At 63.2% G+C, this 46,333-nt stretch carries 38 protein-coding genes; 16 read left to right on the plus strand and 22 right to left on the minus strand.

Features of this window, described 5'->3' with window-relative positions; genetic code table 11:
- The 4 genes from ACLP2E_RS13815 to ACLP2E_RS13830 all read right to left on the minus strand — a co-directional run.
- Positions 1-756 (minus strand): efflux RND transporter periplasmic adaptor subunit (locus tag ACLP2E_RS13815; protein WP_442466276.1); only part of this gene is annotated, 756 nt, incomplete at its 3' end.
- A 117-nt stretch (positions 757-873) separates the two neighbouring features.
- Positions 874-1,068, minus strand: coding sequence for a DUF1656 domain-containing protein (locus ACLP2E_RS13820; protein ID WP_442463251.1), 195 nt, complete (start codon positions 1,066-1,068; stop codon positions 874-876).
- 11 nt (positions 1,069-1,079) lie between these two features.
- A complete protein-coding gene (locus ACLP2E_RS13825; protein ID WP_442463250.1) occupies positions 1,080-3,143 on the minus strand; it encodes an FUSC family protein in 2,064 nt (687 codons plus the stop codon).
- Positions 3,143-3,610: a MarR family winged helix-turn-helix transcriptional regulator gene (locus ACLP2E_RS13830; protein WP_442463249.1), complete on the minus strand. Its 468-nt coding sequence runs from the start codon at positions 3,608-3,610 to the stop codon at positions 3,143-3,145. Before ACLP2E_RS13830 ends, ACLP2E_RS13825 begins: the two co-directional genes overlap by 1 nt.
- 297 nt (positions 3,611-3,907) lie before the next feature.
- On the opposite strand from ACLP2E_RS13830, the gene ACLP2E_RS13835 reads away from it, so the two are divergent.
- Entirely contained in the window at positions 3,908-4,339 is a 432-nt protein-coding gene (locus ACLP2E_RS13835) for a hypothetical protein (protein WP_442466277.1), read from the plus strand.
- Positions 4,340-4,397: 58 nt separating this feature from the next.
- On the opposite strand, the gene ACLP2E_RS13840 is transcribed toward ACLP2E_RS13835, so the two are convergent.
- The gene (locus tag ACLP2E_RS13840) at positions 4,398-4,955 is read right to left on the minus strand and encodes an HdeD family acid-resistance protein (protein ID WP_442466278.1); all 558 of its coding nucleotides are present in this window, start codon (positions 4,953-4,955) and stop codon (positions 4,398-4,400) included.
- A 335-nt stretch (positions 4,956-5,290) separates the two neighbouring features.
- Between ACLP2E_RS13840 and ACLP2E_RS13845 the strand changes: the two genes are divergently transcribed.
- Entirely contained in the window at positions 5,291-6,403 is a 1,113-nt protein-coding gene (locus tag ACLP2E_RS13845; RefSeq protein ID WP_442463246.1) for an NADH:flavin oxidoreductase/NADH oxidase, read from the plus strand.
- Between the two features lie 327 nt (positions 6,404-6,730).
- The gene (locus ACLP2E_RS13850) at positions 6,731-7,228 is read left to right on the plus strand and encodes a pyridoxamine 5'-phosphate oxidase family protein (RefSeq protein ID WP_442463245.1); all 498 of its coding nucleotides are present in this window, start codon (positions 6,731-6,733) and stop codon (positions 7,226-7,228) included.
- Positions 7,229-7,295: 67 nt separating this feature from the next.
- Here ACLP2E_RS13850 and ACLP2E_RS13855 read toward each other — a convergent pair whose 3' ends face one another.
- Entirely contained in the window at positions 7,296-8,627 is a 1,332-nt protein-coding gene (locus tag ACLP2E_RS13855) for an MFS transporter (protein WP_442466279.1), read from the minus strand.
- A gap of 160 nt (positions 8,628-8,787) precedes the next feature.
- Here ACLP2E_RS13855 and ACLP2E_RS13860 point away from each other — a divergent pair, with 160 nt between their 5' ends.
- The 3 genes from ACLP2E_RS13860 to cls all read left to right on the plus strand — a co-directional run bounded on the left by ACLP2E_RS13860 (position 8,788) and on the right by cls (position 16,720).
- Complete coding sequence (locus ACLP2E_RS13860; RefSeq protein WP_442466280.1) at positions 8,788-10,467, plus strand: isovaleryl-CoA dehydrogenase; 1,680 nt, start codon at positions 8,788-8,790, stop codon at positions 10,465-10,467.
- Positions 10,468-10,640: 173 nt separating this feature from the next.
- Positions 10,641-15,047, plus strand: coding sequence for a DEAD/DEAH box helicase (locus tag ACLP2E_RS13865; RefSeq protein ID WP_442466281.1), 4,407 nt, complete (start codon positions 10,641-10,643; stop codon positions 15,045-15,047).
- A 236-nt stretch (positions 15,048-15,283) separates the two neighbouring features.
- On the plus strand, positions 15,284-16,720 hold the full coding sequence (gene cls / locus ACLP2E_RS13870) for a cardiolipin synthase (RefSeq protein ID WP_442466282.1): 1,437 nt from the start codon (positions 15,284-15,286) through the stop codon (positions 16,718-16,720).
- Between the two features lie 37 nt (positions 16,721-16,757).
- Here cls and rpe read toward each other — a convergent pair whose 3' ends face one another.
- From rpe to ACLP2E_RS13900, 6 genes are all read right to left on the minus strand, one after another.
- Positions 16,758-17,465 carry a ribulose-phosphate 3-epimerase gene (gene rpe, locus ACLP2E_RS13875; protein WP_442466283.1) on the minus strand — a complete coding sequence of 236 codons (708 nt, stop codon included), beginning with the start codon at positions 17,463-17,465 and terminating at the stop codon, positions 16,758-16,760.
- Positions 17,462-18,403, minus strand: a complete 942-nt coding sequence (gene cbbX / locus ACLP2E_RS13880; RefSeq protein ID WP_442466284.1) for a CbbX protein — start codon at positions 18,401-18,403, stop codon at positions 17,462-17,464. Before cbbX ends, rpe begins: the two co-directional genes overlap by 4 nt.
- 5 nt (positions 18,404-18,408) lie before the next feature.
- Complete coding sequence (locus ACLP2E_RS13885) at positions 18,409-18,798, minus strand: ribulose bisphosphate carboxylase small subunit (RefSeq protein ID WP_442466285.1); 390 nt, start codon at positions 18,796-18,798, stop codon at positions 18,409-18,411.
- 17 nt (positions 18,799-18,815) lie between these two features.
- Entirely contained in the window at positions 18,816-20,276 is a 1,461-nt protein-coding gene (locus ACLP2E_RS13890) for a form I ribulose bisphosphate carboxylase large subunit (RefSeq protein WP_442463327.1), read from the minus strand.
- Positions 20,277-20,564: 288 nt separating this feature from the next.
- Complete coding sequence (locus ACLP2E_RS13895) at positions 20,565-21,440, minus strand: phosphoribulokinase (protein ID WP_442463326.1); 876 nt, start codon at positions 21,438-21,440, stop codon at positions 20,565-20,567.
- Between the two features lie 7 nt (positions 21,441-21,447).
- Positions 21,448-22,515, minus strand: coding sequence for a class 1 fructose-bisphosphatase (locus tag ACLP2E_RS13900; protein WP_442466286.1), 1,068 nt, complete (start codon positions 22,513-22,515; stop codon positions 21,448-21,450).
- A 156-nt stretch (positions 22,516-22,671) separates the two neighbouring features.
- Here ACLP2E_RS13900 and ACLP2E_RS13905 point away from each other — a divergent pair, with 156 nt between their 5' ends.
- The gene (locus ACLP2E_RS13905) at positions 22,672-23,595 is read left to right on the plus strand and encodes a LysR substrate-binding domain-containing protein (RefSeq protein ID WP_442466287.1); all 924 of its coding nucleotides are present in this window, start codon (positions 22,672-22,674) and stop codon (positions 23,593-23,595) included.
- A gap of 201 nt (positions 23,596-23,796) precedes the next feature.
- Here the strand turns inward: ACLP2E_RS13905 and ACLP2E_RS13910 are convergent, their stop codons facing one another.
- Positions 23,797-24,165: an ArsR/SmtB family transcription factor gene (locus tag ACLP2E_RS13910; RefSeq protein WP_442464122.1), complete on the minus strand. Its 369-nt coding sequence runs from the start codon at positions 24,163-24,165 to the stop codon at positions 23,797-23,799.
- Positions 24,166-24,434: 269 nt separating this feature from the next.
- Positions 24,435-25,622 (minus strand): serine hydrolase domain-containing protein, encoded by a 1,188-nt coding sequence (locus ACLP2E_RS13915; protein WP_442464121.1) that lies wholly within the window; start codon positions 25,620-25,622, stop codon positions 24,435-24,437.
- 182 nt (positions 25,623-25,804) lie between these two features.
- Here ACLP2E_RS13915 and ACLP2E_RS13920 point away from each other — a divergent pair, with 182 nt between their 5' ends.
- Positions 25,805-26,971 carry an aminotransferase gene (locus ACLP2E_RS13920; RefSeq protein WP_442464120.1) on the plus strand — a complete coding sequence of 389 codons (1,167 nt, stop codon included), beginning with the start codon at positions 25,805-25,807 and terminating at the stop codon, positions 26,969-26,971.
- Here the strand turns inward: ACLP2E_RS13920 and ACLP2E_RS13925 are convergent.
- Positions 26,965-27,360, minus strand: coding sequence for a hypothetical protein (locus ACLP2E_RS13925; protein WP_442464119.1), 396 nt, complete (start codon positions 27,358-27,360; stop codon positions 26,965-26,967). The two genes, ACLP2E_RS13920 and ACLP2E_RS13925, sit on opposite strands and share 7 nt — an antisense overlap.
- 133 nt (positions 27,361-27,493) lie before the next feature.
- Positions 27,494-27,886, minus strand: a complete 393-nt coding sequence (locus ACLP2E_RS13930) for a NifB/NifX family molybdenum-iron cluster-binding protein (protein ID WP_442464118.1) — start codon at positions 27,884-27,886, stop codon at positions 27,494-27,496.
- 91 nt (positions 27,887-27,977) lie between these two features.
- Between ACLP2E_RS13930 and ACLP2E_RS13935 the strand changes: the two genes are divergently transcribed.
- The 4 genes from ACLP2E_RS13935 to ACLP2E_RS13950 all read left to right on the plus strand — a co-directional run bounded on the left by ACLP2E_RS13935 (position 27,978) and on the right by ACLP2E_RS13950 (position 31,304).
- Entirely contained in the window at positions 27,978-28,421 is a 444-nt protein-coding gene (locus ACLP2E_RS13935; RefSeq protein ID WP_442464117.1) for a GNAT family N-acetyltransferase, read from the plus strand.
- A gap of 117 nt (positions 28,422-28,538) precedes the next feature.
- Complete coding sequence (locus tag ACLP2E_RS13940) at positions 28,539-28,889, plus strand: 4a-hydroxytetrahydrobiopterin dehydratase (RefSeq protein WP_442464116.1); 351 nt, start codon at positions 28,539-28,541, stop codon at positions 28,887-28,889.
- 295 nt (positions 28,890-29,184) lie between these two features.
- Positions 29,185-29,937, plus strand: coding sequence for a response regulator (locus tag ACLP2E_RS13945; protein ID WP_442464115.1), 753 nt, complete (start codon positions 29,185-29,187; stop codon positions 29,935-29,937).
- Positions 29,934-31,304, plus strand: coding sequence for a sensor histidine kinase (locus ACLP2E_RS13950; RefSeq protein ID WP_442464114.1), 1,371 nt, complete (start codon positions 29,934-29,936; stop codon positions 31,302-31,304). Before ACLP2E_RS13945 ends, ACLP2E_RS13950 begins: the two co-directional genes overlap by 4 nt.
- A gap of 1 nt (position 31,305) precedes the next feature.
- Here ACLP2E_RS13950 and ACLP2E_RS13955 read toward each other — a convergent pair whose 3' ends face one another.
- The gene (locus tag ACLP2E_RS13955; protein ID WP_442464113.1) at positions 31,306-31,470 is read right to left on the minus strand and encodes a hypothetical protein; all 165 of its coding nucleotides are present in this window, start codon (positions 31,468-31,470) and stop codon (positions 31,306-31,308) included.
- 250 nt (positions 31,471-31,720) lie between these two features.
- Here ACLP2E_RS13955 and ACLP2E_RS13960 point away from each other — a divergent pair, with 250 nt between their 5' ends.
- A complete protein-coding gene (locus tag ACLP2E_RS13960; RefSeq protein ID WP_442464112.1) occupies positions 31,721-31,972 on the plus strand; it encodes a hypothetical protein in 252 nt (83 codons plus the stop codon).
- A gap of 4 nt (positions 31,973-31,976) precedes the next feature.
- On the opposite strand, the gene ACLP2E_RS13965 is transcribed toward ACLP2E_RS13960, so the two are convergent.
- The 3 genes from ACLP2E_RS13965 to ACLP2E_RS13975 are packed head-to-tail and all read right to left on the minus strand — an operon-like array spanning position 31,977 to position 39,777.
- Entirely contained in the window at positions 31,977-35,402 is a 3,426-nt protein-coding gene (locus ACLP2E_RS13965; protein WP_442466288.1) for an efflux RND transporter permease subunit, read from the minus strand.
- Complete coding sequence (locus tag ACLP2E_RS13970) at positions 35,399-38,524, minus strand: multidrug efflux RND transporter permease subunit (RefSeq protein ID WP_442466289.1); 3,126 nt, start codon at positions 38,522-38,524, stop codon at positions 35,399-35,401. The genes ACLP2E_RS13965 and ACLP2E_RS13970 overlap by 4 nt, the downstream gene beginning before the upstream one ends.
- Positions 38,521-39,777 (minus strand): efflux RND transporter periplasmic adaptor subunit, encoded by a 1,257-nt coding sequence (locus ACLP2E_RS13975; RefSeq protein WP_442466290.1) that lies wholly within the window; start codon positions 39,775-39,777, stop codon positions 38,521-38,523. Before ACLP2E_RS13975 ends, ACLP2E_RS13970 begins: the two co-directional genes overlap by 4 nt.
- A 250-nt stretch (positions 39,778-40,027) precedes the next feature.
- On the opposite strand from ACLP2E_RS13975, the gene ACLP2E_RS13980 reads away from it, so the two are divergent.
- Positions 40,028-42,094 carry an ATP-dependent helicase gene (locus ACLP2E_RS13980; RefSeq protein WP_442466291.1) on the plus strand — a complete coding sequence of 689 codons (2,067 nt, stop codon included), beginning with the start codon at positions 40,028-40,030 and terminating at the stop codon, positions 42,092-42,094.
- A gap of 12 nt (positions 42,095-42,106) precedes the next feature.
- Complete coding sequence (dinB, locus tag ACLP2E_RS13985) at positions 42,107-43,210, plus strand: DNA polymerase IV (protein WP_442466292.1); 1,104 nt, start codon at positions 42,107-42,109, stop codon at positions 43,208-43,210.
- Between the two features lie 21 nt (positions 43,211-43,231).
- Here the strand turns inward: dinB and otsA are convergent, their stop codons facing one another.
- Both otsA and otsB read right to left on the minus strand, forming a co-directional pair.
- A complete protein-coding gene (otsA, locus tag ACLP2E_RS13990) occupies positions 43,232-44,668 on the minus strand; it encodes an alpha,alpha-trehalose-phosphate synthase (UDP-forming) (protein WP_442466293.1) in 1,437 nt (478 codons plus the stop codon).
- Positions 44,669-45,045: 377 nt separating this feature from the next.
- Positions 45,046-45,849 carry a trehalose-phosphatase gene (otsB, locus tag ACLP2E_RS13995; protein ID WP_442466294.1) on the minus strand — a complete coding sequence of 268 codons (804 nt, stop codon included), beginning with the start codon at positions 45,847-45,849 and terminating at the stop codon, positions 45,046-45,048.
- A gap of 286 nt (positions 45,850-46,135) precedes the next feature.
- Between otsB and ACLP2E_RS14000 the strand changes: the two genes are divergently transcribed.
- The coding region (locus ACLP2E_RS14000) for an SDR family NAD(P)-dependent oxidoreductase (protein WP_442466295.1) at positions 46,136-46,333 on the plus strand (198 nt) is incomplete at its 3' end.

The raw sequence follows: 46,333 nt of genomic DNA on the forward strand, positions 1-46,333 counted from the left end.
GAAGACGGGATTGATGTTGGCCAGTCCCTTGCCGTCGGCCGCGCCGTTCTGGTCGGCTACGCCTCGACTGATGCTTTCGACATGGCCAACGACCGGCTTGTCGAAACCCATCAGCGCGGCGCTCGCCGGGTCCCCGACATGGATGTTGGCGAGCTTGGTTTCTTCGAAATAGCCCGCGACCCAAAATGAATCACTGTCGACGATCGCGACGTTGGCTGCGCCCTTGGTCGCATAATCGCCGACGCGCAGCCGCAAATTGGTGATGTAGCCATTGGCCGGCGCGCGCACGATTGTGCGTTCGAGATCGACCTTGGCCTTGTCGAGTTGCGCCAAGGCTTCGGCCTGGGCGGCCCGCGCGATGGCCGCAGCGCCGCGAAAACGCTCGCGTTCCGCCTCGGAAACAGTGGCGTTGGATAATTTTTCGCGTCGCTCGTCGTCGGATGCCTTGACGGACAGATCGTGTTTGCGCGTATCGAGCTGAGTTTCGGCGATGGCGACGTTCAGCCGATAGTCGGTCTGGTCGATGGTATAGAGAACATCACCCTTGTGGACGAAGGCGTTGTCCGCCGCCTTGAGGTCGACGATCCGCCCGGAAATTTCCGGCGCGACCGACACGGTTTCGGCGCGGACGCGGCCGTCGCGCGTCCAGGGCGCCTCGGTGTAAAAACTCCAGAGGTCGAATCCAGCCGCGGCGCCGGCCGCCAGCAGGGCGAGGGTCGCGCCGAAGCGCAGGACGTTTTTGAACGCATTACGCATGTACTTTCTCCAAGCTTCTGGCGCTTCGGTTCGGGGGTAGCCGGTTCGGCTTCTCCTGAGAAAGCGCTCGAACAAAATTCCAAAGCCGGTTCTATCCGACGGTTACGCAAGCCCGCGTCAGAAGATACGGGCGACTGCCGCGAGAATGACCATGAACAAGCCAGTTTCCGCGAGTTCGGGATGCCAGAACGCCCGTTCGAGATTCGTGCGGACGATCAGCCAGCGGCAGATCAGGAACGCAGCGAAAGCCGCCAGGTAATAAGCGACGAGCGGAGTGAAATAGACGCCGTCGACAATGATATCCTTGGGCATGACGAAAGACCTCAAACGACTCGAAGTTGATTTGATGACACTGCCACCAGCGTGGCGGCCTCGGCCAATGCCGCTGCAGCGCGAATCAGCGCCTGACGCGACAAAGGCGTGGCAACGCGACCGATGGCGGCGAGCGCATGCGCCGCCTTGGACAAGTCAGCGGCGGAAGGGCTGACGGAAATGGCCTTTTCGAGCAGATCGCGGGCGCTGTTCGTCACGTCTGCTTCATTCAACGCCGCGCGGGCTCGTTGAAGCGCAAGCGCCATCCTCGATTCGGCATAGGCTTTGGCGAGCAGCTCTTGTCCTTCCGGCGCTGTGGCGTCGAGGCGCGTCGCGAGCTGGATGAGTCGATGATAGATGCGGCTTTCGGTCACCGCCCGGTCGCCAGCGGGGCGATTGCGAATCTGCGCGAGTTCGGCGCTGATCGCACGTAACAGCCGCGCGGTTTCCACGCGCAGGTTTGTCGGCAGAACCGCGCGATAGACATAGGCGGCGAATATTGCGCCAACCATGGACACCAAAGCGTTGTTGAGCGCAGAAGCGGCGTTGAAGGTCATCGGGTTGGTCGGCGCAAGAGCCACCACGAAAAAGATGCGGAAACCACTGGCGACGCCGGCGAGGCGTGGATTGGCCGTCGCGAGCAGGCCCGCCATCAGGAAGGGCGCCACGCACATGGCCAGTAGAGGGAAGCCATCGACCCGGCTCAGCAGGAAGAACTGGCAGAAGAGCGCCGCGATGTCGCCGACGCAGACGCCGATCGCGAAAGCGATGCTGGCGACGGCAGGATTAGGCTGGAGCGCCAGGAGGCTGCAAATGACAGCCACCGCCAGCGGCATTTGCGCGGCGTCGCTCCAACCGGTCACGTAGCAGAAGGCCCCTGCGGCGACGATGCCCAGAAAGGCGCGAAAGCCGTTGCGCAGCGCGGCTCTGAAATCCACCGGATAGCCGATCGAAACGATTGTGCGCGCGGGGCGGTCGGCGACGAAAGCGTCCAGGTCCAGCCTCGCCGCGTCTATCTGCGTGACGAGTTCATCGAGATTGTCGAGGAATTGCAGCGCCTCCAGCGAGGATGACGGGCTTTGCTCGACGCGGTCGCCGGCGAGCGCCAATCTTGCGCGCATCTCAACAAAAGATTCAGCCGGGACGGCGTCGCCGTGGCCCAAGCGAAGGGCGACGCCGTCCAGCCGGTCGCGCATATCGGCCACGAGTTCGGGATCCTCGGTCAGGCTGTTCGGCGGCAGGTCGGCGATGGCGCGCAGCGCCGTGATCGCAGCGATCAGCGCGGAGATGGCGCTGCGCAGGGCGTTGGCCCGACGCGCGACGCGAGGCGATTCCGTCGCCGCGAATTCGATCAGGCTGTCGATGCCCAGGATACGGCCGGTGGCTTCGACATAGCGGCTTTCGGGCAAGGCTTCGGCGGCGCCATTCAACGCATCATGCGCGAGGCTGAGCGTCAGGAGGATCGCGCCGCGCAAACGGGGCGCCAGGTCGCGCCGGGCGCCGCCGGGCAGGAAGACGCTGGTGACCACGCCGGCGCAGACGATCCCCACGGTAATGACGGCGACGCGGGCTATGGTGATATCCCAGGCGTGTTCTGGCGCCTGAATCGCCGAGAGGCCGATCAGCGGGACCGTGTAGCCGGCGAGGACCGCGGCGTAGGCGCGGAAATTGCGCAGCATCGTGGCCAAAGCCGTGCATAGGGCGACCCAGACCGCCAGAGCCGGAATGAAAATTTCGGAATTCTGTCCGCACAGATCGACGAGAAGGAGCGCCACGCCGCCGCCGACAAAGGTGCCGAGCATGCGATAGAGGCTTTTGGAAAGAACCATGCCGCGCACGGGCGCCGCCACGATAAGAACCGTCACCATCGCGGAGGAAGGGCTGTCCAACTGCAACCAGAAGGCGACGAACAGCGCCAGCAAGGCCGCGAAAGTCGTGGTCAGGGCGAAATACAAAGCGCTGACCGGCAGCGTGGGCGGAGCCGCCCGCAATTTCGCAAAAACCCGAAAGACGTGGTGCCGGATCTTCGCCGGAGGGTCGGCCGGATTCGTCTGCAACGCCAGCACATCCGTCATCACGCGGCCTCCGCCTCGTTGGCCGAGTTGAGTCGCGCCTCGATTCGATCAAGCACGCCGATGCAGATTTGAAACTCTTCATCGGAAATGCCGTCCAGGAAATGGGCCGCGAATTTGCCGGTGATTTCCTTGAGGCTGCGATAAGCGTCCCAGCCTTCCGGGGTCAGATGGATTGTCTTGGCGCGACGATCGCCCAGATCCGCGCGGCGTTCGATCAGGCGATGAGTTTCGAGGTCATCGAGCAACCGAACCAGCGACGGGCCTTCGATCGAAAGCGCTGCGGCCAGGTCCTTCTGGCGAACGCCATCGCCCAGTCGACCCAGCATGAAAAGCGGACGCCATTTCGAAGCGGTCAATCCGCCACGCTGTTTGAATTCAATGTCGATCTGCTGGCGCCAGGCGAAACCCACGCGCGACAGGCGCACGCCGAATTCGGATCGGATCGTTTCGGAGGAAATGCTACCCATGACCGCTCTCCATTAGCAGGCTAATAGATAGCAGACTAATTAGTATGACGCTAGCGTTTTTTCAATGCCTGTCCGGGCATCGGACCTCGCCGCCACGAGCGTCCTCTGCGACGGCGACCGTGTTAGTCGCTTTACGGACATCCAATCCAAAAAAATGATATTATTCATCAGGCCCGTCCCCCCCATGTCTGAGGCGCGGCGCCGGCCAACCCGGCGCAATCCTCGATTAGGGACATGCGATGGGACGGGCAGCCATCGCCTTCAGCGGGCGAACATAGAGTCTAGGAGGAAACAGTGATGGGAAGACCAATCTCTGAACAGCTCTCCGATTTATCGGTTCAGGCAAAAAAAGCTGAGGATGACTTTGCGGCATCGAAGAAGGAGACTCATGACAAGATTGCAGCGCGCCGCGAACAGTTGCGCGCTTCAGCAACGCAATCGGTCGAAAAGCTGAAGCAGGACATGCAGTCTGCCAGCAGCGCCGTCTCGAGCAGCTTCGACGCGCTCAAGGCAAAGGTTTCCGCCGATGCCGATACGCTCAAGGCGAACGTCAAACAATGGAAGAAAGAGCTCGACGCCGAGCGCGCCGAGAACCGCGCAGACGAACTGGAGTGGGAAGCCAGCATGGCGATTGACTACGCCATTTCCGCGGTCGAACAGGCGAAACTGGCTGCGATCGACGCCGTCATAGGTCGCCAGGAGGCTATAGAGGCAAGGAAGGTTTCATGAGCGGGCGCTTCTGGCGTTCGGCAATTATTTGGGCCAAGGTTCGCGGAAGGGAGGCGGTTTACCCCACGCCGCGCAACCCGAGCGCCAGCGCGATCCATGCGCAGCCATAGAAAAAAAGATCAATCCCGATAAACAGGCCGATCACCCAAAGTCCTGAGGCGGGCCACTGCGTAAGAACCATGGCGCCAAGGATAAGCGTTATGATTCCGTCCGCCGCCTGCCAGCCCCAGCCTGGGAGAGCAACCACGAACGAGCCGATCAGTTGAAACAGCCCGCCAATCAGGAAGAACATGGCCATTGCGAGGGTCAGCACCTCGGCGCTGATCAGTGGTCTCGCTACCAGCAATAGGCCGGCCACCCCATAGAGAATCGCCGCCAGCAAATGGTGGAAGAAACCGGCCCAATGCCCAACCAGGACGGCCTGGACGACTTCAATGCCCGACGCAATCAGCAGCAGCCATCCGAAGAACAACATCGAGGCGACCGTGGCTGTGAAGGATCGCGCAATGGCGGCGACGCCAAGCGCGAGCAATCCGATCCCGAATATCAGGAACCATCCCCAGTATTGGACGAGTTCTGGAGGAATCTGCACGGCAAAAGTCTGTGTGTCGGCCATTGTGATGACTCCCTGGCGTCCCGCCGACGACTATGGCGTAACCTAGTCGTTGCACGTCAACTGCTCCGCGCGGCTCGCGACAGCCCCTCATTCGCCTCGGCGCCGAATCCAGGGCGCCGCTCAGGCGGGCTCAGGACCAACACTCCCCGGATAAACGGCGGCGCTGGCGCTAGTCTAGCCCCCGTCAGGAAGAAATGACAAGCCCGTGCGAACGGGCCGCTGCGGATGTACCGGCGGCCGGCTTCATTTCTCTTTACCGGCCCGGAACGCCGATGGTCCTTTTGGGCGCGTCATGCATTATGCTCAATGTCCCGCAACCACCTCGGAAGATCGGCATGTCCGAAGCCAAGCTTTTTTCCCCCTTGCAGGTCGGCGATCTGAGGCTCGAAAACCGCATCGTCATCGCGCCCATGTGCCAATATTCGGCTATGGACGGCTGCATGACCGACTGGCACCTCATCCATCTTGGACAGCTCGCGCTTTCCGGCGCGGGCCTTTTGACTATCGAAGCGACGGCCGTGCTCCCGGAAGGGCGCATCACTTATGGCGATGTCGGCCTTTATTCGGATGATTGCGAAGTCGCCATGGCCCGGGTGCTGGACAGCGTCAGGCGTTGGTCGCCCATGCCGATCGCCGTCCAACTCGCCCATGCAGGGCGCAAGGCGTCCACCGATCTTCCCTGGAAAGGCGGGGCGCAGATTCCTCCGAACTCGCCAAAGGGCTGGCAGACCGTCGCCCCGTCCTCTATCGCCATGGCGCCGGGCGAGAACAGCCCTGTGGCGCTGAGGCGCGAGGATATGATCCGAGTGCGCGACGCTTTCGTCGATGCGGCGCGGCGCGCGGCGCGCCTTGGCGTCGAGGCGGTGCAGCTGCACGGCGCCCACGGCTATCTGATCCACCAGTTCCTGTCGCCGCTGTCCAACCGGCGCGACGACAATTATGGCGGATCGTTGGAAAACCGCATGCGCTTTCCGCTCGAAATCTTCGACGCGGTCCGCGCGGCTTTTCCCGCCGGACGGGCGGTGACGATGCGCGTCTCCGGCACGGACTGGATCGACGGCGGCTGGACCATCGAGGAGACGGTCGCGTTCGCGCAGGCGCTCGAAAAACGCGGCTGCGCCGCCATCCACGTCTCGAGCGGCGGCCTTGCGCCGGCGAAAATTCCGGTCGGGCCCAATTATCAGGTTCCGCTGGCGCGGCAAATCAAGGCGGCGGTCGCGATGCCTGTCGTCGCGGTCGGCCTCATTACCGAATTCGACCAAGCTGAAGCCATCCTCGCAGACGGTGACGCCGATTTGATCGCTCTGGCGCGCGCCATGCTCTACGATCCGCGCTGGCCCTGGCACGCTGCGGCGCATTTCGGCGCCCATGTGAGAGCGCCCGATCAATATCTGCGGTCGCAGCCGAGCCATCTCAAAAGTCTTTTCGATTTGCGCGGCGCGGACTAAGACGACGGCCAAACAAGTTCATCCCTTCGACCTGGAAAATCAAAGTCCGCCACCGCAAAGCCGGCGAAGATTTGTCTGGCGCTTCGTCGCCAGCCATTCATTCCCAGTTTACCAGACGGACACCCTCCCGCTTTGCTGGCGAGTGCGGGGAGATCCTGCCGGTCCTGGCGCGCCATGACGCCTTCGGCGCGCGCATCGAAGGACGTTTTGGAACCGTCGGCGTAGCGAGATTGTTGCTGATGGCGCAAGCAGCCGCCCAATGACGGTATTGCTTACGCTAGCGACCTGATCGCGGCCCAACGAAGGTCTGGGGAGGGAGGTAGGTCTATGGCCGATGTCGCGGAAGCAAGGAAAAACCCCGCGGCGGCGCTGCTCGCCGAAATCAGCCGGACCGGGGTGGTCATGCTTGGTTTGGCGGACGGCGATGGCGAGATGCGGCCGATGGTCGCGCATGTCGACGACGCCCAATCGCTAATCTATTTTTTTTCCAGAAAGTCGGGCAACCTGACTGCGAAAGTGGGTCTCGGCGCCACAGGGCGGATCGTATTGATCGGCAAAGACCATGATTTTTACGCCTGGCTCGAAGGCGCCATCGTGCAGAACCCCGATCGAGCGGCGATCGAGCGCCTGTGGGGCCCTTCCATTGCCGCCTGGTACAAGCAAGGAAAAGACGATCCCGACCTGGGCCTCCTCATGTTCACGCCGAGGGACGGCAAAATGTGGATTGCATCCGACTCCACACTGTTGTTCGCGTGGGAAATGGCCAAGGCCTACGCCACTGGCGAGGAGCCCGACGTCTCCGACGCCATCAGCGTCAAATTCTGATACTGCGCGGCCATCGGTTTCCGTCCTGGCGCTGATCCGTCTGCGGACCTTTGCTCTCTTTGGCGGTTCAACTTTCAGGCTCTGATCGGCATTGGGGTTTTGTCAGAACCGGCGCGCTCTCGCGCATTACCGTCATCGCCACAAGCCCGACGGCTGTGGCGAAAAGCATGTACCAGGCCGGCGCGAGCGCACTCCCGGTCGCGTGAATCAACCAGGTGACGATCAATTGCGCCGTGCCGCCGAAAGCGGCGATGGCGACGGCGTAAATCGTCGCTCCCGCGCGGCCACGGATGTTTTTGGGGAGGCTCTCGGTGAAGGCCACATAAAAGGCGCTGTAGGGGATGGAGCCGACCAGGGTGAGAACGCCCAGACCGCCCAGCAATGCCCAGGCGCTATGGGTGGCGACGATCCACAGGAACACCGGATAGGTCATCAGCAGCGCCAGGAACTGCGGCCATACCATCACCGGCCAGCGCCCGGCGCGATCCGCCAGCCAGCCCCCGCAGAGTGCGCCGACAATGCCCGCGCCATTGCTGACCGCCGTCGTGGCGAAAGCGACGTTGGTCGAGACGCGTAGCGTGTTCTCGGCGTAAGTCGTCATATATTGTGTCACATAGGTAATGATGGTCCCGCTTGCCAAAATCAGCAGGCCGAGGATCACGATGCGCGCATTGCCCCGAACGGGCCCGCGACCCTTGGCGCTCGACGCAACGGATGCCATCTCCTCGCGCCGGTGCAGAGTCTCTGGAAGGTTACTTCGCATCCACAAGCCAAAGGGCAGGGTGAGCGCGCCAAACAGGAAGGCGATGCGCCAGCCATAAGATTCCAACGCTTCGCTGGACAATAACGCCGAAAGCGCAAGGCCCATGAGAGAGCCCGCAGTCGCTGCGATTTGCTGGCTCGCGGGTTGCCATGCGACCGCGATCCCCCTCTTGTCTGCTGCTGCGGCCTCCATAAGATAGGCGGTGGTCGGTCCGACCTCGCCGCCAAGGGAAAAGCCCTGCGCCAGTCGGGCGACGATCGCCAGGACCGGAGCGGCGACGCCGATGGCGTCATAGGAGGGGATCAGCGCCAGCGCGACAATGGCCGAGCCCATCATCGCGAAGCTGAGCATCATCGCGGGCCTGCGTCCGACCCGATCGGAATAGGCGCCGATCACCAGGGCGCCGATCGGCCTGGTGATGAAGCCGGCGCCAAAAGTCGCCAGCGACAGCATCAAACTGTTGAACTGGCTCTGCGCGGGGAAGAACGTGTGGCCGATCTGGATGGCGAAAAAACTATAGGTGATGAAATCATAGAATTCGAGCATGTTGCCGATCGTGGCGCCGAGGATGGCGCGCCCGGTCAGGGCGGGAGCCTCCCGTTCGATTTTGGCCGTTTCGGAAAGTTGCTCAGCCATATTCCGCCTTCTTCGGCCTTGATCGCCGTGGCAAACTGTTTCGTGCAGCGACAGGCGTTGCGACGCCAGTCTCGCAACCAACGAATTTAATTTCCGTTCAGCCGACCATTCGGCCAGCGTCCTGTGGTTGAAAGTTTCATGAACTTTGCGGGAGACCGAAATGCCGAACGCCCCCCTGGATCGATACGGCGCCGTCACGCACGAAGTGATCAACCAGCCGCTGGAATTGGCGGATTACAACCTGTTTGGCGGCGACATTGCCTTGAAGGAAGCCATCACCCGCGAGGGCGCGGAATGGGCGGTCAACGAACTCACCGATTTTGGCGCGCGCATCGGCGCCGCCGCTTATCTCGAGCTTGGCGCGCTCGCCAATCGCCATCAACCGGAATTCGACTCGCACGACCGCTACGGGCGCAGGATCGACCTCGTCAGCTTCCACCCGTCCTATCACCGCCTGATGCAGACCTCGATCGAGGAAGGATTGCACTCTTCGCCGTGGACGGACCCGCGCCAGGGGGCGCATGTTGCGCGCGCCGCGCGTTTTTATCTGCACAGTCAGGTCGAGGCGGGGCACGGCTGCCCGATCACCATGACTTTCGCCGCCGCGCCCTGCCTGAAATTGCAACCCGACCTGGCCAAGGACTGGTTGCCGAAGATCACCTCCCGCGTCTACGATCCGCGCAACGTGCCGGTCGACCAGAAGATGGGCGTGACCATCGGCATGGCGATGACCGAAAAGCAGGGCGGCTCGGACGTTCGCGCCAATACCACGCGCGCCATACCGTTCGGCGCCGGAGGGCCGGGACAGGATTACGAGCTGGTCGGCCACAAGTTCTTCGTCTCCGCGCCGATGTGTGACGCCTTCCTCGTGCTTGCGCAGGCGCCGGGCGGCCTCTCGTGCTTCCTCGTGCCGCGCTGGCGCCCGGATGGAAGCAAAAATCCGCTGCAGGTGCTGCGCCTCAAGAAAAAAATGGGCAACGTCTCCAACGCCTCGAGCGAGACGGAATTACGCGGCGCGCTCGGTTGGATGGTGGGACAGGAAGGCCGAGGCGTCGCCACCATCATCGAAATGGTCGCCATGACGCGTTTCGATTGCATGATCGGCTCGTCGTCGGGCATGCGTATGGCTGTGTCGCAAGCGATCGATCATTGCCGCCAGCGCGCGGCTTTCGGCAAGATGCTGATCGACCAGCCGATCATGCAGAACGTGCTTGCCGACCTCGCGCTCGAAGCCGAAGCCGCTACTGTGCTCACCATGCGCATCGCCCGCGCGCTCGACGATCGCGCCACCGACCAAGAGGCGCATATCCTCCGCATCGGCACGGCCATCGGCAAGTACTGGATTTGCAAGCGCTCGCCCGGCGTCGCCTGTGAGGCGATGGAATGCACAGGCGGCTTGGGCGTGATGGAGGACGGGCCGATGCCGCGCCTGTTTCGCGAAAGTCCGGTCAACGCGATCTGGGAAGGGTCGGGCAATGTGCAATGCCTCGACGTGCTGCGCGCCATGAGCCGCACCCCGGAAACGCTGGACGCCTATTTTGCGGAAGTGTCGGGCGCCAAAGGCGGCAACGCGGCCCTCGACCGGCACATCGACGCCTTGCGCCAGGAAATGTCCAGCCAGCGCATGGGCGCGGCCGGCGATTTCGAGTTTTGCGCGCGGGATCTCGTCGACCGGCTGGCGACCGGATTGCAGGCCAGCCTGCTGGTGCGGCACGCGCCGGCGGCGGTCGCCGACGCTTTCTGCGCGTCGCGACTGGAAGCGCGCGGCGCGCACCAATACGGCGCGCTGCCGCAGCGCGTCGATTTTCGCTCGATCATCGAGCGCGCCCGGCCGCGGTAGGTTCGGCGGCAAACGCGCCTTTCCGAGACTTCTTCCGGCCAAGGCGCAGCAATTTGGTCGGCTTCGTTGGTCGGGGCGGCGGTTTTATTGGCGTGGCGGGCTTAACCAAGGCCCGGCAAGCCACCACATATCCATCCGCCGGCCCGGCGGTAACGACAAATCACAGCGACGTTTTGCGGCATTTTAAGACGTCTCCCTCCTTTAACGCGCGAGCCCGCCGCCGGGGCGATGAGAACGCGCGACTGCTTCCCTCGACGTCGCTAAATCTGTTTCATCCTGCTGTCGCCGATTGGTTTTCCACCCATTTCGCCTCGCCGACCCCCGCCCAGGCCGAAGTGTGGCCGGCGATCAAGCAGGGCCACGACGCCTTGATCGCGGCGCCGACTGGTTCCGGCAAGACGCTGGCCGCCTTTCTGGCGGCGATCGACGATCTCGTCCGCCTGGGGTTGGAGGGGCGGCTGACCGATACGACGCAGATCGTCTATGTGTCGCCGCTCAAAGCGCTGTCGAACGACATTCATCGCAACCTCGAGGCGCCGCTCGCCGGCGTCCGCGCGGAACTGGCGCGGCTTGGGCTGCCCGATGTCGAAATCCGCGCCTGGGTTCGCACCGGCGACACCGCCGTAACGGAGCGCGCGCGGATGCGCCGCCGTCCGCCGCACATCGTCGTGACCACGCCGGAATCGCTTTATGTGCTGCTCGGCTCGGAATCCGGCCGCAAGATGCTGGCGACGACGCGTTCGGTGATCGTCGATGAAATCCACGCCTTGGCGCCGAACAAGCGCGGCGCCCACCTCGCCCTGTCGCTGGAGCGTCTCGCGGCGCTGTGCGGCGACAAGCTTCAGCGGGTCGGGCTGTCCGCCACGCAAAACCCGGTCGAGACCGTCGCCCATTTCCTGGTCGGCGCCGGCGCGTCGGCGCATGCGCCGAAAATCGTCGATACCGGCCATCAGCGGGCGCGCGATCTCGACATTGAGGTTCCGGACTCGCCGCTGGAGGCGGTGATGTCGGGCGAGGTCTGGAGCCAGGTCTACGACCGGCTCGCCCGCTTGATCGAGGCGCACGAGACTACGCTGGTTTTTGTCAACACCCGCCGGATGGCGGAGCGGGTGGCCCACGCATTGTCTGAACGGCTCGATGAGCGCGTGGTGACGGCGCATCATGGCAGCATGTCGAAAGAACATCGCCTGTCGGCCGAGCAAAGGCTGAAGCGCGGAGAACTGAAGGCCTTGGTCGCCACGGCTTCGCTTGAACTCGGCATCGATATCGGCGACGTGGATCTTGTCTGCCAACTCGCTTCGCCACGCTCGATCGCCGGTTTTTTGCAACGGGTCGGTCGTTCCGGCCACGCCATCGGCGGGACGCCGAAAGGCCGGTTGTTCCCGCTGTCGCGGGACGATCTGGTCGAATGCGCCGCTTTGCTCGACAGCGTCCGCCATGGCGAACTCGACCGGCTGACGATCCCCGAGCGACCGCTGGACGTGCTGGCGCAGCAGATCGTGGCTGAAGTTTCCGCGCAGGATTGGCCGGAAACCGCACTTTACGAGCTTGTGCGGCGCGCCTGGCCGTTCCGCCAATTGGCGCGAAAAGACTTCGACGCCGTCGTGCAGATGCTCGCCGATGGTTTCGCCACTCGCCTCGGGCGGCGCGGCGCGCTGCTCCATCGCGACGCCGTCAACCAGATGCTGCGCGCCAGGCGCGGCGCCCGCACGACAGCGCTCACCTCGGGCGGCACGATCCCGGACAATGCCGATTACCAGGTGGTGCTGGAGCCGGAAACCCAGGTCATCGGCAGCGTCAACGAAGACTTCGCCGTCGAGAGCATGCAGGGCGACGTGTTCCAGCTTGGCAACGCCTCCTACCGCATCCAGCGGGTAGAGCGGGGGACGGTGCGGGTCGAGGACGCGCATGGCCAGCCGCCAACCATACCCTTCTGGCTTGGCGAGGCGCCCGGCCGAGCCAATGAGCTGTCGGCCTCGGTCTCGAGATTGCGCGCCGAGGTGGAAGAGCGGTTGCACGCTGATCCCTCCGGAGCGAAAGCGCGAAGCTGGCTGGTCGAGACGGTCGGCGTCGCCGCGCCGGCGGCCGAGCAATTGCTCGAATATCTTGCTGCCGGCCTCGCCGTTTTCGGCCGCCTGCCCACACAGCAAGCCGTGGTGCTGGAACGATTCTTCGATGAAGCGGGCGGCATGCAAATGGTGATCCACGCGCCCTTCGGCAGCCGGATCAATCGCGCCTGGGGATTGGCGCTGCGCAAGAGATTTTGCCGCAAGTTCAATTTCGAGCTGCAGGCGGCGGCCACCGAGGATAATATCGTCCTGTCGCTGACGGCCGCGCATAGTTTCGATCTCGGCGACGCCGCCCGCTACGTTCATTCCGCCAGTGTGCGGCCCTTGCTGGTTCAGGCTCTGCTCGCCGCGCCGATGTTCACGGCCCGCTGGCGCTGGGCGGCCGGCGTAGCGCTGGCGCTGCCGAGGTTTCGCAACGGCAGGAAGGTTCCGCCGCAAATCCTGCGCATGCAGGCGGAGGATCTGATTGCGGCGGTTTTTCCCGACCAGATCGCCTGCGCCGAAAATCTGGCGGGAGAGCGGGAGATCCCCGATCACCCGCTGACCAATCAGGCGATCGACGACTGCCTTCGCGAGGCGATGGACGTTGACGGGCTCGAACGCCTGCTGGCGCGGCTGGAAAATGGCGAAATTCAGGTGATCGCCCGCGACTTGACCGAGCCTTCGCCGTTGGCGCTCGAGGCCTTGTCGGCGCGGCCCTACGCCTTTCTCGACGACGCGCCTCTGGAAGAACGGCGGACGCAGGCCGTCATGGCGCGGCGCTGGCAGGACCCGCAAAGCGCGTCGGACCTCGGCCGTCTCGATACGGAAGCGATCGCCAAGGTGCGCGCCGAGGCTTGGCCGGACCCGGTCAATGCGGAGGAATTGCATGATGCGCTGCTATGGCTTGGAGCCCTGACCGAAGCGGAGGCGCAGGCTGGACCCGGCTGGGCGGACTGGCTCGTCGCGCTGGCGCAGGAAAAGCGCGTGGCCCGTCTGGAGGCTCCGGGGCACGCCTTGTGGATTCCCGCCGAGCGGCTCACTCAGTTTCAGGCTCTTTGGCCGCAGGCGCGGTTGCGACCCGACATCGCTCCGCCGCGCGACCAGCCGCAGGTCATATGGGCGCCCGAGCAGGCCTTGATCGAGATTTTGCGCGGTCGGCTCGAAGGCCTCGGGCCGGTGACGCCGACCGAGCTTGCGACGCCGCTGGGGCTGGAACCGGCCGCCATCGCTGGCGCATTGGCGGCGCTCGAAGCCGAGGGCGCCATTTTACGCGGGCGCTTTTCGCCGGGCGTCAACGATGAGCAATGGTGCGATCGCCGCCTGCTCGCCCGCATCCACCATTCCACCATCCGGCGGCTGCGCTCCGAGATAGAGCCCGTCGCGGCGCGCGATTTCCTGCGCTTCCTGTTCGCCTGGCAGCACGTGACGGAGGAGACGCGGCTGGAGGGACCCGAAGCGCTGCCGGTGGCGCTTGCCGCGCTGGAAGGTTTCGAGGCCCCGGCCCGGGCATGGGAGACGGAAATCCTGCCAGCCCGTCTGACCGGATACCAAGCTTCCTGGCTCGACGGCCAATGCCTCGCTGGATGGACCGCCTGGAGCCGCCTGACGCCACCGTCCCAAGTTGAAGGCCGGGCGCGCGGGACGGCGCCGCTGCGCTCGACGCCCATTGCGTTGCTGGATCGCCGGAGGGCTGCGCTTTGGATGGCGCTCGCGCCGCTGGCCGATGCGTCGCTGGCCAGTTCGCGCGCGCGCGCCGCGCTCGATTGCCTCGCCGCTCAGGGCGCGCTGTTTTTTGATGAACTGGCGGAAGCGGCGCATTTGCTGCGACCGCAGGCGGAAGAAGCGCTGGCTGAATTGGCGGCGCTCGGACTGGCGACCTCGGACAGTTTCGGCGGATTGCGCGCCTTGCTGGTTCCCTCAAGCCAGCGCCAGCCACTCAATGGCGCCCGGCGGCGCGGCCGGGTGCTGCCTTTCGGCATGGAAAGCGGCGGCCGCTGGAGTCTGGTCCGCCGGGCCCGTTTCGACCCCGCCGATGGGCAGGCGAAAGCGGCGGCGGTCGAGGAAGTGGCGCGCACGCTGCTGCGGCGCTATGGCGTGGTTTTCTTTCGCTTGCTCGGCCGGGAGGCGAGCTGGCTGCCGCCCTGGCGCGATTTGCTGCGCGTGTTTCGCCGGCTGGAGGCTCGGGGCGAAATTCGCGGAGGCCGCTTCGTCGCCGGGTTCTCCGGCGAGCAATATGCGCTGCCCGAGGCGGTCGGTCTTTTGCGCGAGCTGCGGCGAAACCCGCCCCGTGATCAATGGGTGTCGCTTTCCGCCGCCGATCCGCTCAATCTGATCGGCATCCTGACACCGGGGCCGCGACTGCCGGCGCTGACAGCCAACCGCGTGGTCTTTCGCGACGGCCTGGCCGTCGCCACGCTTTCCGGCGGCAAGCCGCAGTTTCTCGCCGAATTGGACAACGCAGACCGATGGCGGGCGGAAAAACGACTGGTGCGTTCGGCCGCGCGCGGGATGCTCGCCGACCTCGCCTGAAGCCGCAGCGCTTTTGAAATGCGCGCGGCGCCCTTTGAAGCAATCGATTCCGAACTGACGTCTGTGAATCCTGTGGCCTGGGCGCAACTCGGGTCACAATTCTGTATTCAATTGATTTGAAATGATCTTACCGCCGGTATCGCGAACACTGAAAATGGTGTTTGATGAGACTTCAATCAATTTCTTCTTCGATTTCTCCATTGAGTTTCACCCGCAGGGGCCCGCGAGTATCTTCAATGACTGTCGTCTTCCACCAGTGGCTATTGCCCTTCGCCCTCGTGCTCGTCGAGTTGGCGGTCATCGCCCGTATTTTGCTGCGTCCGCATCGCGACCCGGCATCCCGAATAGCATGGCTCGCCGTCGTCGCCTTGCTCCCGGTTCTGGGCATCCTTGCCTATCTGCTCCTTGGCGAAGTCAATATCGGGCGTCGCAGGTTGGAACGGATGCGCGCGGTGCTTGCCGGTCTGCGGAAAGATGTGGCCAATAGCGCCGAGGCCGTCGTGCTTGAGCGCCACGACAATCTCTTTCGTCTTGGCCAATCCATCAGCGGGTTTCACCCCGTTGGCGGCAACACGGGTCAACTGACGCCCCATTCCAACGCCACGATCGATGCGATGGTCGCCGACATCGACGCCGCCAAAAAACATGTGCATCTGCTGTTCTACATCTGGCTGCCCGACAACAACGGTTGCAAGGTGGTCGAGGCGTTGAAGCGCGCAGCCGCGAGAGGCGTCGCCTGCCGAGCGATGGCCGACGATCTTGGCTCGCGCTCCTTGATACGGTCCGATCATTGGCAAGCCATGCGACAGGCCGGCGTGCAGGTCGCCAACGGCCTGCCGATCGGCTACCCGCTGCTGCGACTGTTCATCGGACGCATCGATCTTCGCAATCACCGCAAGATCGTCGTCATCGACGACCGGATCACCTATTGCGGCAGCCAGAATTGCGCCGACCCGGAATTTCTGGTGAAGGCGAAATACGCGCCCTGGGTCGACGCCATGATGCGCTTCGAGGGGCCGATCGCCCGGCAAAACCAGGTTCTCTTCGCAAGCGACTGGCTGTCTCGCATCGATGAGGATCTCAGCGACATCCTGGATGCGCCGCTTCCGGCCTTCGCTCCGGAAGGATTTCCCGCGCAAGTGATCGGCACGGGCCCGACCATGCGTTTTTCGGCGATGCCGGAAATGTTCGAGTCGCTGCTGTTTACGGCGCGACGCGAAGTCATTATCACCACGCCCTATTTCGTGCCGAACGAGTCGTTGCAGAGCGCCCTGTGCACGACGGCCTACCGAGGCGTGGATATAACCATCGTCTTTCCCGCCAGGAACGACTCGTGGTCCGTGGCGGCCGCCAGCCGCAGCTATTACGCTGATCTTCTCGCCGCCGGCGTCAAGATTTACGAATATGCTGGCGGCCTGCTCCACGCAAAATCGGTGACCCTCGACGCAGAGGTCACCCTGATCGGCTCGGCGAACATGGACCGCCGCAGCTTCGACCTCAATTACGAGAACAATATCCTGCTGTTCGATCCAACGCTCACCGCAGCGATGCGCGGCCGCCAGCAGGAGTACCTCGCGCGATCGAAGCCGGTCTCGAAGCAGGAAGTGGCGACTTGGCCGATTTCGCGGCGATTGTGGAACAACAGTATCGCAACGCTCGGGCCATTGCTTTGACGCTGGCGGCGTGGCCTGGCCATTCCCCGCCGTAAAGTCATGCGGCGATTTGTCGACGCGCCGTTTCCGCCGCCGATCTGATGGCGGCGATATTGCGCCCATAGACCTCCGGGGTCTCCACCGATCCGCCCTTGAAGACAGCCGAGCCGGCGACCAGGACATCGGCGCCAACTGCGGCGACCAGCGGCGCGGTTTCCGGCGTGATGCCGCCGTCGATCTCGATATGGACCGGCCGGTCGCCGATCATGGCGCGAATTTGTCTCACCTTCTCGACCTGGCTGCCGATAAAGCTCTGGCCGCCGAAACCCGGATTGACGGTCATCACCAGCACGAGGTCGATGCGGTCGAGCACGAATTCGAGCGCACTCGCCGGGGTGGAAGGATTAAGCGAGACGCCGGCCCTGGCGCCGACGGAGCGCACCAGTTGCAAAGAGCGGTCGAGATGCGCGCCGGCCTCGGCGTGGACGGTGACGATATCGGCCCCAGCCTTGACGAAGGCCTCGATATAGGGGTCGGCCGGGGCGATCATCAGATGCACGTCCATGACGCCTTTGATGTGCTTGCGGATGGCGGCGCACATCGCGGGGCCGAAAGTGATGTTGGGCACGAAATGCCCGTCCATCACATCAACATGAACCCAGTCCGCGCCCTGCGCCTCAATGGCGCGGCATTCGGCGCCGAAATTGGCGAAATCAGCGGAAAGAATCGACGGCGCGATTTTGATCGAACGGTCGAACGGTTTCATGCGCGGTCGCTCCTTTCATGCGCGAGGCCGCCGGCGAAAACGCGGCTGGACCTGATGTCGATGTCCATGATCGTCGATAGCTGGCCTGCGTCGATGGGGCCGCCCTGCGCTTCGAACAGCCGGTTGGCGTGGCGCAACCGCGCCCGGTCCAGGGCGTTGCGGATCGATCGGGCGTTGGCGAAATGCGGCAAGGTTTTTCGTGCGGCGATATAGTCGCGCATGGCCTCGCGGCCGGGGGGGTCGAAGACATATTCCTGTTGCGACAGCATGCTCTCGGCGATGCGCAGCAATTCCTCGTCCGTGTAGTCGGGGAACTCGATGTGATGGGCGATGCGCGAGCGAAAGCCCGGATTGCTGGCGAAAAACCGGTCCATACGGTCGGCGTAGCCGGCGAGGATCACCACCAGATCGTCGCGGTGGTTCTCCATCACCTGCAACAGGATTTCGATCGCCTCCTGGCCATAATCGCGCTCATTGTCGGGCTTGTAGAGATAATAGGCCTCGTCGATGAACAGCACGCCACCCATGGCTTTTTTCAATATTTCGCGCGTCTTGGGCGCGGTATGGCCGATATATTGCCCCACCAGATCGTCGCGGGTCACCGCGACGAGATGGCCCTTGCGGACATAACCGAGGCGATGCAGCAGCCCGGCCATCTTGAGCGCCACGGTGGTCTTGCCGACGCCGGGATTGCCGGTGAAGCTCATGTGCAGCGTCGGCGTTTCATGCGCCAGCCCAAGCTTTTGCCGCGCGCGGTCGACCAGCAGCAAAGCCGCCGTCTCGCGAATGCGTTTCTTGACCGGCGCAAGTCCGATCAATTCCCGATCCAGCTCCTCGAGAATTTCGGCGACGCCGGACGCGCGATAATCGGCGGCCAGATCGACCAGACCGACAGGCTCGGCGGCATTTTCGCGGGGAGCGTCGTTCTGGTCGTTCATCGACACTACCTCTGCGTCGTCAACGTCACATGGACGGTGCGCCCACTGCCTTCTGTGCGCGACATCAGGAACCTCGGCTCGACTTTCGGCCGCTGCACGATGAACGACAGCCGCACCGTCTCGAATCCGCGCGTCGAATCGAAGGCGATCAGCTTGACGTAGCTGTCTGGGAAAGCCTTGCGGCAGGCGTTCAGCTCCATCATGACGCCGGCCGGATCCTTCAGGTCGAACATGGGTTGGCACCACATTTCCCAGTAGGTGTTTCGGGGATGGGGGTCGTCGGTATATTCAACGCCGATCGCCCAATCCTGGTTCAGGCAATATTCCACCTGCGCCTTGATCTGATCGTCGTCGAGGTCAGGAAGAAAGGAAAAGGATCCCTGTGTGATGCGCATTTTGCGGCTCCCAAAAGTTACTCGGCGGCGACGGGCGTCACGACGAAATCGGACGTGTCGGTCGATGCGTAGTTGAAGGAAATATTGCCCCAGACATCCAGCGCGGCTTCCAGAGGCTTGCACCATTTCGCGGCGGCGCGGAGAATTTCCGGCCCTTCGGAAATGAGGTTGCGGCCCTCGTTGCGCGCCAGCACCATGGTCTCCAGCGCGACCCGATTGGCGGTGGCGCCGGCCTGGATGCCCATGGGATGGCCGATGGTGCCGCCGCCGAATTGCAGCACCACGTCATCGCCGAACAGGTCGAGCAACTGGTGCATCTGCCCGGCGTGAATGCCGCCCGACGCGACCGGCATCACCTTGCGGATGTCGCACCAGTCCTGTCGGAAGAAGATTCCACGCGGAAGGTCCTGCTCCGTCACCGCATCGCGGCAGACGTTGTAGTAGCCCTGCACGGTCATTGGATCGCCTTCCAGCTTGCCGACGGCGGTTCCCGCATGGATGTGGTCGACGCCGGCCAGCCGCATCCATTTGGCGATGACGCGGAAGGACACGCCATGGTTCTTCTGGCGCGTATAGGTGCCATGCCCGGCACGGTGCAGATGCAGGATCATGTCGTTCTGCCGGCACCAGTTGGACATGGACTGGATCGCCGTATAACCGATGACCAGATCGATCATCACGATGACCGAACCAAGCTCCTTGGCGAATTCGGCGCGGCGGTACATTTCCTCCATCGTGCCTGCGGTGACGTTGAGGTAATGCCCCTTCATTTCTCCGGTCTCGGCGATCGCCCTGTTGACCGCCTCCATGCAATAGAGGAAGCGGTCGCGCCAGTGCATGAACGGCTGCGAGTTGATGTTCTCGTCATCCTTCATGAAGTCGAGGCCGCCCTTCAGCCCCTCGTAGACGACGCGGCCGTAATTCTTGCCGGACAGGCCGAGCTTCGGCTTCGTCGTCGCGCCCAGCAGCGGGCGGCCGAACTTGTCGATCCTCTCACGCTCGACCACGATGCCGGTCGGCGGCCCTTTGTAGGTCTTCACATAGGCCGGCGGCAGATACATGTCTTCGAGGCGGCACGCCTTGAGCGGCTTGAAACCGAAGACATTGCCGATGATCGAAGCGGTGAGGTTAGCGATCGAGCCTTCCTCGAACAGTATGTAGTCATAGGCGACATAGACGAAAAACTGGTCGCTTGTCCCCGGCACGGGATCGACGCGAAAGGCCTTGGCGCGGTAGGAATCGCAAGCGGTCAGGCGGTCGGTCCACACCACCGTCCAGGTGGCGGTGGAGGATTCACCGGCAACCGCGGCGCCGGCCTCGATCGGATCGACGCCTTCCTGCGGCGTGATGCGGAACAGCGCGATGATGTCGGTGGATTTGGGCTCGTATTCGCCGTTCCAATAGCCCATCTGCGCATATTTCAGCACACCGGATTTATAGCGTTCCTTGCCTTTGACTTCCTTGATCTTGGTGTCCACGGTCCTGCTCCTTTGGTTCTCCAGTTTGCGTTATGCCGCCGCAAGCACGGCGCCTTTCGGATCGAGCGCGCCGCTGGCGTAAGCCCGAGCCATTTCGTTCATCGGCCTGACCTTGACCAGCGCCGCATGGCTGAGGCGACGGGACCTATTCGCGGCGCCGTTCCCAGGACCGAGTTGCGATAATCGTCGTCATGGCGTTCAAACGATTCCCGGCAGGGCCTCACACGACCGCCGCCTTGACGCTTTCCCGGCTTTTCCCGCTCATTCGGAGATCCTTTTTCCCGACGGTTACTTCGCCCTGCGGCCGCGCTCGACCAGGCGAATGATCATCGGCGTGAGGATGAGCTGCATGGCGATGTCGAGCTTGTCGCCGGGGATGACGATGGAATTGGCGCGGGTCATCCAGCTGTTGTGAATCATCGACACCAGATAGGGGAAATCGATGCCGCGCGGATTGCGGAAGCGGATCACCACCAGGGATTCGCCGGCAGTCGGAATCCAGCGCGCGATGAAGGGGTTGGACGTGTCCACCACCGGCACCCTCTGGAAATTGATGTCGGTCTGGGTGAACTGCGGACAGATGACGTGCACATAGGCGTGCATCCGGCGCAAAATCACATCGGTGACCGCCTCGGTCGAATAGCCGCGCGAGGCGCGGTCGCGGTGAATCTTCTGAATCCATTCGAGATTGATGACGGGGACGACGCCGATCTTGAGATCGGGATAGGCCGCGATGTCGATTCCGTCGGCTTTCACCGCGCCATGCAGGCCTTCGTAAAATAAAAGGTCGGAGCCTTCGCCGATTTCATTCCAATCGGTGAAATGTCCGGGCGGCACGCCATGCTTTTCCGCCTCCGGCTCGTCATGCACGTAGGTGCGCGACTTGCATTTGCCGGTTTGGCCATAGGCTCGCAAGGAGCTTTGCAACTCTTCGAGCAGATTGGCGTCGGTCGAAAAATGGCTGAATGTCTGGTCGCCGGCCTCGCGGCGGCGCGCGGTTTCGGCCTTCATGTCGGCGCGGTTGTAACGATGGAAGGCGTCGCCCTCGATCGAGGCCGCGACGAATCCCTCGCGGCGGAATATCTGGTCGAAAGTGAATTTGACCGTGGTCGTGCCCGAGCCCGACGAGCCAATGACGGAAATGATGGGATGTTCGATGGACATGCCGGCCTCAGGTGTGGAACAGGCCGCGCTCGCCAAACAAGGGCGAACTCGAACTTTGGAAGGCGCAATTGGTGAAATAGGAGGATATGCGCGCGACCTTTTCAACTGATCCGAAAATCAGCGGCGTGCGCTGGTGCAGGGTCGAAGCGGTGTGCTCAAGGACGCGCGCATAACCGTCGGACGCGGCGCCGCCGGCCTGTTCGACCAGCAAGGCGATCGGATTGGCTTCATAGAGCAGGCGCAGCCGCCCGTGCTCATATGCGGGGCGCTGATCGCCGGGATAAAGGAACACCCCGCCGCGCATGAATATGCGATGGGTTTCGGCGACCAGCGAGGCCATCCAGCGCATGTTGAAATCTTTTCCGCGAGGCCCTTCTATGCCGGCGATGCAATCGTCGACGAAGGTGCGGACCGGAGGCGTCCAATGGCGATAATTGGATGCGTTGATGGCGTAGTCGCGCGTCGAAGAGTCGATCCTGAGACCGTCGGCGATCAGCCGGAATTCGCCGGTTTCGGGGTCGAGGACGAAATGCGCGACGCCTTCGCCCAGAGTGAACAGCAGCGCCGTATGCGGCCCGTAAATGATATAGCCGGCGGCGAGCTGTTCCGAGCCGGGACGGAGAAACGAGGCCGTGGCGCCGGCGGGGGAGGCCGGAAAAACCGAAAAAATCGTGCCGACTGAAATGTTGGCGTCGATATTCGAAGAGCCGTCGAGCGGATCGACCGCCACCGCAAGGTCGCCGCCGGGCCGCAACGTCAGAATGGCGTCTTCCTCTTCCGAGGCGTAATAGGCGGTCGAGCTGCGCCGCAAGGCGGAAGCCACCGCCCCATCGGCCAGCAGGTCGAGCCGGCGTTGTCTGTCCCCGAAGGCGTTGGCCTGCCCGATCTCCACCCCCATCGCGCCCATCAAGGGGCCGCGCAGGACGATATGGGCCATGGCCGCGCCCGCTTCGGCCATGGCGGTGAGAACGCCCGAGAGAGATTCACCGCCCGGATGCGCCGCGCGCCAGATCTGGAGATAGGTTACAAGCCCCTCGCCCGCGGCGTGAAGCGCTGGCGCTTCGATGCTGGCCATTTTTCATTCCTCCCGGCCGGCTCTTCTGGCTGGCTGGAGATCAGGTTGCCGCGCTTTATGGGAAAAATAAATTTAAAAATATGCAAGCCTGCGTTAGAACATCTAACGTCGAACGGGGCGGGCGCCGGCGCTCAAGCTTTTGAGAACGAACACAAAATGGCCGATTTGCGGGGAATGACCCGAAAGCAATTACGCGCTTTCGCCGCGACTGTGCAACGCGGCTCCGTCAGCGGCGCCGCGCTGGCGCTTAACGTGACCCCGCCGGCGATCAGCATTCAGCTCAAATTGCTGGAGGAGATGGTCGGTTCGCCGCTGTTCTCGCGCGAAGCCGCCGCGCCATTCGCGCCGACCGAAATCGGCGCCGAACTTCTGGCCATGGCGCAGGACGTCGAAAGGCTGGAGGCGCGCACAGCCGAGCGGATCGCCGCGCTGCAGGCGGGGGCGTCCGGGTCGCTGGTCTTCGGCGTGGTCAGCACTGGCAAATATCTCGCGCCCTTTATAGTCGCGGCGTTCGGGCGCGAACATCCCGGCATTCGCGTGAACCTGGCGGTCGGCAATCGCGAGGACATCATTCGCGGCCTGGAGCGCAACGAATATGATCTCACCATGATGGGCCGCCCGCCCGCCCATATCCATGCCGAAAGCGCCACGCTCGGCGATCATCCGTACGTGCTGATCGCGCCGCCCGACCACCGGTTGGCGGGCGATAGCGACATTCTCGCCGAGGATTTGCTCGCCGAGCGTTTTCTGGCGCGCGAACAGGGTTCGGGCACGCGCACGCTGATGGAGCGCTTTCTCGAACGCATTGGCGGCGGACGTTCCTTCGACGTCATCGAAATGGGCACCAATGAAACGATCAAGCAATCCGTCATAGCCGGACTTGGCGTCGCCATCATCTCTGCTCACACCTGCCTGACGGAACTGGCCGACGGCCATCTGATCACCTTGCAGGTCGCCGGCCTGCCGCTGGTGAGGCAATGGTTCCTGCTCAACCGCGCCGACAGGGCGCCGAGCATGGCGACGCAAAAGTTCAAGGCTTTCGTGCTCGCCAGGCGCGCGATCTTGCTGCCGAAAGTGTGAGCGGGCGAACTGTAATCGAAAGAATCGAATGATTGGGCGGATATTATGCGATTGATCGATAGTAAATCATATTCAACGATGTGACGCGCCTGCCTGCGTTATATCCGGGGCCGGACAAGGCCAAGCCCGATGATCCTGGCGATCCTCATCGGCGCCGTCATCCATAATTCCGTTGTCTCGGGGGCGTTGTGCCACTCGAATTCAGTCGGACTTGCCGCCGGCGCGACGCCGGCGCCCGGGCTTGTTGCAGAACACCGAATGGAGAGCTCGCAAAATGGTGCGCACGTCGTCATCGGCCAGGTTGTAATAGATCGATTTGCCGTCGCGACGGGCCGTCACCAGGCCGTCCAGACGCAGCCGCGCCAATTGTTGCGATACCGTCGATTGCCGTTGCGCCAGCAGGGTTTCAAGATCGCCGACGGATTTTTCGCCTTCCGATAATATGCACAGGATCAGCAGGCGGTACTCATGCGCGAGGGCTTTGAGGAATTCGCTCGCGTCCCTGGCGTTGTCCGCTATTTGTCCGAGACCTTCGGACACGGTCATGTTTTCCAATTTCGGCAAGGCCATGGCCGCCTCGTTTGTTCGCAACTGCGCATTGTCAGTTGATAAATAAGGTCCATTGATTTCCGGGTAAAGCACTTTCTTGCAAACCGAATATATGAATGTTTGATTAACTCATATTTCCCATAATTGGCGGCGGCCTTACTTTCGCGGGGTTATCTCTTTTTGTTCGGGCGCTAACAGGCTTTTATCGATACGGCTGAAAATTTTGCCTGACGGGATAACGGACGTGGCGCGCGTGATCGGAAAGAAAACGCTATCAGGCCCAGGTTTGCTCAGATCTTGCCCGCCTTATGCAAGAGGCCGTAAATCTCTTCCAGCAGCGCGCCGATGTGGTTCTGCCTGTCGTCGGGCTGGCTGTTGAGGCCGACAACGACGACCGCGCCGTTGCTCGGGAAATAGCCGTAGAGCACGCGGTAGCCCAGCGTCATCCCTTGATAATACCAATAGGCGCCGAACGCCGGCCGATAGCCCGCTCCGACGCCGAGCCCGAAGGCGCCCGGCTGCTCTTTGGAAGGGCCGGCGACGGGTTCGCCCGTCTTGTCTGAAACGACCGTCATGAGTTCGCCGCGCTGTCTGTCGGCCAGCAGCGGGCCTTCGTAAAGCGCTCGAACCCACAGCGCGACATCCTGCATCGACGAGACGACGCCGCCGGCGCCTTGCATCCAGGAAACGCTGTCGTTCTTGACGTCGCGCCCAAGCAGCGGCGCGAGGGCCGCGTCGGAGGGACCGTGATTGAAAAAGTAGCCGGAGACCATCCGACCGGTGATCGACGCTGGATAGAAGTCTTGTTCGTAAAAACTGTTTTTCATTCCGGCCAGGTCGAACAATTCGCGCACGACATCGGCATAGGGTTTGCCGCCGGCTTTTTCGACGATCATCTGGGCAAGCAGGTAATTGCTGTTCGAATAGGTCCAGCCGCTGACCGGCTCCGGCTTGCCGTCATGCGGATAGGCCGCCGCGACCAGTTCCTCCGGGGTGAAACGGTGGCCGGGATCGGCGCCCATGACATGGGCGATGGCCGGCTGGTTGTCGTAGCCGGGAATGGGGCTGGTCATGTCGAGCATCTGGCGGATCGTCACGTCTTTCCAGGCGGGATATTGCGGCAGCCACTTGCCGAGCCGATCCTCGATCGTCAATTTTCCGGCGGCCTCAAGCCGCAGGACGGCGACGGATGTGAACGACTTGGTGATGCTGCCGATCTCGAAAAGATCGTCCGGCGTGTTTTTTGCGCCCGCGTCCGGGTATTCGGTCGTCCCGGCCGCGAGGTTGATGTTTTCCCCGGCGCCCTTCAGGCTGATGCTCAGGGACGCCGCGGAGATGTGCTCGGGCTCCGCGCGCATCGCGACATAGGCGGCGAGCGCTTTCTGCAGGGAGGAGGCGAGGGCGGCGTCGGCTGGCTGGGCCGCGACGGGCGAGCACGCGCCGAGCGCGAAAAGGGTGGCGACGATCATTTCGAACATGGTTTATCCTGCGCCGCCGGATTTATCGAAATACCGATCTTCGTTGAAGCGCTGCGGCTGTCAATGGCCGCGTTCGACATAGCTCTGACCAGAGCCCCCGATGTCGCACCTTTGCTGTTGGAGCCGGTAAATTCAGCCTCTAAGATTGCCGGAACCGCCCGCCAACTCCCGAGACGCCCGGCATGGTCAACCAAATCTTCGCCTCCTGCGAAACCACGATTTTCGAGGTCATGTCCCGCCTCGCCGAGGAACATGGCGCCGTCAATCTGGGACAGGGTTTTCCCGAAGGTCTGGAGCCGGCCGAACTGATCGAAGCCGGTATCGCCGCCTTCCGCAAGGGACCGCATCAATATCCGTCGACGATGGGATTGCCGGCGCTGCGGCAGGCGGTCGCGGAAAACGCCAAGCGCTTCTTCGGCATCGAGGCGGATTGGGAGCGGGAGATATTCATCACCTCCGGGGCGACCGAGGCGCTCTGCGACGCGTTTCTCGGGCTGCTCGATCCCGGCGACGAAGTCATCGTGTTCGAGCCGGTCTATGACAGCTACGGGCCGATCATCCGTCGCGCCGGCGCCGTCCCGGTGGCTGTGCGGCTGGAGCCGCCCGAGTGGCGATTGCCGAGGGAGAAAATACTGTCGGCGATTACGCTGCGCACCAAAGCCATCGTCGTCAACACGCCGATGAATCCGATCGGCAAGGTTTTCGACGCCGGGGAGTTGCGTTTCCTGGCCGACTGCATGCTGGCGCACGATCTCGTCGCGGTCTGCGACGAAGTCTATGAACACCTTGTCTTCGACGGCCGCGGCCACAACAGCCTGTTCGCCCTGCCGGACGTCCGCGACCGCGTCGTTCGGATCGGCTCCGCGGGGAAAACCTTTTCAGTCACCGGCTGGAAGATCGGCTATGTCATGGCCGCGGCAAAGCTGCTGACGCCCATCGCCCGCGCGCATCAATTCGTCACTTTCACGACGCCTCCCGCCTTGCAGGCGGCGGTCGCCTTCGGCCTAGCCATGCCCGACGCCTATTTCGCCGGATTGAAAGCCACGCTGGCGGCGCGCCGCGATTTTCTCGTCGCGGCTTTGAGCGGCCTCGGCTTCGAGGCGCGCCCGGCGGCCGGCGCCTATTTCACGATTGCAGGAATTGGCGGCCTCGACGACGCCGGCGACGATGTCGCCTTCTGCCGGAGGATGACCGTCGAGGCGGGGGTGACCGCGGTGCCGCTTTCCGCCTTTTTCAGCGGGCGCGATTTGCGCGGCTATATACGCTTCTGTTTCGCCAAGACGCAGCCGACCTTGGAGGAGGCGGTGGCGAGGCTGGCCGCCTGGCGCGAACGCCATGGCGCTCAATAGCCGACAAGCGTCTCCGGGCGCACGCAGTCGGCGCAGGCGCCATTCCATACAGGTCTGACGAGGCCTGAAACCTGTCGTCCCTGCGGCCCGTAAAGATCGAGCGCATTGTCGCAGGCGGCGGGATAGTTTCCGCTCCGCCAGACTTTCTCGTGCGCCCGCGCGTAAGCCGCTCCAAAAATCGGACGGTAGCGGCCTTCGACGCTGACTCCCCGGCTGCGGAGAAAGCGTCGGACCGCGACGGAATCGATCGCCCAGTTGACGCAGAATTCGCTCAGCGCCGTGGCCTCGGCCGCCATGTCCAACACGACACGGGAAGAATCGTTTCCCGCGCTGGCGGGAACGGAAGCGACCGTCAGGACGACTGCCGCACAGCGCAAAATCGTCTGCATGACCACATTCTCCGAAACGGAGGGACTACCGATCTGATTCCCGGTCCCATGGCCCCGACGTCCAATTGAACTCATTAACGTCGGCGCGGTCGTTTCGTTCGGCCAAGGTCCCGCAAAACCCACCCTGGAATGATCAATGGCGCGAAAAAAGATCGCGCAGTTTGCACAGGCTGGTGGTGATGTCGAAGCGCTGATCCGGCAGCGCTTCGCCGGCGATGATGCGGGCAAGCGCGGTTGCCGGGTCGGTCTCGCCGGTGAGCAAGACACCGGCGCCGCGTTTCTGCATGTGGCGAATGAAGCCGTCGCCGGCGCTGCCCGCCACGACGATCTCGATCCCGTCCAGCGGATGCGGGCCGTCGTCCTGGAAATGATGGAACAGCAGCTCCTTCGATAATTCGACCCGCATCGGCTCCGGCAAGGTCTCGCCTGCATGATGTCCCGCCAGATCATAGAGCAGCCAGCACCGCGCCTGCCCGGCATGGCCGCTGACCGAATCCCAGTCCCTGGTGGCGACGCCGATCTTCATGGCCAGTGTTCCATCGCGTTTGGAGTTGAATAAAGCGGAATCTTGCGATTTATCGGCGCATCAGCCGTTCCTGTCCAGATCGAAAGACATCATGCGCATCGCCCCGCTGTCCGAAGCCGACCATGCTGACTGGGCGCCGCTGTGGGAGGCCTATCTGATTTTCTACCAGGCGGCCATGCCTGAAGCGACGACGCGCCTTGCTTTCGCTCGGCTGATCGATCCTGCCGAGCCGATGGGCGGATTCATCGCGCGCGAAAGTTCCGGCGCCGCGCGGGGAATCGTCCATTGGATCGATCACCGCTCCTGCTGGACGCCGGGCGATTATTGCTATCTGCAGGATTTATATGTCGCCGCCGAGGTTCGCGGCCAGGGTGTCGGGACGGGTTTGATCGAAACGGTCGCCGACGCGGCGCGAAAAAGAGGCTGCTCGCGCGTTTACTGGATCACCCACGAGACCAATAAGATCGCCCAGGGCCTGTACAACAAGATCGCCGAGCGCAGCGGCTTCATTCAATTCGTGAAGAAGCTGACATGATCCGGGCATCGACGTTTCGTCTAGGTCATTCAAAATTAAAAACATTCCTGGTTGGGAACGCGCGTATGGGCAAGAGGTTGTCCGATCAGGGCGAAAATCGAAGCAAGGAGCAGGGCAGTGACCGAGGATCTCCGCAACAAAACCTGCACCCCCTGTCGCGGAGGTATTCCGCCGCTCGCGCCTGAGCAAGCGGAGTTCTTTCGCACCGAGGTTCCAGACTGGCGGCTGGAGGATGACGCGCAGCGCATCGAACGGAAATTCGGTTTTCACAATTTCCGCGAAGCGCTCACCTTCGTCCAGGCGATAGGCGAACTAGCGGAAGCGGAAGGCCATCATCCCGACATCTGTTTCGGCTGGGGCCATGCGACCGTCTCCCTGCAGACCAAGAAAATCAGGGGACTGCACGAGAACGATTTCATCGTGGCCAGCAAGATCGACCGGATTTTCTCAGACGCCGCCTCTGGCTGACCGCCTTCCAATGCGCGCCGACGCCGGCGGTGGCGCTGCCGTCGCCGCTTCGCCCTGGACGCGCAAGGGCCGGGCAAGATCGCCGCCGAGCGCGAGGTCGCGCCGAGTTCCGCGTCAATGCCGCGCCCGCGCACGAAGATACGCGAGGGCGCGCTGCGGTTGGCGGTCGAGGCCGGCGCGCTTTAACGGATGCGAACATCTCTCCCCGATGTTCACGAGGGCGGGGCTAAACCATTCCGGCAATGGCGCGTTAGGACGAATGAAACGAACCTTTCCTTCGTGACGAGGTTTACCGATGTTGCACGCGCCGCCGTCCCCCTTCTCGCAGGCCGGCCTCGACGACCCGACACGCATTCTGCTCATCGAGGACGACGCGACCATTGCGCAATTGCTCACCGAGGTCTTCGACGAGAACGGCTTTGTGGTCGCCAGCGTCGCCTCCGGCGAGGAGCTGGACCGCCGGATTGCCTGGGACGGCTTCGATCTGGTGCTGCTCGACGTGATGCTGCCGGGTGAGGATGGATTTTCCATCTGCCGGCGGCTGCGCGCCGCCTCCGGCGTCCCAATCATCATGCTGACGGCGCTCGGCGAAGACGTGGACAGGATCGTCGGCCTGGAAATCGGCGCCGACGATTATGTCACCAAGCCGTTCAATTCGCGCGAACTGATCGCGCGCGCGAAGGCGCTGCTGCGCCGGTCGCGCGCGCCCTTCGCCCGCAATCGCCTGCGCCCGCTCGGTTTCGCCGGCTGGCGGCTTTATCCCGGCGAACGCCGGCTGGTCAGTCCGGATGGCGCCCAGGTCACGACCACAAGCGCAGAATTCGATCTACTGCTGGCCCTGTGCCAGAATCCCGGCCGCATCCTTTCCCGCGAGCAATTGCTTGACCTGACCCATGGCGGCCTCGCCGGACCGATCGAGCGCAGCGTCGACGTCCATATCAGCCGCATCCGCCAGAAGATCGAGCCCGATCCGCGCGACCCCATGTTGATCAAGACGGTTCGGCTGGGCGGCTATGTCTTCACGGCGAATGTGGAGCCGCTGTTATGAGTTTTCTGCGCCGGCTCGCGCCGCAGACCATAGCGGCGCAGATCGCCTGCCTGGTGGTCGTCGCGGTGGTGCTCGGGGTTGGAATGGCCTCGGCGGCCCTGTTCCATTTCTTCTACTTCAGCCAGGCGGGCGCCAACGCCGACATCCTCCCCGCGGTGCGCGCGGCGCGCATCGCCGGCATCGTCCGCAAGGCGGAAGGTGCGCATACGCCGCGCGATCTGGAGCAGATGCTGGCGACCGCGCGCTCGCCCGCGGTGACGGTGACGCAAGTCTCCGTTCAGGACCTCGCCAGCCTGCCCGCGCCGGACCAGAGCGAGACGGATTTCGTCAAAGCCATCAAAAGCCGGCTGGAGCGGAATTTTGGCGTGACGCCGCTGCCCTTCGCCAGGGATAACGCCATTTTCGTCAAGATCGACGGCGACCTCGCTCTGCAATTCGAGTCCTCGCCGACCATGTTTCCGCTGCATAACCTGGCGCTGATCGAGACCACCTGCGCTCTGGCGGTCATCACCGTGATGGTCCTGCTGCTGTCGCTATACGCCCTCAAGCGCATCACCGCGCCGCTTTCCGCCATCGCTTTGGCGGCGCGCTCTTTCGGCGGCGATTCGGACGAAAGCGGCGCGCTCAAGGGGGCCGGGCCGCGCGAGATCAAGCAGGTGGCGGAAGCCTTGCGCGACATGAGCGAGCGGATGCGCAATCTGGTAGACGAGCGCACCCATATGCTGGAAGCGATCAGCCACGATCTGCGCACGCCGCTGACTCGCCTGCGGCTGCGCGCCGAACGGCTGCCGGACGTCGGGACGCAGGCCAACATGCTGCAGGATATTGGGCTGATCAACGATATGGTGGGTGAGACCCTCGCCTATCTGCGCGACGGCCGCAGCGGCGAGGACGCGCGTCTGGTCGACCTGCCCAGCCTGTTGCAGACCGTCTGCGCGCAATTTTCCGACATTGGCCATGACGTGACTTATCGCGGCCCCCCTCATTTCGCCTTTTCCTGCCGCGCCCACGTGCTTTCGCGAGCTGTCGCCAACATTGTCGACAATGCGACCAAACATGCCGGATGCGTCACGGTGGCGCTGCAATCGCCCGATGAGCGGACGGCGCGGATCGAAGTGTCCGATGACGGGCCCGGCATTCCGGCCGCCCTGCGCGAAAAAGCCTTCGAGCCTTTTTTCAAGGGCGACACCGCCCGGCCTTCCGGGCGTAGCGGTTTTGGCCTGGGCCTGTCGATCGCCCGCGAGATCGTGCGCGGACAGGGCGGCGACATCGAGTTGCAAGACCATAAGCCGCACGGGCTGACGGTCGTCCTTTCGCTGGGCGAGCCGATTTTTCGCCGCGACGAAAGATCCTCGCGCTTCGCCTGACTTAAAGCTCGCGGGTCTCCGGCATTTTTAGCGCAAAGACCGCAAGGGCGATGGCGGCGACGGCGCGAGGGGCCACCGCGTTGATGAGATGAGAACCTTCAAACCCATCTCCCTCGACGATTGGCAGCATGACCAGTAGCGCCGCGACGATGCAAGAAGACATCATCGCCGTCGCTGCCTCGGGATTGGCGGCGGCAAGCTTCTGGCCGACCAGCGGCAGCAGCGCCGCATTGGAACACGGGGGCGAGCAGGAAGACTTCGCGTCATGCGCGGCAGCGGCCGCTACAATCTCGCGATGGGAGAGCGCGCCGCTCGATAAATGGTTTCGCTGTCCCGGCGACGGCGCGGAACTCGGCTCGGAACCGCGCTCCCGCCATAACGTTAAGAAAACAATGATAACTCAAGGAGAACGAGCAATGTCTCTCCGTTTTCAGATCGCCGTATTGGTGTTCCTGATGATGCAGGCGGTGCTGTTCGGCGCCGGCGTTGTGCTGGTGCTGGCGACGCCGCTGACGAAAGAAGCCATGATGCTGATGCCATGGGTTGTAGCCGTCAGCGTGCTGATCTCGGCGCCGTTGTCCTGGATGATCGCGCCGCGGCTGCGCGCCAGATATTGGCGCGAGCATCCCGACGACCACAGCTTGTTCGGCCATCACGCCCGGAGGTGATCTGCTATCCGTGCGCGCGCCGCGAAAAATACAGCCGCAGGCGGTCGAGGTAGAGATAGACGATCGGCGTCGTATAGAGCGTCAGCGCCTGGCTGACGATCAGTCCGCCGACGATGGAAATGCCGAGCGGCTGGCGCAATTCGCCGCCCTCGCCGAAGCTGAAGCATAGCGGCAGGGCGCCCAGCAAGGCCGCCGTGGTGGTCATGATGATCGGGCGGAACCGCACCACGGCGGCGTGAAAAATCGCGTCGCGGCTCGCCATGCCGCCTGCGCGCTCGGCTTGGAGCGCGAAATCGATCATCAATATGGCGTTCTTCTTGACGATGCCGATCAGCAGAATCATGCCGATCAGGGCGATGATGGTCAGCGGCAGCTCGAAGGCCATCAGCGCCAGCACCGCGCCGACGCCGGCCGAGGGCAGGGTCGACAGTATCGTCACCGGATGCATGAAGCTCTCGTAGAGCACGCCGAGAACGATATAGATCGCGGCCAAAGCCGCGAGGACCAGAACCTTCTCGTCGGCGAGCGACTGGCTATAAAGCAGCGCGGCGCCGGCGAAGCCGCGAATGAGATCGGCCGGCATGCGGATTTTTTCCTCGGCGCGGCGGATCGCCGCCTCGGCGTCGCTGAGGGATTTGCCTTTGGCGAGATTGAACGAAAGCGTCGCCGCCACGAACTGGCTCTGGTGGTTGACCGCCAGCGGCGTATGACCCGGCGCGAAATGGGCGAAGGCGGACAGCGGGACCATCGCCTCGTTGCCGGTCGCCACCGAGGCCCCGACCGAGGCGACGCTCGCGCCGGTCGAAGCGATGGTCGCCTGGGCGGCCGTGCGCACTGCGTTGTTCGAAGCCGTGCTGGCGCTCGATGAGCCAGCGGTCAAGGCGCCGGCGGCCGTTGCCGGCGGCGCCAGCGAAACCGCGAGATTGGCCAAAGCATTCGTCACATTGGCGATGGGCACGCCGACGTTCGCCGCCGAGGCTACCGCCGAGGAACGTGTCGGCGTCACCGCCGGCGTCGAGGTGGCGACGGGAATTGGAATGCCCACAGCCGGGCCCGCGACGGCGGCGCCGGCGCTGAGCGCTGTCGATTGCGAGCCATTGGCCGGCGCTCCGGACGTCGAGATCCAGAACTTGTCCAAGATATCGGGGCGCTGCCAGAATTTCGGCGCCGCCTCCATCACCACGCGATATTGGTTGAGCGGATTGTAGATCACCGAGACCGAGCGCTGGCCGAAAGCGTCATAAAGATTGTTGTCGATCTGGACCATTTTCAGCCCCAGCCGCGAGGCGCTGTCGCGGTCGACGTCAATGTCGATCCCCAGCCCGTTCTGCTGCTGGTCGGAGCTGACTTCGGCGAAAGTGGGATCCTGCTCCAGCGCCGCCAGCAACTTCGGCGCCCATTGATTGACCTCCGCCGTGGTGTCGCCGAGGATGGAATACTGATAGAGCAGATTACCCTGCCGGCCGCCGACCTGGATGTCCTGTACCGGGACAAGGTACAGCCGAGCGCCTGGTATTTCCCGCAGGTTGCGCCGCATCCGGGCGACCACCGTTTCGATTCCGTCGCGCTGGCTGAGCGGCTTCAATTGCAGGAACATCGCGCCGGTATTGGTCTGGGCGGAAACGCCGCCGCCGCCGGTGCCGGTATAGCCGACCACGCTGGCCAGATCCTTGTCGGCGTCGACCACCGCCATCATCCGCGTCAATTTCTGGCTCAAAAGCTGGAAGGACATGCTCTGGTCGGCGACCAGCACCGCGACAATGCGGCCAGTGTCCTGTTCGGGGAAAAAACCCTTGGGGATGATGGTAATCAGCCAGACGTTCAACGCCACGGCGCCGAACAAGGTCACAAGAACGATAAAACTATGGTTGAGCGCTACGGCCAGCGTTCGTGCGTAAAAATTCTGCACGCGCTGAAACAGGGGAAGGCGGCGCGGCTCCTTCGGCGCCGGCTTTACACGCAAGATCAGAGCGCACATCATCGGCGTCGTCGTCAGCGAGATGAACATGGAAATGACGATCGCCAGCGACAGGGTCACGGCGAATTCGCGGAACAGCCGCCCGACCAGACCGCTCATCAGCAGGATCGGCAGGAACACGGCGATCAGCGACAAAGTAATGGAGACGATGGTGAAGCCGATGTCGCGCGCGCCGATCATCGCCGCCTCGCGGCGGTCCATTCCCTGCTCCATGTGGCGCTCGATATTCTCCAGCACCACAATGGCGTCGTCGACGACAAAGCCGGTGGAAATCGTCAGCGCCATCAGCGACAGATTGTCGAGCGAATAATTCAACAGATACATCGCCCCGAAAGTGCCGACGATCGAGACCGGAACGGCGACGGCCGGAATCAAGGCGGCGCGGCCATTCTGCAGAAAGACGAAAACCACGCCCACCACCAGGCTCATGGCGATGAGCAGGGTGCGCTGGGTCTCAGCCAGCGAATTGCGGATAGTCGTCGAGCGGTCGGAAGCGAAGCCGATGACCATCGCCGCCGGCAGCGCCGCCTTGAGTTTGGGGATCGCCGCGCGCACCGCCTCGACAGTCTTGATGATATTGGCGCCGGGCTGGCGAAACACGATGATGATCACCGCCGGGCGGCCGTCGGCGAGACCGAGATTGCGCAGGTCCTGCGCCGAGTCCTCGACCTGAGCGACATCGCTCAGCTTCAGCGCGTCGCCGTGGCGATAGGCGATGACCTGCGAGCGGAAATCGGCGGCGCGGTTGGCCTGGTCGGTGGTGTAGATCTGCCAGCGATGCTCGCCGACGTCGATGGCGCCCTTTGGCGCGTTGGCGTTGGCGGCGCTGAGCGCGGAGCGAACGTCCTCCAGTCCGATGCCGAAGTGAAACAGCTTCAACGGATCGAGCTCCACCCGCACCGCCGGCAGCGCCGACCCGCCGATGATCACCTGGCCGACGCCGGTAATCTGCGACAATTGCTGCGCCAGGATCGTGCTGGCGGCGTCATACATCTGCACGCGGGTCAGCGTCTTCGAGGTGAGGGTCAGGATCAGGACCGGCGCGTCGGCCGGATTGACCTTGCGGTAGATCGGCTGCGACAGGAGATTGGTCGGCAGGTCGGCCTGAGCCGCGTTGATCGCCGCCTGCACGTCCTTGGCGGCGCCGTCGATATTGCGGTCCAGACCGAATTGCAGGATCACCCGCGACTGCCCGGTCTGGCTCTGCGACGTCATTTCGGTGACATCGGCGATCTGTCCGAGATGACGCTCCAAAGGTTCGGCGAGACTGGTCGCCGCGACTTCCGGGCTGGCGCCGGGCAGCAGGGCCTGAACCGAAATGGTCGGGAAGTCGACCTGCGGCAAGGGCGCCACCGGCAGGGCGAAATAACCGAGCATCCCCGCCAGGGCGATGGCGATGGTCACCAATGTCGTGCCCACCGGCCGCCGGATGAAAGGCGCCGAAATATTCATGGCGGCGCCTCGGGCGAAGGCTCCGACGGCGGCGCTGCGTAGCCCCTGGGAAAAAGCCTGCGGCCGAGCCTGTCGATGGCCAGATAGATCACCGGGGTCGAAAACAAAGTCAGCAACTGGCTGACCAGCAGGCCGCCGACGATGCACAGGCCGAGCGGTCGGCGCAGTTCCGACCCCGTGCCCGTCCCCAGCATCAAGGGCAGCGCGCCAAGCATCGCGGCCATGGTGGTCATCAGGATCGGTCGGAAGCGCAGGAGACAGGCCTGATGGATCGCCTCGCGCGGCGGCTTGCCTTCGACGCGCTCCGCTTCGAGGGCGAAGTCGATCATCATGATGGCGTTTTTCTTGACGATGCCGATGAGAAGAATGATGCCGATAATGCCGATGACGTCGAGATCGGCGCCGACGAGCCGCAGAGCGAGCAGCGCGCCGACCCCGGCTGAGGGGAGCGTCGAGAGAATGGTGATCGGATGGACGAAGCTCTCGTAGAGAACGCCGAGTACGATATAGACCGCAACCACGGCGGCGAGGATCAGCATCAATTCGTTGGACAGCGATTTCTGGAACGTCGACAGCGCCCCCTGGAACGAGGTGGTGAACGTGTCCGGCATTCCAATGTCGTGCTCTGCGCGGAGGACCTCGGAGACCGCCGTTTCGATCGATACGCCGGGCGCGAGATTGAAGGAGATGGATTGCGACGGAAGCTGGCCGAGATGGTTGAGCTGCAGCGGCGCATTGCTCTGGCTCACATGCACCATGGCCCCGAGCGGCGCCTGGCCGGATGTCGCAGTGGCGGAGGGCAGGTAGATCGCGGAAAGCGCCTCGGATGGACTGTCCAGATCGAGCGCTGTCGATTTCAGAATCACCCGGTACTGGTTCGACTGGGTGTAAAAAGTTGAAGCGATGCGCTGGCCGAAGGCGTCGTAAAGGGCGTTGTCGATCGACGCTGGCGTGACGCCGAAACGCGCCGCCGTCGGCCGGTCGATGGTCAGCAGTATTTGCCGCCCCTGTTCGGCGAGATCGCTGGAGACATCCTCGAAAACCGGCGACTGCCGCATCCGCTGCACCAGCTGCGGAGTCCATTGCGACAAGGCCGATTGCTGCGGATTTTCCAGAAAGAACAAATATTGCGCGCGGCTGACCGCGCTATCTATGGTCAGGTCCTGCACAGGCTGCATGGCGAGGGTGATGCCGGCAACGTCGGCGGTTTCCTGTTTCAGGCGGCGGATGACTTCGCTGGCGCTGTTTTCGCGCTGGTCATGCGGCTTCAACGAAATCAGCAGGCGTCCATTGTTCAGCGAGGCGTTGGTTCCATCGACGCCGATATAAGACGACAGATTGGCGACGTCCTTGTCGCGCAGGATCGCATCGACGAGAGACTGTTGCCGCGCCGCCATCGCCTTGAAGGAAATGTCCTGATCTGCGGTGGTGACCGCCTGGATGGCGCCGGTGTCCTGGACCGGAAAAAAGCCCTTCGGAATTTCGATATACTGGAAGATGGTGACGGCCAGGGTGAGCGCGAAAACGACCAGGGTCGCGCGCTGATGGTCGAACACGAAATTGAGGCCCGCGTCGTATCGGCCGATGATCCAGTTGAAAGCGCGCTCGGCCGCGAGATCGGCGCGATAGCGGGAGCTTTCCGGCCGATGACGAACGATCAGGGCGCACATCATCGGAACCAGAGTCAGCGAGATCAAAGCCGACAGCACGATGGCCATGGCCAGCGTCACCGCGAATTCATGGAACAGCCGTCCGACGACGTCGCCCATGAACAATAGCGGGATCAGCACCGCGATCAGCGAAACGGTCAGTGATATGATGGTGAAGCCGATTTCGCTGGAGCCCTTAAGCGCCGCGTCGAGCGGAGCATCGCCGCGCTCGACGTAACGCGAAATATTCTCGATCATGACGATGGCGTCGTCGACGACGAAGCCGGTGGCGATGGTCAGCGACATCAGCGACAGGTTGTCGAGCGAATAGCCGCATAGATACATCCCGGCCAGCGCGCCGATCAGCGACAGCGGCGCCGACAGGCTGGGGATCAGCGTCGCCGGCAAGTTGCGCAGGAAAATGAAAATCACCATCACCACCAGCACGACCGACAGGCCAAGCTCGAATTCGACGTCGGCGACGGAGGCGCGGATGGCCCCGGTCTGATCGGCGAGGATGGCGACGTCGAGGCCCGGCGGCAGGGTCTGCTTCAGCTTGGGCATTTGCGCCTTCACCGCATCGACCACCGCGATGACGTTGGAGCCCGGCTGGCGCTTGACGTTCAGGATGATCGCCGGCGTGCGATTGGCCCAGGCCGCCAGTTCGGCGTTTTCCGGCCCTTCGATGACCTTGGCCACATCCGACAGCCGCACCGCGGCGCCGTTCTTGTAGGCGACGATCAGCTGGCGATAGGCTTCCGCCGTCTGCAACTGATCATTGTTGTTGATCGTGGCGTTCTGGGTCGGGCCGTCGAAATTGCCCTTCGGCAGATCGGTGTTCTGGTTGACGATATCGGTGCGGATGTCATCGATGGCGATGCCATAGGCGGCCAGGGCGCGCGGATTGATTTCCACGCGCAGAGCCGGTCTTTGGCCGCCGGAGATCGACACCAGCCCGACGCCGGAAACCTGCGACAGTTTTTGCGCCAGCCTGATGTCGGTGATGTCCTCGACCTGGGTCAGCGCCAAGGTTTTCGAAGTCACCGCGAAAACCAGCACCGGCGTATCTGCCGGATTGACTTTCGCATAGATCGGCGGCGCCGGAAGGCCGGACGGCAGCAGGCTGGCGGCGGCGTTGATCGCCGCCTGCACTTCCTGTTCGGCGACGTCGATCTGGATGTCGAGGCCGAACTGCAAAGTGGTAACGGAAGCGCCGGCGGAGCTGATCGAACTCATCTGGCTGAGGCCCGGCATCTGGCCGAACTGCCGTTCCAGCGGCGCGGTCACCGCCGTCGTCATCACTTCCGGGCTGGCGCCGGGATAAAACGTCGAAACCTGAATGGTCGGATAATCGACCTGGGGCAGGGCCGAAACCGGCAGGAAGCGATAGGCGACGATCCCGACCAGCAGGATGGCGGCCATCAACAGAGTCGTGCCGACCGGGCGCAGGATGAACAGGCGCGAGGGGTTCATTTGCCGCCACCGTCCGATGCGCTTTTGGCGCTGCTGCTGGGCTGGTTTTCGCCCTGACCCGCCGCGACGTTGCCGGGGTCCGCGACGATGCGGACTTTCATTCCGTCGCGCAGACGGTCGGCGCCGTCCACCACCACTTCGTCGCCGGAATTCACGCCGGAAAGGATCTGCACTCGGTCGCCCTCGGTCACGCCGGTCTTGACCGCACGAACCTCCACCGTGTCGTCGGGCTTGATGCGATAGACGTAGGCGCCAGGCGCGCCGTGCTGCACCGCCGAAACAGGCGCGACGGCCACGCTTTTCAGGGCGCGCAGCAGCAGCCGCGCATTGACGAACTGGTTGGGGAAAAGCTTGAAATCGTCGTTGGGGAAATTGGCGCGGATCTTGACCGTGCCGGTGGTGGTGTCGACCAGATTGTCGATGGAGTCCACCTGGCCATTGGCCAGCACCTTGTCGTCGGTGCGATTGGTCGCGGCGACCGCCAGCGCTGTGCCCGAGCGCTGTTCCGCCCAGATGTCCTGAATGTTGTCTTCCGGCACCACGAAGATGACCGAGATCGGCTGCAATTGCGTCAGCACCACCAGGCCGTTGGTGTTCGGCAGGTTCACGTAATTGCCAGGATCGACCAGCCGCAGGCCGACGCGGCCGGCCACCGGCGCGACGATGCGGCAGTAGGAAATATTGAGGTCCTCCTGGGCGATCAACGCCTTGTCGGTGGCGACCTGACCTTCATCCTGCTTGACGATAAAGGCCTGATCCTCCGCGGTCTGGCGGGCGATCGAGTTCTCCTTGAGCAAGGTGGCGTAGCGCACATTGTCCAGTCTGGCCTGGTCGAGCACGCCCTGGTCGTGCGCCAGCTGGCCAACATATTGCGCCTTCAGCGCCTCATAAGGCCGCTGGTCGATTTGCGCCAGGAAATCGCCCTTCTTGACGATCTGGCCTTCCTTGTAGCCCACCGACATCAACTGCCCGGCGATCTGAGCTTGCACGGTGATGGTGGCGAGCGGCGTCACCGTGCCGAGACCGGAAATGATCTGGTTGATATCGCCCGTTTCTACTTTCGCCGCGCCTACCTGAGGGGGCGTCGGCTCGGGCTTGTTGCGGCCGGAGTCGCCCGGTCTCAGCCATCGCCACAGGCCGAACGCCGCCAGAGCCAGAGCAACGACGACAAGCAATGAGAGCAGGGGACTTTTTCGCGCCTTAGGCGTCGTCGACGGTGTGTCCGCTACGCTGGCGCCGACAGGCCGTTCCATGGGCTTTCCTCGAAACCGATCGCAAAATTCCGGTTCACCTCGCTCGGACAATGCGCAGGCATTCGGCGCCCCGCTCCCGTTCATAACCCAGATCCAATAATACAGTTCAAAGGCCCGTCGCAGGGTTAAGCGTTGTTAAGTTTTGTTTCCTCGCGGCAGCTTTGCAAATGGCGGCCAAAACGGTATGTTCGACTTATGTTCCGATGGGCGAATCGTTTTTGTCCGCGATCCCCCGAGCCGGAGGTTTTTCGTGAGCGCCGCGCATCTGGAAAAACTCAACGCCGACCAGCGTCACGCCGTCGAACACGGCATTGGCGAGGGGCGGACCTTTGGCTCGCCGCTGCTGATCATCGCCGGCGCTGGCTCGGGCAAGACCAACACTTTGGCGCATCGGGTGGCGCATCTTCTCCTCAAAGGCGCCGATCCGCGCCGTATTCTGCTGATGACTTTTTCGCGCCGGGCGGCGGGCGAGCTGACATCTCGGGTCAGGCGCATCTGCGCCGAAACGCTGGGCGGAAAAGCCGGCGTGCTGACCGACGCGCTGGGTTGGGCGGGAACTTTTCACGGCATAGGCGCGCGTCTGCTGCGCGAACACGCCGAGCAGATCGGTCTCGATCGCGAGTTCACCATCCATGACCGCGAAGACAGCGCCGACCTGATGAATTTATGCCGGCATGACCTCGGCTTTTCCAAGACGGAAAAGCGCTTTCCGACCAAGGGAACTTGCCTCGCGATCTATTCTCGCGCCGTCAATTCGCAGGCGCCGCTCGATGAAGTTTTGGCCAGGAATTTTCCCTGGTGCGTCGGCTGGAGCGAGGAATTGCGAAAACTCTTCGCGGCTTACGTCGAGGCCAAACAGGCGCATCACGTCCTCGATTACGACGACCTGCTGCTCTATTGGGCGCAAATGGCCGGCGATCCGGACCTGGCCCGCCAATTGGCCGAGCGCTTCGACCACATCCTGGTCGACGAATACCAGGACACCAACCGGCTTCAGGCTTCGATCCTGACCGGATTGAAGCCGGACGGGCGCGGCCTGACGGTGGTCGGCGACGACGCGCAATCGATCTACGCTTTTCGGGCGGCGGACGTGCGGAACATTCTGGATTTTCCCGGCCAGTTCACGCCCCCGGCGCAAATTGTCACGCTTGAGCGCAATTACCGATCGACGCAGCCGATCCTTGCGGCGGCCAATGGCGTCATCGCTCTCGCGGCCGAACGCTTCACCAAAAATCTCTGGACGGAGCGCCAGTCCGCCGAGCGACCCTGTCTTGTCGTGGTGCGGGACGAGACGGACCAGGCCAATTACATTGTCGAAAAGGTTCTGGAGGCGCGCGAAGCCGGCCAGCAGCTGAAAGCGCAGGCGGTGCTGTTTCGCGCCTCGCATCATAGCGGGCCGCTGGAGATAGAACTGACCCGCCGCAACATTCCCTTCGTCAAATTCGGCGGCCTGAAATTCCTCGACAGCGCCCATGTCAAGGACTTGCTGGCCTTGCTGCGATTCTCGCAAAATCCGCGCGACCGCGTCGCCGGTTTCCGCCTGCTGCAATTGCTGCCCGGCGTCGGCCCGGCCTCCGCCCGGCGCGCGCTCGACGAGATGACGGAAGCCGCCGATCCGCTGGCCGCGCTTTGCGCCTTGCCCGCTCCGCCACGCGCCGGCGAATTCTGGGACGATTTCGTCGCCATGCTGCAAAACCTGCGCGCCGGCAAGCTGGATTGGCCGGCCGATCTCGGCGCCGCGCGAAAATGGCATCAGCCGCATCTGGAGCGCCTGTACGAGGATGCGGCGACGCGGCAACTCGATCTCGCGCAGCTCGAACAGATCGCCGCCACATACCCGTCACGCGAAAGGTTCCTGACCGAACTGACGCTCGATCCCCCCGACGCGACCAGCGCCGAGGCGGGAGTTCCGCTGCGAGACGAGGATTATCTCATTCTATCCACCGTGCATTCCGCCAAGGGCCAGGAATGGAAATCGGTGTTCCTGCTCAATGTTGTCGACGGCTGCATTCCTTCCGATCTCGCCACCGGCGCCTCATCCGAGATCGAGGAGGAGCGCCGCTTGCTTTATGTTGCGATGACCCGAGCGAAAGACCATCTGCATCTCATGGTCCCGCAGCGGTTTTTCACCCATGGCCAGCACGCGCAGGGCGACCGCCACGTCTACGCCGCGCGAAGCCGTTTTATCCCCGCCGCCCTTGCGCCCTTGTTTGAAATGACTTCGTGGCCCCTCGTCACGGCTGAGGCTTCACGCCGCGCCGAAGCGCCAAGAAAAACAATCGATCTGGGCGCGCGCATGCGCGGCATGTGGCGTTGAGGCTGTGCAGTCATGGACCCGGCAGGCGAAAGGCTACGAAAAATCATCCATATCGACATGGACGCCTTTTTCGCTTCGGTTGAGCAGCGGGACAATCCGGAACTGCGCGGAAAACCTCTGGCGGTAGGTTATGGCCGCGAGCGCGGGGTGGTCGCCGCCGCTAGCTACGAGGCGCGGCAGTTCGGCGTGCGTTCCGCCCTGCCGTCGGTGACCGCCTTGCGCAAATGCCCGGAGCTGATATTCACAGCCCCGCGTTTCGACGTCTACAAGGCGGTCTCACTGCAAATCCGGGCCATTTTTGCTCGATTCACCCCGCTGATCGAGCCGCTGTCGCTGGACGAGGCCTATCTCGACGTCACGGATTTTTTGCAAGGCGGAGACACCGCCACCGAAACCGCGCAGGCGATTCGGGCGATGATCCGCGAAGAAACCCGGCTCACCGCCTCAGCCGGCGTATCCTACAACAAATTCCTGGCCAAGCTGGCCTCGGGCCAGAACAAGCCGGACGGCTTGTGCGTGATCACGCCGAAACAGGGACCGGGCTTTGTCGAAAACCTGCCCGTCGCCCGATTTCACGGCGTCGGCCCCGCGACGGCGGAAAAAATGCGGCGTCTCGGCGTCGTGACCGGCGGCGATTTGAAAAGCTGCGCCCTGGAATATCTGCAGGAGAATTTCGGCAAGGCCGGCGGCTTCTATTACGCCATCGCGCGCGGCGTCGACGAGCGGCCCGTTCGGCCGGACCGGGAGCGCAAGTCGCTGGGCGCGGAACGGACGTTCCTGCAGGATCTTTTCACCTTCGAACAGGCCGTCACCGCGCTACAGCCTCTCGTCGACAGGATCTGGCCTCCGTACGAAAACATGAGGCTTCGCGGCCGCACCGTGACGCTGAAGGTGAAATTTGCGGATTTCCGGCAGATCACCCGCAGCCACAGCGACAACGCGCCCCTCTCCGGTCGCCCGGAGTTCGAGCGGCGCGCGCTGGCTCTGCTCGCGCCGATTTTCCCGGCCCGGCGCGGCGTCCGCCTGCTCGGCCTGACCCTGTCCGGCTTCAATCGCGAGGCTTGCCCTAACGAGGGGCAGATGAGTTTCCAACTTGATGGGATGGACGGGAGTTGACCGACTGCGTTCGCGCGCCTTTCAACCGCCCAGACTGACCGCGAAAAGCCCGCGAAGGCTTTCCAGCAGGCCCGACCGATGCCGGGTCTCGCCCAAAGCCGACAGAAACTCTTCCGCCCAATGGTCGATGTCGTATTCCAGCAAATGGTCCATCATCGGGTCGTGGCGGCGTTGGCGCTCTTCCAGGGGCATTTCCAGCGCCTGTTTGAGCGCCGCCGCGACGGCTTCGCTCTCATGAGGGTTGACGATCAGAGCGCGGTCGAGTTCGGCGGAGGCCCCGGCGAATTCCGACAGCACCAGCACGCCCGGATCAGCGCGATCCTGCGCCGCCACGAATTCCTTGGCGACGAGGTTCATCCCGTCGCGCAAGGGGGTCACCAAGGCCACATCCGCCAGGCGATAGAGACCGGCTAGCACGGTGCGTGAATAGGGGCGGTTGATATAGCGAAGGGGTGTCCAGTCGGCTTCGCCATATCGGCCATTGATCTTGCCGACCATCGCGGTCACTTCGTCCTCGATCGCAATGTATTCCTTGATGTCGGACCGGCTTCTCGGTGTGATCTGCAGAAACACCACCTTCGACCGCCACTCGGGGTGCTCGTCGAGAAAGCGGTCGAAGGCGTTGATGCGATGCAGGATGCCTTTGGAATAGTCGAGCCGGTCGACGCCAATGACCAGTTTGCGTCCTTGCAGGCTTTCCCTGACGTCCTCGACGCAGCGCGAATGCATGGAGAAACGGGAGAGCCGGGCAAAGGCGGCGGTCTCTATGCCCACCGGAAACGCGCCCAGGCGGGTCTGCCGCCCGTCAACCGAGATCGTCATCGGGTTGCGACCCAGCGTCGCTCCCATCGGTGTCAGGTAATGCGCAAAATTATCCCGGTCGCGCTCGGTCTGGAAACCGACGAGATCGTAATAAGTGAGCGCGCCGAAAATATCCTCGTGATGGGGCAGGGTCTGCACGATGTCGGGGGGCGCGCAGGGGATATGTAGAAAGAACCCGATTGGATTGCCGTGACCGCGCGCCCGCAGTTCCCGAGCCAGCGGCATCAGATGATAATCATGCACCCAGATGACGTCGTCATCCCTGATCAATTCGCTCAGCTTTTCAGCGAACAGGCGATTTACGCGCATATAACCGGTCTGGTCGGCGCGCGAATATTCCTGCAGATCGCCACGATAATGCAATATCGGCCACAAAACGCGATTGGCCAGCCCATTGTAATACTCTTGGAAATCCGCCTCCGACAGGTCGATGACCGCGTAGTCGACCTTGTTGCAGCGCTGGACCAGAGGCTCTTCCGCCGGATCATCGTTGATCTTGCCGCTCCAGCCGAACCACACTCCGGTGCGGTTGCGCATCGCCGCCTTCACGGCGACGGCGAGCCCTCCCGCAGTGTGCCGATTGCCGGGATCGGGCGCGGCGACACGGTTAGATACGACGATCAGCCGCGAGCTCATATTTCCTCCACCTGTCGCTATTCGGAAAGACTGGACACAGCCTTGTTGATTGTCGGACGCGCGATCTTCACGGCCGGAGGAGGCGGCATGATCCTCGGTCATTCGGTAACGGCGCATGCGCCCGGATAGCATCGCGCTGGTTCTTTGCGTCCTGAACGGCGCCCCATCGGCCACTCGCTCAGCTAGTTGTTCATCCAGTGTTCATCCAGACGAGCGAACATGAACGCGCCGGGGCGGTAAGTTGTTCCTCTAATTCAATGCTCAATAGCGGCTTGCGTCGGTCCATGCACAGGCGTGGCTTATTCTTGTAGCTTGGCTCAAGCGAGGCGCATTCATCTTGCCGGCCTTATCATGATGCCGGCAGCGACCATTGCCGACTACAGTGGGATCCATGGTGGGGTTGAACTAAACGAAGCGCCGCCGCTTCCCTGCGCCGACGAAATCCGGTCAGCCAATTGCGCCAACCAACGGCGCACTTCCGCGGGTCCGCTGAACTCGGCCGCGTTGGAATCGAAAAACTCGCCGCCGACGCGCAGGCCCCGGCCGCCCAAGTCCTCGGCCGCTGCAAAGGCGGCGAGGTCGCCGACATCGTCGCCGATCATGACCGGCTGGCGGCCATCAAACGGCGGCCGCCGCATGAAGCCTTGCAGCGCCGCTCCCTTCGAGGTGTTTCTGTCGACCAGTTCCACGACCATGCGGCCGGGACGCACCTCCAGCGCGGCCGGCAGCATCGCCCGCAACCGGCGCTCCACTTCCGGCCCGCAATGTTCGGCCAAGCGGTAATGCACCGCAAGCGCGGCGCCTTTTGGCTCAACCCAGACGCCCGGATCGAGATCGGCAAGGCTGCGGACCTCTTCGATGAAAGCCGGCGTCAAGGCGGGTGCGACATCGCGGATCGCGCCCGCCTCGTCATCCCGGATTTCGGAGCCATGCGCTCCAGCCGCCCGGAGTTGCAACGGCGCCAGCAGGCCATCGATCGCGGCGATGGTGCGGCCGGACAGGATCGCCACGGCGCCCTGCAGCCCCAGCGACAGGCTCCGCAGCAATCCAGCCAGTTCTGCCGGCGGCAAAGCGCCGGACGGCGTCGGGGCGATATCGATCAGCGTGCCGTCGAGATCGAGAAACAGCGCCAGATTGCGGACGTCGCCGAAAATGTCGTCAAAGGGGATCGCGGATTCCATTTGAGCTTGCCTGCGGTAGAGACGGAAGACACTTTGGCGGACTCGGCTTGCGACCCTAATCTTTGGCGAAAAACTTTGTTCCATCGCTTGCGGCCCTATGCTCAGGCGTCGCGCAACGGCCGCCCGCTGCTTGGCCATGGACAGCCACTTTGTTTTGGCTTCTGATCGGGATCAAGGTCCGCGCGAAATCGAATTCGTGACTTCGTCGCCCAAGACGCCGAGGGGCAAGCTGCAACGGTTCATCCTGCGCAATCACGAAAAGGACCAGGCGGCGCAAAAGGGCCCGATAAAACTCTATTTCATCACCTGGATCGAGATAAACGCCATGCAAATTCAGGATAAAGTCTTTGTCGTCAGCGGCGGCGGCTCCGGCCTCGGCGCCGCCGTGGCCCGTCAGATCGTCGCGGCTGGCGGCAAGGTGGTCATCGCCGACATCAACGCCGAAGCGGGACAGAAAATCGCCGCCGAACTGGGCGCCTTCGCG

The organism is Rhodoblastus sp. (assembly GCF_052145335.1).
Classification (GTDB): domain Bacteria; phylum Pseudomonadota; class Alphaproteobacteria; order Rhizobiales; family Beijerinckiaceae; genus Rhodoblastus.

Bases quoted from the DNA above. Each gene is read 5' to 3' on its own strand.
- ACLP2E_RS13970 (WP_442466289.1), bottom strand. From the start codon at position 38,524: ATGAACCCCTCGCGCCTGTTCATCCTGCGCCCGGTCGGCACGACTCTG.
- ACLP2E_RS13840 (WP_442466278.1), bottom strand. From the start codon at position 4,955: ATGGCCGACACACAGACTTTTGCCGTGCAGATTCCTCCAGAACTCGTC.
- ACLP2E_RS13860 (WP_442466280.1), top strand. From the start codon at position 8,788: ATGCCGAACGCCCCCCTGGATCGATACGGCGCCGTCACGCACGAAGTG.
- ACLP2E_RS13920 (WP_442464120.1), top strand. From the start codon at position 25,805: ATGGTCAACCAAATCTTCGCCTCCTGCGAAACCACGATTTTCGAGGTC.
- cls (WP_442466282.1), top strand. From the start codon at position 15,284: ATGACTGTCGTCTTCCACCAGTGGCTATTGCCCTTCGCCCTCGTGCTC.
- otsA (WP_442466293.1), bottom strand. From the start codon at position 44,668: ATGAGCTCGCGGCTGATCGTCGTATCTAACCGTGTCGCCGCGCCCGAT.
- ACLP2E_RS13965 (WP_442466288.1), bottom strand. From the start codon at position 35,402: ATGAATATTTCGGCGCCTTTCATCCGGCGGCCGGTGGGCACGACATTG.
- otsB (WP_442466294.1), bottom strand. From the start codon at position 45,849: ATGGAATCCGCGATCCCCTTTGACGACATTTTCGGCGACGTCCGCAAT.
- ACLP2E_RS13825 (WP_442463250.1), bottom strand. From the start codon at position 3,143: ATGACGGATGTGCTGGCGTTGCAGACGAATCCGGCCGACCCTCCGGCG.
- ACLP2E_RS13905 (WP_442466287.1), top strand. From the start codon at position 22,672: ATGGCCGATTTGCGGGGAATGACCCGAAAGCAATTACGCGCTTTCGCC.
- ACLP2E_RS13855 (WP_442466279.1), bottom strand. From the start codon at position 8,627: ATGGCTGAGCAACTTTCCGAAACGGCCAAAATCGAACGGGAGGCTCCC.
- ACLP2E_RS13885 (WP_442466285.1), bottom strand. From the start codon at position 18,798: ATGCGCATCACACAGGGATCCTTTTCCTTTCTTCCTGACCTCGACGAC.
- rpe (WP_442466283.1), bottom strand. From the start codon at position 17,465: ATGAAACCGTTCGACCGTTCGATCAAAATCGCGCCGTCGATTCTTTCC.
- ACLP2E_RS13955 (WP_442464113.1), bottom strand. From the start codon at position 31,470: ATGATGTCTTCTTGCATCGTCGCGGCGCTACTGGTCATGCTGCCAATC.
- ACLP2E_RS13910 (WP_442464122.1), bottom strand. From the start codon at position 24,165: ATGGCCTTGCCGAAATTGGAAAACATGACCGTGTCCGAAGGTCTCGGA.
- ACLP2E_RS13960 (WP_442464112.1), top strand. From the start codon at position 31,721: ATGTCTCTCCGTTTTCAGATCGCCGTATTGGTGTTCCTGATGATGCAG.
- ACLP2E_RS13845 (WP_442463246.1), top strand. From the start codon at position 5,291: ATGTCCGAAGCCAAGCTTTTTTCCCCCTTGCAGGTCGGCGATCTGAGG.
- ACLP2E_RS13830 (WP_442463249.1), bottom strand. From the start codon at position 3,610: ATGGGTAGCATTTCCTCCGAAACGATCCGATCCGAATTCGGCGTGCGC.
- ACLP2E_RS13930 (WP_442464118.1), bottom strand. From the start codon at position 27,886: ATGAAGATCGGCGTCGCCACCAGGGACTGGGATTCGGTCAGCGGCCAT.
- ACLP2E_RS13850 (WP_442463245.1), top strand. From the start codon at position 6,731: ATGGCCGATGTCGCGGAAGCAAGGAAAAACCCCGCGGCGGCGCTGCTC.
- ACLP2E_RS13835 (WP_442466277.1), top strand. From the start codon at position 3,908: ATGGGAAGACCAATCTCTGAACAGCTCTCCGATTTATCGGTTCAGGCA.
- ACLP2E_RS13925 (WP_442464119.1), bottom strand. From the start codon at position 27,360: ATGCAGACGATTTTGCGCTGTGCGGCAGTCGTCCTGACGGTCGCTTCC.
- ACLP2E_RS13900 (WP_442466286.1), bottom strand. From the start codon at position 22,515: ATGGCCAGCATCGAAGCGCCAGCGCTTCACGCCGCGGGCGAGGGGCTT.
- ACLP2E_RS13820 (WP_442463251.1), bottom strand. From the start codon at position 1,068: ATGCCCAAGGATATCATTGTCGACGGCGTCTATTTCACTCCGCTCGTC.
- ACLP2E_RS13950 (WP_442464114.1), top strand. From the start codon at position 29,934: ATGAGTTTTCTGCGCCGGCTCGCGCCGCAGACCATAGCGGCGCAGATC.
- ACLP2E_RS13895 (WP_442463326.1), bottom strand. From the start codon at position 21,440: ATGTCCATCGAACATCCCATCATTTCCGTCATTGGCTCGTCGGGCTCG.
- ACLP2E_RS13975 (WP_442466290.1), bottom strand. From the start codon at position 39,777: ATGGAACGGCCTGTCGGCGCCAGCGTAGCGGACACACCGTCGACGACG.
- ACLP2E_RS13935 (WP_442464117.1), top strand. From the start codon at position 27,978: ATGCGCATCGCCCCGCTGTCCGAAGCCGACCATGCTGACTGGGCGCCG.
- cbbX (WP_442466284.1), bottom strand. From the start codon at position 18,403: ATGAACGACCAGAACGACGCTCCCCGCGAAAATGCCGCCGAGCCTGTC.
- ACLP2E_RS13945 (WP_442464115.1), top strand. From the start codon at position 29,185: ATGTTGCACGCGCCGCCGTCCCCCTTCTCGCAGGCCGGCCTCGACGAC.
- dinB (WP_442466292.1), top strand. From the start codon at position 42,107: ATGGACCCGGCAGGCGAAAGGCTACGAAAAATCATCCATATCGACATG.
- ACLP2E_RS13915 (WP_442464121.1), bottom strand. From the start codon at position 25,622: ATGTTCGAAATGATCGTCGCCACCCTTTTCGCGCTCGGCGCGTGCTCG.